The following is a 57,671-nucleotide window of genomic DNA, read 5'->3' as shown; positions in this document are numbered from 1 at the left end:
CCAACGCGGCCTCGGCCGCTTCCGGGTCAGTAATGTGCTTTGGCAGAGCGACTTTCGAGTACACCGGAGACTGTCCTCGCGCTACGTGTCGGGCCGATTCATCCTTGCCGGCGACGCTGCACATATTCACAGTCCTGCGGGAGGTCAAGGTATGAACACCGGAATACAGGACGCGGCGAATCTCGCGTGGAAACTTGCAGCAGTAGCGGTCGACGGAGCCGATGCAGCACTACTCGAAACATATGAACTCGAACGACGACCCGTCGCAGAATCGGTCGCCGCGATGACCGATCTTCAGACGAAACTGTGGACAACTCGTGCTGCCGTTTCGCGGTGGATCCGCGACCGAATCCTCGGAATCCTCTCGGCGACAGGGCTCCTCACCCGGCGTGTCGTTCCTCAACTGGCGCAGATCGATACGGCCTACGGCCCGTCAGTGGCCCGCGGGGGCGGGCGCGGTCGAACCATCTCGCCGGGCAAGTTCCTGCCCCCGCATCCCGTCCAGTTCGACGGAGAGGTCGACAAGTTGCTGCCCGACCTCCTCGATGACCGACGAGTCCTGGCGCTGGCCACCATCACCAGTATCGACGAACTCCGGGCCTTACATGCCATCCTCGACTCGTGGGGGTCGCGGCTGCACGTCGTGGTCGTGGTCCACTCCCCCACCACACTTCTGAGCGCAACTCCCACCGTGATCGACACCCACGAGATCGTTTCGAGCGAGCTCGGACAGGGCGGTGTCGCTGTCGTGCGTCCCGACCGCATAGTGGGCATGACCGGCTCGCTGCAGAACCCTGCAGCCATACGGACCTACCTCACCGCAGTGGCCGGACCCGCGGACACACAGGCAGTCGAACGCGGTCGACCCGAAACGAGCGCCTCCAAGGAGACAGCATCATGACCGACTTCCCACACGTGAACCTCGGAACAGGCCTCGAAGTATCCGCACTCGGATTCGGCGGCATGGCATTGACCTCGATGTACGGCGAATCCGACCCCGACCAAGCACTGAAGACCCTGCATCACGCCGTCAACCTCGGCATCGACTTCATCGACACCGCAGATGTGTACGGCCTCGGGACCAACGAGGAACTGATCGGCAGACTCCTCGCCGACCGTCGCGACGAGGTCACCGTCGCCACCAAATTCGGTATCGATACCTCCGTAACCGAACCCGGCCGCAGAAGCCGCGGAGACAGGGCTTACGTCCGCCAGTGCATCGACAACAGCCTGCGTCGCCTCGACGTGGACGTCGTCGACCTCTACTACCTTCACCGGGTCGACCCACACATCCCGATCGACGACACCATCGGAGCGATGGCCGAGCTCATCGCCGACGGAAAAGTCCGGCACATCGGAGTATCGGAAGTAACCGCCCCCGAACTAGAACGAGCGCACCGGACCCATCCGCTCGCCGCGGTCCAGTCCGAATGGAGCTTGTTCAGCCGCGACGTCGAGAACGCCATCGTCCCGACCGCAGCTCGACTCGGCATCGGATTCGTTCCCTACTCCCCACTGGGACGCGGAATGCTCACCGGAAAAGTGAAACAGGAACAGCTCGGCGACAACGACTTTCGGCGGTATCTACCCCGCTTTCAACTCGACGCATTCGAAACGAACACCGACGCCCTCGCCCCATTGACAGACATCGCGTCACAGCACGGATCCACGCCCGCCCAGATCGCATTGGCGTGGCTACGGGTGAAAGGTACACAGTTCGCGCTGCCCGTCGTTCCGATACCCGGCACTCGGAATGCGGATCGGGTCACCGAAAACGCGGGCTCGGTGCACATCGAACTCACCGCGGACCAGCTCGCCGTCCTCGACACCCTCGCCGACGCCGTCACCGGAACCCGAGCACCCGACATGAGTTGGGTATCAGCCGGCCGCGAATGACACGGGCACAACTGCACGGCACAGCCGCATTCCCGCCCCGTCGATCAGATCGACGGGCGGGAATTGTGCCGCCGGGAACCGGAGCGTCACTGCGCCGAAATGCCCGAATTGCGATGACTCCAACTACGGCCACGACGAAAGCGCCAGTGGCCCAGGGGATCCACGCGGGGTTGGCTCCCAACACGCTTCCCGTGGTCAACAGAAGAGTGACCCACACGGTTGCGGCGACGATATTCAACACCGCGAACCTCGAGAACGACAACGAGGAACCCGCAGCGAGACGTGGCCCCAAGGTCCTCGCGCCTCCGACGAAATGCGTGGTCACTGTCCCGACGCGCGCATCCCCCGAAAACAACTGACGTGCCCGAGCAAGCACCCTGTTGATCAGGCGCGCAAAGCGGCCTGCGCCGGCGATATCAGCGCGACACGATCCACGCCTGATGGACCGAAAGGCCAGCTGAGCCCCTGCTGTCGACGAAGCGATCAGGACGATCGCCGTCACGACGGGATCAAGTTCGCCCAGCCCCACGAGAGCACCGACCGCCAGAACCGTGCCAGTACCCGGGAGGAGAAACCCGACGAGCAAGCCGGATTCCACCAAGAGGATTGCGGCAGCCACGAGCAGAACCATCGGAGCACACCAGGAAGCGATTGAGGCTATGACATCGATGAACAGATCCATCAGATCCCCACGTCCAACGGTGACGGCCGCTGCCATCAAATACGAGTATTAACTCGTAGAATACCATTCGTCTGGATTCGCCGCCTGCGATAGCGTGACTACCGAGACAGAACTGCGGGGCTCAGGTGTGGCCCAGCGCAATAAGCGGCTGCTTCAACACCTACTCGCCTCTGAGCGTTGCCGACACCGATTCCCGTCCGCTTCTGCGGTCGAACGCCGCGAAGCAATCGGCGACAGCGTGCGCCCGATCCAGCGCCGAAGGAAATTCCGCGAGCTGCACATTCCACAATTCGCAGCACACCTCCAGCCGCGGAATGTTGGTTGCGGGGATCCCATGGGCACCGGCGGTCAACGCCGCGATATCTGCGGGCAGGTGGTGCCAACGCGACCGGACACCATGCCGGTGAAAGACCTTGCTCAAAAATGCCGCATGGATCTCCGGATCTGCGCCGCCGAGCGTGTTTCCAGCCAACACATCACTGAGCGCCGCGAGCTCCGTTCCAATGGTCAACGCGTCATGCTGCGCCTTTTCCACCAGCCGTCGACGGTGGTATCCGCTGAGCTGCAGGAATGTTGAATCCGCCCGTTCGAGCTGTGCCGATGTCAAAGGCAGCGCGAGATCCCACACCCTCCCGGATGCACCGTCGATCGCGGCGAGCTCGAAGGCCTCGTGAGCCTCGAACGACGGCCCCGTGGTGTGGACGTCAACAACGACGAGCTGCCGGCCCCTCATCCCCGCAACTCCCCCTGCCACACCGAATCGATACACGGCACACCCACGCCGGCAGTATCGACGTCGAATTCGGTCATCACCGCGGCGAACCTGTCCACGACGTGTCCTACGGCGTCCCCGCTTCCGTCGACGTTCACATCTCCACCGCTCTTGTCTCGCATGATCATTCACCCCCACCGATAGGCCAAGGCCCCTGTTGGCTGTCTCTGTCGATGCACACTAGCGTCAGGACCGGACACCACGAACAGCTCGAATTCTCATCCGCAGGCCAACGGGTCTGCCGTTCAAACGGTTGTCAGCCCTAACTACCAGTGACATCGCCCCCCAACACGAGGACCATCAGAAGCGGCCTGGCCGCAACGACCAGCTCAGCGGGTTCGCGGTTGCACCTCAGGTATCTCCACCCGTCGATTTGAGTCAAGGACGACGAGTTACAGCGGGGGCATGTGCCTGCTGCGACGAACACTCGTGGAGGTTCAGATGGGCGAAATAAAATGCCGACCGTTAATCCTGATCAGGGGGTTCGGCGGCGTCGATGTCGCTGATGATCAGCGTAGTGCGTATCAGGGATACAACGACGGCACGGTCTACCCCACCAAGCGTGGTGACAACTACATCTACGAGGGCTTCCTGCTCCGCGCACTGAAAGCGAAGAGGTACCGCTACACAGACGCGACCAACGTTGTGGGCTACTACGCGCAGAATGTCGAAGGACCCGCCGACACGGGCGAATACGACCCCTCTGATGTAGGCGGCAGCGTTGTCATCGATCCGCGCACGGCCGCGCGCGTTCTCAACGAGGCCACTTCCGGGACGATATGGGTGTACCGATTTTACGACCTCTCGCCGCGGACCCTGGCCCGATACGCGGAAGGGCTGGTCCGCCTCATTTCCCTGATCGAACGGTCGTCAGAACAGCACAACCAGACATTCGACGGCGTCGACGTCATCGCCCACAGCATGGGTGGGCTGGTTATGCGGGAGGCCCTGTTGGCGATGGAAGAGAACGCACACCATTCAGCTCAAAGACTGGTGCATCGCGTCGTCACCCTCGGCACACCGCACCGCGGGATTGCCTTTCAACGCGTGCCCCGCTGGTTGCTCGACCTGCTGCCGGGCGCGCGCGACGCAAGCGACGAACTGGCCTCGTTCTCGCCGTCGAGCACGAGGTTCTTGAAGGTCTTGGACGCGTTTCCGATCCAGCGGATCCTGACTGTCGTCGGCACCAACTACCGCACCTACGGCGCGAGCGGAGCTTCGTTGGCAAATCGGCTGTCCACCCTGTTCGACGGAGGTTCGCTAAGTACGAACCGCAGCGATGGGCTCGTCAAACAGTCCGCCGCGCAGCTTCCCGGCGCGCCCCGCACCTTCGTACACAAGTGCCACGGCGGGGTGGACTCACTGGTGACGTGCAGGGAATCCTACGAGATAGCGATGCGGTTCCTGCACGGGTCGCATCGCATCCAGCTCTGGCTCGACGAGGCAAAAGTCGAGCGGGGACAGGACTGTTTCGGAAAAAGTGAGTTCTACTTCGGGGTGACGATCAAACCGCGGTACGTGGACTTCGAGCTGTTTCACCAAAGCCCGGAGGCGGAGAACTGCTACGGCCCGTTCGACCGTCCGGACCTGCTCGGCGGGCCACCCGACCTGGAAGGTGAACTCAGGAATCCCCTGGACGATGCCGGCGATCGCACCACGGGGTGGGCTGGGCCGGATCGGTTGGTCTGGGAAGGCTGGGTCGATCAGGATGACAAACCTGACACGGACGTGCCGGGTCTGGTCTTCCGCCTCGATGTATACGTCGGCGAGAGAGACAGCTACGGCGTCGGGTTCTCCGACAACGTGATCTTCCGAAAGCAGTATTACGTACAGGTGTTCCCTCGCGCTGGTGGACCGGCCGTGTTCGTGCACACCGGTGAACGGTTTCTCGGCAGCAACGACCCGCAATACGAGGCCGAGCTGGGACTTCTCGCCGACAACACGGCCAACGGCGTGCAACAGCTGGCACGGAACGACGCCGGTGACTGGACGTTTGCCGTCGACGGAACCGGATTCGCAGGAGAATTTCGCATCGCAATCAATGCCGAACAATGATCGGACGACCGGCTGTTCGTACTGGTCGTGGCTGTCCGCTCCTAGACCTCAGTCACGATGACTGCAGGCTGACCCCGATCAAGCACGACTGCATCGTCGTCGAAATGGCCCCGCAGCATACTTAGCGGAACCAGCATCGACCTGCCGATAGCACCCGTAGCGTCGGCAGCTATCGCTCAAACTCAGCGAGTCGGAAACCCTGAAACAACATGGGAGTTCGCAGGTACAGTCGAAAGCCGCTGGGCTCGACGAAGGGTATGTGACGTTGACGATCGATGGCACCGTGCCGGACTTCGCAAACCGCATGACTGCGTTGGGATCTGCACGTTTCATCGGGCTACGTCCCAGCCAGAGCCAAGTTCTCAGCGCATATGCCGCAGAACATTTGGCCACTCCGGACCTGGCAATCGAAATGGGCACCGGCGAGGGCAAGACACTAGTTGCTCTGCTGATCGCTGACTACGCGCTTGATCAAGGCCGCACTGTCGCCTATCTGGCCGGAACACGTCAACTCGCCGAGCGGGTTCGAGCGGAAGCGGAGGAGCTCGGGTTGGAGGTGGTCCTTTTCGCGGGCAAGTCCTACGGCGGGACCACGCTCGACGACTACAACCAGGGTCAGGTCGTCGGCGTAATGAACTACTGGGTCTACTTCAACTCCAGCCCAGTCCCCGAGCCCGCCGACCTCGTTATCTTCGACGATGCTCACCTCGCCGAACAACCGTTGAGTTCTATGCAGACCTTTCGCATCCCCGACGAAAGCGGTGCGGCCAGGTCGCTCTATCGGACGATCTGCGGGTTCGTGATCACATACACATCGTCATACCCCGGACTGCACGCCATGCAGGACGGAACAGCCCGGTCTGGTACTCCGCCAGAACTACTGTCCTTCAAGGACTGGAAGACTCTTGAGGAACGTATACGTAACGCCATTGAAGCATCGCCGTACGTCGAGGCCCAAGAAGCCAAATATGTGTGGCCCACCATCCGAGACCACCTCGGGCATTGCGGGGTACTGATCGGGCCTTCCGGGATCGAGATCCGGCCCTATCATCCGCCGACAACCCTCAACAAGTGGTACTCACGTGCCAAGCAGCGTATCTACCTGTCGGCAACGCTCGGAACCATGGACGACCTGCAACGACGAGTAGGCGGCCGACAGATTATGGCCCTGTCAACCGCCGACCCGTTGAATGCGGCATCCACTGGTGAGCGTCTGTTCGTACTCAACCCCAGCCCAGACGAAGCGCTCGGTCCGAACACACTTGCCTGGGCGCTCGAACAGTCGGCCGAAGCGGGCGGCAGAACGGCGTGGCTGTGCTCGAGCCACGCAGAAGCCGACGCCCTACAGACCAAATTGTTGGCGGAAAAGCTCACTGTATTTAGGCTGAAGCCCAGTGACGACTCCGCATTCGACAGTTGGACTCACGCACCCTCTGGCCACCTCATCGCCGCCGGCCGCTACGACGGTCTCGACCTCGCCGGCGACCTGTGCAAGCTCGTCATCATCACATCGGTACCCCAAGCAAGCAGCGAATTCGAGCGCTTCGTCGTCGCTTATCTCGGTGATGCCAGCTTCATGCGACACCGCGTCGGCCAGCGCGTCACGCAAGCACTCGGCCGCGCCAACCGCGAGCCCTCGGACCGATCGATGTACCTGGGCTTGGACCCACTGTTCGCTCGTGTGCTGGCCGACAACCGTCGTTCGACAATCCATCCCCGACGGCACCCAAGACACCATCAAGGGAGCACTGGAAATCTACGACACCGGCTGGGCCGGCACACGGGAAGCCTGTGACAAGTTCTGGACCGCAGCGACGTCGACCGCGTCACCAGCGTCTACGCGGCCTCGCCGGCGACGACCAGGAAAGAAGACAGGCGGCAGCAGCACCGTATCGAGCGCCGACCTCGAAGTGACCGCCGTCGCTGACATGTGGATCAGCGACCACACAGCAGCGGCACAACACGCACGCGAAGCATCGGACAAACTCGCGGCCGCGGACGAAACCGAACACGCCGCGTTCTGGCGGTACGTCGAAGCCCACGCACACTTCACCGGCGGCACCCCCAAAGACTTCGCAGCGGCCCGTAATGCATTGGAGGATGCCACCCACGACGGACCCCGGACCGCATGGTTCCAGAGGCTTCGTCGCACAATCTCGGACCTCGACGGCTTCACCAATCCCGCAGATGACACCGACCAGCTGTTCCTCGCGTGGGATGAGTGGCGTCGAGAGGCCGGTACCCGACTGGCAAAGGAAATATCGGCCGGACGCGCCTTGCTGGCCGGAATGACGAGGCTCAGCGAAATTCCCCAACCGCGCTCACCGAAATTCCCCACTCGTGAGCGGTCTTCACTGTAGTGGTTGGCGGGTTCCGGTGGTGGCTTTACGGAGCTTCTCCGATCTGGCGTTGTGGTCCCGTAACCGGTAGGAATCGCCGTCGAGGTTGAGCACGACCGAGCGATGCAGGAGCCGGTCGAGCATGGCTGCGGCGACCGTGTTGTCACCGAGCACTTCACCCCACGATCCGACACCACGGTTTGTGGTCATCACGATCGATGTCTTCATATACCGTTGCGAGACAACCTGAAACAGCGCCGACGCAGCCTCGCCGGGCAGCGGTAGGTAGCCGAGCTCGTCGATCACCAGCAGCGTCGGGCCGGCATAGAATCGCATCGTCGTAGCCCACCGACCCTCCAGCGCTGCCCGATGGCAGCGGGCAGCGAGATCGGCAGCGGTGGTGAAATACGTCCGATACCCCGCATGCGCAGCAGCCCTCGCGAGCCCGACCGACAGGTGCGTCTTGCCGACCCCGGGCGGGCCGATGAGCAGCACATTCGTCGCCGTCTCCAAGTAGCGGCAGGTCGCGAGTTCGTCGATGAGCTTGCGGTCGATACCGGCTGCGACGTCGTAGTCGAAGTCCTCGAGCGATGCCGGCGTCGGCAGACACGCGAACCGCAACCTGCCGGTCAAACGCCGTGCCTCGGTGGCCTCGACTTCGATCGACAGCAACCGATCCAACGCCGCGGTCATCGACAGCTCCTCCGCAGCTGCTTGGTCGAGGACCGAGGGCAACGCTTCGGCGGCGTCGTGCAGCTTCAGGACCGCCAGATGCCCACGCAGGCGTTGATAGAGACTCGCCGCTTCGGCGGTGTTCGGTGCCGGCACCCGGTCGCCTGTTTTCTTGTCGACCATCAGAGGGTGTTCCTTCCGTGTGCGGCCCGTTCGTAGACCGACAGGTCGTAGATGACCGCGCCGGTGTCAGTGGATTCGGTTGCATGACTCCCGCTTTCGCGCTGACCATCTCCGGAGGGCAGTGCCGATTCGGCCGACGCTCGGAGTTTCTCGGCAGCGGCGAGAGCGTCGGGACCGGGTGGGATCCGTTCTTTCCGGCGGTGCGGGCGGCCGGTGTTCGCACCAGCCATCGCTGCTTGTTCGAGAGCGTAGACATGTCCGTGATCGCGGACCATCGCCCCAGTCCCATCGGCAGCCAACCGGTGCCGGGCAATGGTGATGCCGGATGTGGTGACGATGTCGATGACATCGACGCCCAGAACATGCGTCACTGTCACAGTGGCACAGGCGAGTTCGGGTGGGACCGAATACCGGTTACCGCGATAGGACACCAACGCTTGGCGCGAGACGACCCGGTCGGTGCTCAGGATCGCCGGATACGCAGCCGCCGGCAACGTATGCAACCCCTCGGTGGTGGCGATCGTCCCCACCGACGCCCGTCCATCTTTGGTGGCCCGCAGCCGGGTGTCGCCGCGCAGGCTGCAGAACCGGTCGAGGCTTGCTTGGGCTTGCTCGACGGTCAGATCGTCGGCGACAGTGCGCCACCACCGTTGCGCTGCAGTGTGATTGGACTTCTCCACCGCGCCTTTGCGGTTGCCGCGGCGGGGTGGGCAGATCGCGACGGAGACACCGTAGTGTTTCGCGACGCCGGCGAAGCTGGCCGTGATGCAGCCGGAGTCGGGGTGGCAGACTGTCGCCATCCGATCGAACCGCCACACGCGGCTGACGCCGCCGAGGCCTCGGCAGATGCGGTCGAGCCCGTCGACGACATGGGGTTGGGTCATGTTCGGGGCCAGGATCCCGCGCCATTTGGCCGAGCAGGCCAGCGTTCCGACGAACAGATGTGCCATCGAGCCCCATCCCCAGGAAGCGGGCGGGTTGGGTAGATCGACCCAATCCCATTGTGTCTCTTCACCCGGCGGGTGATCGATCACTGCGTTGGGTCTTTCGGTTGCGGTGAGGCAGGCTTTGCAGATCGGGCGAAGTTTCAGTTCTCGGATCTTGCGGTGCAGCGTTTGATACGACATCGAATATCCGAGGTCTTCGAGCTCGTCGCAGAGGGTGCGGACCCACAGGTGTGGGTCTTCGGACAGGCGTGCGGTGACGTAGGCGAGGAACACCTCGAAGGGGTCCGGGATGCTGCGTTTACGCACTCCGGGTGTGGTGGTCCCGTTGAGGTAGGACCGGATGGTCTTGCGGTCGCGGCCGGTGTGTCTCGCGATGTCGGCGATCTTCCAGCCTCGTTGATGCAGGGCGTGTATTTCCACGTCTTCCTCCCGTGTAAGCATGAGGAGCGGGTCTCCTTCGGGTAGCTGGTGTGTGGTCAGAGACCATCAGCATCCGGGGAGGCCCGCCCTCGTTGGCGGTGCCACACGGGTGGGGAATTTCAGTGAGCGTCAGTGGGGAATTTCGATGAGCGCCGTCAGGAACTCACGACGAGCAATGTGCCGGTCTGCTCGCGCTGGCGCGGTTGGCAGCTACCAGCGGTGAACGACCGCCGGACAAGGAACAAAGCGCCACTGACTGTCGATGGACATGGTCGACCACCAAACGCTCCGAACGCCGTGTGTGGGAAGTCAAGACTGTCCCGTCCGGTACCCCACCTCCGTTGAGCCGCACGGACGTCAATCAGCTGCTCGGTCAGATCCGGGTCGAGAAGACCCGCGCACCCAAAACCCATGTCTACGGCTGCCTGTTGACCCCCGCTACGGAGGTTCAGAAGGACGCGCAAGAAGCCGCACGAGACAGCATCGCCTTGATCAACCACGCGGCCGCGCTGCACCTGTACGACCTACTTGCAGATCGACTACAGCAATACGACGCACTGTGTGGAGACGACAGCGCAGCCTCTCGTGGAGATGCCCGCACCAAGGTAGAAACTCGACTGCCCAGCGGACGCTGGCTCGGCACCCTCCTGAGCCCGACACGCGGGAAGCTGCTCACCGGGGCCGAGCTAGACGACCTCTTCCCGAACTGAACGCCACCCAACCTATCTGCGTTGTCCTCGCCGAGGAGGGGGTGCAGAGCCTCAAGGGTTCAGCGCAGAAGAGACCAGTGGGGCGCACCATACCTAACTGATTTCTCGGTGCACGATCTTCACCACAGCCCCAGAGGCAACTGAGCTCGTGGAGGCACGAGGAACAACCAACAGAACTAAAGCAGTCGACGTCGTCGCCACCGTCGACTGCCAGATGATGCCGCCGACGGACCCGTCGGGCAGCATCGTCCTCGGTAGCGAGAATTTGAAAGATGGCAATGCGGTGCACTATCCCGCATGAATGGGTGGCAGAGATTCTGGTCGGATTGTGGAGCGCAAAGTGGCTGCAGACACCCGGAGTACCGACAGTAATAACCGTCGCGGGTCTTGCCATTGCATACAAATTCTTCACAGACCAGCTCGCCCATGATCGCTGTCTCGACAAACAACAGGCCCACCGCGACAGGAAAGAGCGCGACCGCGACCGCAAGATCGGGTTCGCATCGGCATTCGCGCTGGAGGAGAGGCGCATTGCCTACAACCTCCGAGACCTCGACCACGAGTTCCATAGTGGGCGAAGCGTCGACGACGTCGCCCCGTACATCGCCCGATCGCGTGAACTACCCAACGATGCGCGCCGCGCCGTAGACACTTGGGCCGCCCAGGTAGGAAGAGGCAGTTGGTCTGTCGAAACCCGTGGCGCGATAGCTGTCATCCGCAGCCAAGTGCGAGTGCTCGATCGTCGCAAGGAGGAACTGTCAGACACACGCTCGTCACCCGGCGCTGTCCGCCGACACCGAAGTTTCGTCGTGAACTCGACTACCGCGCGTGCCACAACTTTCCTCGATCGACTGACTGCAAAATTCGACATTTGGGATGGCGAGGAACCCGTACCGCAATTCAAGTTCAAACCACACGAACGACGGCCAGCGCCAGTCGGGCAAACGAATGGCATGAGGCAGCTGATGGATTGGATCAAAGACAGAAGCGACGAGTTTCGGGATGAGCTGTCAGCCCGATTCCAGCATGCCCCTCGGCCCTAGAATGCATGCAAGAAATCTTGCCATTGCATCGGCTGCCCCGACATTGAAGTGCACACGACTAGTAACTTGGGCTTCATCGCCGACCACGAATGGAGCGCTGCCCATAATCGCACTCTCTCGATCCTGCATCCGAACCACGCGCGCCGCACCCACAGTTGTCACGACCACGCAGACCCGTTATACGCTCACTTAGCTGTCTTCCATACATTTTTGCGAGAGGGTTTCTTCACTGTGGCCAAGCTAGAAACGATTCAATTGGTCGACGACATCGACGGATCGGTCATCGACGACTCCGGTGAAACGATCGAGTTCGCGGTCCAGGGCGTCGAGTACGTGATCGACTTGAAAGCAAAGAACGCCAGCGAGTTTCACAGAAAGCTCGACTACTACATCAAGCACGCCGCGCGGGTTGGCGGACGCAAACGTAAACCCTCCCCCGCAACCGCGTCGACGCCTTCGACAGCCGGGACACCGGCCAAGCGTGACCCGGCGCAGACTCGCGCAATTCGGCAGTGGGCGGCGGACAACGGTCACGAGATCGGCGATCGAGGCCGCATCCCCACCGACATCGAAGAGGCGTACAACGCCGCACACTGACAGCCCAGGAAACTCACCTGGCACGTCATCGAACGCCGGATCACCGACGCGCTCCGAACGATGTTGGTCACCGGCTCGACTACCCGAAAGGGCGATTCGGATGTGCGCACGATCGGCTCTGCGATCAGCGGGTGCAGCGGCGATACCCAGTCTGCTGCCGACTGACGTAACAGGCCCAAGGCAAAGACCGCGTCCGGTGTCCGGGCGACCACCCCTGAAGGGCTCACACACATCTCTCGTACGCCGACACCGGTGCCCCACGACAACGTGAGCTGGCCCGGCTCGTCGCCCACTACCGGCCGCGGGTAACCGGCGGAGATCAAGGCTTCCCGGAGTCCCCGCCACCGCTGTTCATACCGCCACTGCACCGGCAGCCGCGATCACGGGCCCCGTCAACCGCAGGACGGTGTCGAGATCGCCGCCGTCACCGAAGCCCCCCGGCCCGGCGGTGGTCGTCACGCCGCACACGATGGCCATGACAGCATCGGCAGTGTCCACCGATATCGTCGGCAGCCTGCCGTTGCTGGTCAGAAGGGCCAGGACCGCGGCCCTGAGAGGGTGGTAGGTCGCGGCCCGTGCGACGTCCTCGTAGTGGAGGTCGGTCCACAACACCGCTGCTGCCCTCAGAGACCAATACCGTTTCGCATGAGTGAAGTAGCCGCCGAGCAAGTCCTGAACATCGGCCACAGTGTCTCCTGTAGACGGGCGATGCGCCCGGAGGAACTCGCATTGTCGAGCAGCCTGGTCGACCACTGCATGAACAACAGCGTCCTTCGATGGGAAGTGGAAGTACATGCCCCCTTTGGTCACCCCTGCAGCCTGTATCAGGTCGTTGACCGTGACGCCGCTTCCCCCACATGCGATGGTTCGAGCCGCACCGGTAATCAACGCGTCACGGGTCCGTTGCGCACGTTTCTGCGGAGGACGCGCGCGATGCTCGGCATTCTCCCGCTCCGAAACCTTCTGATCGGCAACCGTCATGTCACACTCTCTCCGGTCCATCGCCACATAGGACTGCCTTCTACTCCGATTCGCACGCGCGGATCCGACCATCTGTCGGCGACCGAAGCACTACCGTCCCTAGGCGAGGAATTTCGCCATTCCAAAGTCGATCGGCTCCAACAGTCCACGATTATGCCTGCGGAGGTGGACACTTCGAGCACCGGCAAATATTCGGGAGTCGGAACATCTGCTGCCGCGTGAGGCGCAATAGGTACGGAAAAATCTCTCCTTTTTCACCACTCACGTTGCGTCAACCGACCCCAAGTTCTGGATCCGAATACTGTTACGAAATGGATATCAGTGGTGTGGCCTCGATTATCGGAGCTCTCGGTATCGGATCCTTTGCGGGCCAGTACCTGATCGGCAGTCAGCAACGCCGTCAACTGCGTAGCGAGGTTCTCCGGCACTTGGCGAGCACCGAACGCACCCGATGGGCAGGGTCGTCGTCCACTGATCCGTCGTTTCAGCACTTCAAGGACAGTGTCCGCGAGCTTGAGACGGCCGCGATCATTGCACGGGTTCCGCGACGGCCACTGCGTTTGTACATCCAACTGGCCACTGTGGCGCGCCTGACGAGCGACGACGACGTAAAGCAGAAAGACGGTCAGGAAGAAGCCGGGGGAATCAACACTGCGCTGGGGCGATGTGTGCGCTTGTCAGCAGCGCAGCTCAGTCGACTGATGTGGTCGCCGTGGCTCGCCAGAGCAGGCATGAAGCGACGGGTAAACGCGATCGAACGAGAAGCTCAAGGCCTCGACGCTGAGGTCCTCGATGCGGTGGACAGGGCCAAGCAGTTTCACACCTACTACTGAAGCTGCAAAGGGGTTGGTAAACCCGAATTGCAGTTCAGGCGATGCATTTTGCGAACTACCTACGCCGGTAGTCGTGTCCTAGCCTGCAGCGATCGCAGCGACGACGTGAGCTGCGGCGATGGTCTCACTTACTGCAGAACACGCTCGTACCAACGCATCCTGCAATACGACCAGCTCCCGGCGGACACTGCGACCGGCCCCGTAGTGGTCGAAGAGATGCTGGAGGGCGTCAGCGTCGATGACGTCGACCGCGCCGAGATTCGGATTTCCCGCGGCCTGGCGGGCCCGCCTACCGATGATCGACCCCAGCGCGGCTGAATTAGCTAAGGCGGGCAGGGTGATTCGCGTGTTCAGGTATTCGCGAGCCTGTTTGTAGTGGGGGCTGTCGATGTAGTCGTTATGGACGGCGACGACACATGCTGCCGGAAGTCGCTCGGCGATCATCCTCAGAGTCAAGCCGAAGAACATTGCGATCCGCGGCTCCGGATCGACGCCGATACCTGGACGACGTATCCACTGGTCCGTGTCATCGAGCACGAGCGTCGGAATCAAGCCACTGCGCGAAATCAGTTCCAGGACCCTGATGGCCTGATCCACGACATCCTCACCTTGCGATGGTTCGTTCACCACGCTGCCGAGCTCGATCGCGAGATTGCCGGCCAACCATGGGAGACCAACCGAGAATTTGACCGGTCGATGTGGGGAACCTCCACGCATTTCCCGAGCAATCTTCTGGACTGCCCGGTTCTCGTCGAGCTGTTTGGCGATGGTGTTGACCAACAGACGCGGGAATTCAGCCGGATCGGAGACGAGGGAGTCGGTCTGAAATCCCATCCTGATCCTCAGTGCTGCAACGTTTTCGGAGTGAAGAGCGTCCATCACGTACTCGGTGATCGAGGACTTACCCGAGCCACTGGCACCGATCAGAGCCACACGCTCACGCCGCCGAACAGCGTCCATGAAGCGCTGCTCGTAGTCACCACTCACGGGGCCAGTGAGGACGTCGAACGGCACATGGACCTGCCACATACGATCCGGATCCGGCGACGGGTCGAAGGCCTTCGAGTCCCGCAATTGACGCAGTAGGGCGTCACTCATTTCTGGTCCTCCGGATCAGCGTGTTCGGTCCGCAGCCATTCCGCCGGCGGAGTCAACTCGTACACCCGCCGCGGCCGCCCGGGACCTGACGAGACTTCGCTGCTCCGGACCAGCCCCTTCTCGTAAAGTTGCTTGAAGACTTGTACAGCACGAGGACGCGTCCACCCCAACGCGGCCAGCAAGTCTTCATCCGATGCGCTGACCGGGCCCCGCACCTTCATTTCGGCCGCCAGCATCGACGCTGGGCGACCCAAAGCCCAGAGCGCATTGTCTCTATCGGCGAGGGCCAGGTAGTTGTCCTCGTACGACCCGGGGTCCTGCAGGAATCCCCGCAGAGCACTTACCAGATCTCGGGGGTTTCGCCCTACCGCATCAGCGAGGGTGCTGGCTTGCGGTTCCATGTCGATTCCCGCGCGGCGAGTGATCAACTTGATGCTTTCCGTTCTCGAGAGCGGGGGTACGTCGACGATCTTCTCGAAGAATGCATCTGCAGGCGGAGTCAGGAGACCTTGACGGTCACTTTCACGCACCGACACCGCCCACAGGTATCCCGTCGCCCACACCTCATCGCGGTACCGCCCGAACAGTGCGTGCCCGGCCGATGCGGTGACGTCGTCGACGATGATCACCGGATACAGCCGCGTCCCAAGCGGAGCAGTGCCGTCGTCGCTTTCTGCTGCCCACCTCCGAAGCGTGGCGTCGATGAACTGCAGGCGAAAGTCACTCAATCGCCGCAGCAAGACGTCGGGCCCGTCACTGTCGACTGCCGGTTCGCCGGTGACCTGTTCTACGACGCGGGCGAGCACGTCACGGCCGTCCGAGATCCCCTCGACCCGAACGAAGCTCATCGGGAAGTCGCCTTCGCGGCGGGCACCGGTGAACGGCTCTCGGCTGTCGAGCTGCAGCTGTCTAAGCAGCGACGTTCGGCCTGTGCCGCGGTCCCCCGTCACCAGAACGTTGAGCTCAGCGTTCAATCCGTCCCATATCGCGGCGAGTTCGTCTCGCCGGCCGACGAACAGTTCGGCGTCGACGGAATTGTCGAGCAGAGGACGTGCGCTGATCTTCATGAGACTTACAGTACTTACTGTAAGTTTCGTTAGCAATACCTTGCGGGCGGTTGACCACGATCGCTACAACAGATCTGGTACGTCCAAGATCGCGACACCAGTTTCTTCACGCCACCGCTCCAGCAGGTCCGCTCGCTCAGACAGGGTGACCGTGGCCTGGACGGTATGACGATGCTCCTCGCCTGCCACCCCCGCTTGCCCGAACAGTGCAATGCACCGCCGGGCATGTTCGAGGTCGTGGCGGGCCCAGTACCGCAGACCCTCGAACCCGGCCTCCCGTAACGCGGCCGCCCACCGCTGCGTCAGCGGATAGTCGGCGGTAGTAAAGATTTCTGCCGTGACTCCGAGCGCGACACCGGTGTTCGCAGTCAGATCAGCGAGCCTGATATCAGCATCCAACGTGATCGTCGACGCTGCACGCGCATCGACCTCGTATCTCGGCACGACCTGTTGGCCACCGAAAATCTCCAGGAGAGTGACCACTTCGTCTTCGGCCAGGTAGCAAGTCCCATCAGGGGCTTCGAGGTCGAACCTGCCGCCGCCATTCGATGAGTACCACCACGGTCCCAGACTGGCCTGATGCGATCGAAACAGCTCGGCCCCAGCCGGGTAGACGCACGACGGAAATCGCTCCGCCAATTCACCGACGGGCTTGGGCTCGAACAGATGAACGACGGCGCGTTCAGCGCTCACGCCGCAAGCCGACTGACCGCAGCCCGGGCAGCGCGAGCAGCCGTAGGAACGTCCCCGTCGAGAAGTGCTTGCCGAGGTGTACGGCCGTCGAGCTCTGGCTGTTCGGTAGTCAGCCACGCGACCGCCAACCATCCACGCGGGTCCTGCCCCGCCCACACACGCAGCACCTCTTGGATGCCGAGAATCGGCTTCGCCGGTTGGGCATCGGTGAAGCCTGCGGCGGCGTAGCCGTATTTGCCGTTGCTGCCGGTCAACCGAAGAACGCGGTTCTCTTTCACAGCCTTGCTCAAGGCAGCACGCGTCCAACCCGCAACGTCGAGGGCCTGACTGGGGGTCAAGATTTCCCCTACGTGCTCACTCCACGCGCGACGCGCCTTGAGGCCGTTGACGATGCCGCCGAGGCCCGCTATTGCATACGCCAGATCACGCTCGTCCGGCGCGCCACTGGCCTCGACCAGCCGGTGCGCCATGACCTCGAAATCCTTCTCGACAGTGGACATACCCTGATCATCCCCGGCTGTTCGCGTCATGTCAACCATGTCAACCTGAATACAGGGATGTGATCGTTAGCGTGCGGGAAGTGTCGTACCTGGCCGGTACGGTCGGGACGCGAAACTCCTGCGACGGGGCAGAGAGTCGAGGTGGGTTGGGAGCGTCTAAATGTCACCGGTGAGCAAGAAACGCAAGGGTGCAGGCAAGGGGTCAGGGCGATCGCGTAGCGGTCCGGGAGCCGCTGCATTGCCAGAATGGGCGCAGCGGGCCGGGTACGTCACACCACCGGTAGCGGGGATCCGTCCCCCTGCGAATCCTGGCGTGACTGCACCGGCAGAAGTGCAGATCATCGACCGGCATTGCCAGATTTGGCAGGCCTACACCGAGGGCGGTTTTTCCGGCACCTGCATTGCTGCGGTGCGTTGCCTGATTCCGGCATTGCGTGACTACGGGATCGAGGCTGAGCCGTTGGTCGTGTACGGGCAGGTGGCGTGGTCGGACGAGCAGTGGGTGGAGCTGGGAAGCCGCACACCGAAATGGGAGTCGGACACATGGTGGACAGGACACCTAGTGTTGTGGATTCCGGCAATGGGCCGGATTGTCGATCCGACCGTCTACCAAGCAAACCGGCGCGGAATGCCGACAACGATCACTCGGGCTCTGGTCTTCTCGATCGGTTCACTAGATCTGATGGAGACAGCGGGAGTGAACAAGGATGGTGCCCTGGTGCAGTACGAACGAGTCATCGGCGCGGACATGAGTTGGTTCGATCGCGATCACGCCGATCGCGAGGCGATCGAAGATGCCCTCCGAATTCTGCGAAGCGCAGTATCCGACTCACTCGGCAGCAAGGCGGACCGAAAATCTGGTTGGATGGAGACCGCGACCCACCCACCATTGGTGGAAGCCTTACGCCTACGAGGCTTGATCTCCGCAACATAATCCGGTAGCTACGCAATCTTCTCAGCGGTAGGCATCTGACCGGTGTGAGATCGCGGTGACCTGCACGATGCGCTGCCCGGCGTCGATCAGATAGAGAACCCGGTAGGTGCCTCTGCGGGCGCTGTAGGCGGGCGAAAGCGGCGGGGCCAGGGGCTTCCCGACCCGCTGCGGATTCTCCAGCAATGCTCCGGTGATGAACTCGTACACCGCAGCGGCGACCTTCTCGGGAAGAGTGTGACTGATAGCGCGAGACGCTGATCGAGCAATCACAAGCCGATACGGCGCTTCAGGCTCACTCACGCGCGGGTAGACCGGCCAGCGACCCGCATGACCTCGGCCAACTCCTTCGCATCGAGACTGTCACCCTCAGGCAGCTCCGCCACGCCCCGAAGATGAGATGTCAGCAGTTCCTGATCCGATAGCACTGCAATGGTCTCCTGCAGCGCATCGAAATCGTCGGCAGCGAGCAACACAGCAGCCCGGTGCCCATTACGGGTGATCTCATACCGGGCGTGGGTTTGTTCTGCATCGTCCACAATCTTGGACAGACGCGCACGCGCATCCGCGACCGGCAAAGTAGTCATGTACATAATTAGAGCGCAAATAGTGCGAGGGTGCAATTGCCGTTCGACGCGACACAGCACTAACTGGTGACCAAAACCCGAAGTTCGCCCATCCGACTTCAGTGCGCGCGGTCAGCGGCGTGGGAATTTCACCACCGCTCTCGGACTCGCTGCAGCCGCCCGAACATGCCGTAGGTCCTAAGATGCATCGTCGAACGGCCCGAATGCCGCTTCGTCCCAATGCCGTTCGAGCGCCGCGTTCCATTCGTCGATATCCGACGCGGAGAACAGATGCATGTTGTGTTCGGTGAGCAAGAACCCGGTGTCGCGCCATGCTTGGAAGTAGGCGGGGTTCTCCCCTGCTTCGCGGGCCTTGTCGATCAGGGAGTCCACGTCCGCCAACAAGTTCTCCTCACTGATCTCCTGCGGCGTGTCAGCAGCTGGGTCGAAGAACAATGGATCGTTCGGCCCGAGATCTCGGCCGAACTTGTCCCGAAACGCCTGTCGCTGCTCTTCGAGAGAGTCGTTGAGCTCCGCACCACCCACCATGTCCTTGCTCCACGACAGAGTGCGCCCACCGTCGGCGTTGGTGCGCCGTTGCACGAACGAGGGATCACCGCTGCGCTCGAGCACCAGCGCAGCGTGCTGCTCACGTGAGACCCCTTGCTGTGCAAGTCGCTTTCGACGTTGCTGGACCTTGCGGGCGCGTTTGTCGCCGGCGGAGGTACGTTTCGATGTCATACCTCCACCGTCTCAGAGATTCTCCAGAACATCCGGTATTCGGCCGATTGCTAACCTTCACGCTATGAGCGCAATCAATCCGAGGGTGGCGTTCGCTGTACCGATGTTTCTCGAAGCGCTGGCCTTGATCGAGTTGGGCCAGCCTCAGCCCGCTGAAGTCCTGGAACATCCGAAGATGATGGCTACCACGATGCTTACTCTGCTCAGTCATGGCGACGACGCGATCTTGGATCTGGGAGATCTTGCGCTCGCGTCGCTTGCCAGGGCTGCGATCGCGCTCTGCGATGCTCCGACTGAATCGGGTGCTGTGGCGACCTACCAACACGCGTTAGACGCGTGGGGTGAGATCAATGCGAACCCATGATCAGAGCGAGACTGGAACAAAATGACCGGCACCATCACACTTGCGGGGGCGTCCTTCGGAACAGCTCGGACAAGCCCTGCAGAGCCATCGTAACCCGATCTACGATTGTCTCGAATTGTTTGTCCGGCTGAAGAGAATTCAGTCCTGCGGCCGACAGCGCAGTCGTAAATTTCGTGCCCTTCATGTGGGCCGAGCCTGCCGATCGGATTCCCTGAAGCTGGCGTAGGGGTCCGACGAGACCATTCGGGTCGGCACCCAAGTTCTCGACGAGTAGCTGTAGGCAGGCAAGCGAAGGACTATTCGTGTCCGCGCCCGAGGACTCTCGAAGAGTCTTGACATCGAGTGCATCCACGATCCCTTTCGACAGAACCATGACACCGTTGTCGCGTTGGCCTTCGGTTGGATTGGTACACAATGCCAAGGCATCGAACGCACGGAGGTCAGCCGGGCCGAGTTGCTTGTACAACGACTCACCGAAGTAGCCAGTGAACGCCTCGATGAGTTCTGCCTTAGCTCGTCTCAGCCGAGCAGGGTCAGGGCGTTCGTCCTCTACCCACTGGCCCGCTAGGTCCCGCACGCTACGTGTGATGGTTATTCCACCGTTCGGCGGGACGTTGTGTGTGAGCCAGTGCTCTCGCTCGGTCTCGGGTAGCCGGATGAGGTGTCCCAGCCACACCTGGACGAGGTTGGCACCGTTGATGTCGACATCGATGGCCCACCGACCGTGGCACGAGACATCGGTCCGCAGCACCGTGTAGCGGTCTGGGTTGTCGCGGTATCGGGTCAGAACATCCGTGTCGAAGAAGACTGGGGTGAGGTAGTTCGCTTCATCGCGCTCGCAACTCAAACGAACCTCGTCGCCGGTCGAGGGGTCGATGTCAACGATGAACGATTGAAACCGCTCAGGCCTTTGCAGATCGTCGGGGTGCTCGCCAGCGGACGCGAACGGCAAAACTGCCTGTTTCCCAACCAACTGCGCTACGAAACCAGGCCCCCGATACGCGTCCCACGCCGTGTAGGCGAACGCTGCGTCTTTGGTGCGAATCTCAAGGTCGATCCGAGCTTCATGCACGCTGTCGTCAGCCCGAGAATGGGCGTGCTGGATCACCAGGCTCATGCTCCGGGCCGCGAGATACTTTCGGAGGTGCCGTGCATTGACTCGAACCTCGTATTCACCAGGATTCGGTCTGACGATCTCGACGACCTCCTCATCGCGGCCCGCGTGATTAGTTCGATACATTGTCTCGTTCGATCGCGTGATCAGGCCCAACCACCATACGAACGACGGCGTGAATTCGATAACGGGTTCTGTGGTTGCCGATGGCACCCAGGACACGTTGACGAACAGATGAAGGTCGTAGCCATCAGGGTTGGAGGTCAAGCCGTCGCGGAAGGCCGGGAGGCGATCAGAGCTGTAACTGGGCTCGCCGAGGTCGTTGATGGACCAATCGGTAGTGGCGAGGAATTTGCGCTGGTCCGATGTCGCCACCAGAAGAGGTTGAAGCGAGCTGTACTTGATTCCGCTCCCTCGATTCCGTAGAACCGAGATCCACTCGGTCGGCTCCGCCTGGATCTCCGAGAGGTAGCTCCTCAGCTGGAGAATCGTGGGCAAAGCCTCATAGCGCTCAAGTGAGCCGGAATTCGGCAGTGGATCGGTCAGCACCCCCTTGATCGTACGGAGGGCAGGCGACCGGGCTGAGAGTCGACTTAGAATGGGCCACCCGTGCTCGCCCGGATGACTAGGGCTGAGCTGCGACATCCAGTCTCGCCAGCGGGAAAATCATGGTCCGCGGCGACTCCGCCTACGGCAACAGCCGCGTCGTACGCGCCTGCATCAAGTTCTCGTTCGTACTGATCAAGAACCGAATCGTCCAACGAGCGATCGCCTCCATCCCTGACACCGCGTGGACGCCCGTGCGCTACCCGGGAGCGGTCCGCGACCCCGACACCGACGGCTGGATCTCCGACGCCGAGGTCGCCGAAACATCGTTCACCGCTTTCTCTTCCACCGCGTATCCTGTTTCTGCACGGTTGATCGTGCGGCGGGTCAAAGACGCCCGCTACCGCGATGCATTGTTTCCGGTGTGGCGGTATCACCCGTTTTTTACCAACAGCACCCTGCCGACGACGACCGCAGATGTCGTCCACCGTGCACACGCGGTCATCGAGACTGTGTTCTCGGATCTGATCGACGGACCGCTCGCGCACATGCCGTCAGGATCGTTTGGCGCGAGCTCTGCCTGGGTGCAGTGCGCAGCGATCGCCCACAACCTGCTGCGCGCCGCCGGAACCGTCTCCGGCGGGCGTCACGCGAAAGCTCGCGGAATAACGCTACGGCGCAAATCGTCAACATTGCCGCGCGTTTCGTGCGGCCACAACGCACACCCACACTGCACCTGCCGCGACACTGGCCGTGGCTCGATGCGTGGCTTCAATTATGGCGCAACATCATTGGCATCAGCCCACCCACACCCGCCTGATCCTCACCCGACCCGCCGACTCGGCCCGAGCAACGACAATCGTGGAAATGCTGGGTAGACCAGCGGACGAAACACGCCCAACCAGTCCCGACCCCACAATTCGGTCATCGACCACAGTGGGTCACCTCAGTCCGTGGATCGAGGGTAAGTAAATGTGATCCTTGCCACTTTCGGAAAATCATGCGACTGTATGAGGCAATCGCCGTTCCCCTGCAGACAGTGTGATGACGGGAAGTGTGCAGTGACCAGTACCGAGTTCGGACGCAGTTTGAACAAGGATTCCGGCCCCACCAACCAGCCACCTCCAGCCAGCGACGCATCCACGTTGAACGTCGCCTTGTACCCGTACACGCCCGAACCGAAATGGTTCGAGTCCACCATCAGAGCCGCGTGGCACAGCGTCCAACCGGATGTCGCTCTCAATTTCGTCTACACCTACGACTGTTACAAAGGCGATCCGCCGTCCACTGTGGACGTTTTTGCCTACGACTGCATCTTCGCTGATCACATGCGTCAGTTCTGTGTCGAGTTCGATATCGACGGCACCGCAGACTTTTACCCGTGGTCTCTCGCATCGCTGAAAACGGAATCCTCGGAGTATCAAGGAATACCGTATTTAGGGTGCATGCAAATTTTGATTCGCCGTCTCACTGACGCAGCACTGGGTGCGCCGGGGATGACTGTCGAAGAATTACACAAAATCCTCGGCGACGGGGATCCGAAAGCAGTCTGGCCCGCGCAGGGTCAAGGCATGCTGTTGGATTTTACTGGGGGAACGACCGTCGCGTGCATGTACGAGCAGGCCGTCATGGAGGAGTCGGGCCAGTTTCCGCTCACTCCCGCCCTTCCCCCCTGTCCAGGACTCGATCAGCAAGGCCTCGCCGACATGCAGGTGCTGCGAAACATCGCCGGGTACGCCCAGGCGACATATCCCGACTCGGGCTACGACCGAATCACGAAATGGAACCAGCGGATCGGTCGAGCCTTCGTAGGCTTGACCGAAATCTTCCACTTCATCGACAACGTCGACGCCTCGACCTATTCAGTCATGCCGCTGAGCTCCGAACCTATCGAAAAAGTGGGGATACCGCTTTATACCGACGCACTTTCCGTCAATGTGGCCATCGCCCAGGAAAAGCGAGCAACGGCTATCCAGCTCGTGAAGTTGATTGCATCGACCAACGTGATGCTCGAGTGCATGTCCCCAACAGGAAAGAAACCGCAATACCTGGTGCCCACCCGGCAATCGCTGATGAATCAGCTCCTGGCCCGGCAACCCAATTCGGCGGTGTACAACATCATGCGCAACATCATTTCCAACGACATGGCCCATCCATTTCGACTTGGGGCCGATTCCCGTACCTGGCTCGACTCGACCAAAGGCTGCATCAAAACTGAAATCCTCGGGCCACCCCCCGCTGGCGTTGCGGAGCATGTCGGCGAAGACAGCGCCGTGTTCAACGACCCCGCGTACGCTTCCACACCTGCAGGGCTACTTCGCCGCCCGTGACAGGAGTCCGTCGCAAAGTCGTAAGCAATGGCTGGTTGTGCCACGTTTGGTCCTCGCCGTTCGGACACGCGGCAATGGAGTATCGCTATGAGATCCATACATGCGGTCCGGTTGCCCACACCACCGCTGTCTGAGTGTCGCGGGGTTTGCGTCGAAATTCGTCGAACACCGTGCAAGCTTTTGGCTAAGGGATTACCCTGCCGAGTTTCACCCGATGCTCGACTACTACATCGAGCACTCGACGCGGGTCGGTGGCCGCATCGTAAGCCCTCCCCCGCTGCTGCATCGATCACCACAGCTGCCCAGGTAACGGCCAAGCGTGATCGGGAGCAGACACAGTCGACGCTGCAGATCGGCGACCTGGACGAACACGTTTGGCACCGTCTGCTAGCCCAATTTTGGATCATCTACGACACAGCGCAAAGGCGTGCGCGCGAAATTAGTGCTCGCGGCGGACAGCGGACCGCACATTTTGAGGTGCAGCCCCCGCAGTGATGCTGCGGATAGCTCTCTCGTTGGGTGCTGCCCGAACAATGGTGCGATCACCCGCAGCCGATGTCGGGACCACCACCACAGGGCGCGCGCTGGCACGTGGAGCCGACGACCCCGCCGGCGGATTCTGATCTTTCGAGGCCGTCACGCCGACGCCCCCTGCTGCTTCTCTATCTGGCGTCGCACTTCGTCGATCGTGCGGGAACTGCCCTCGTAGTTGCCCACCAGCCGAGGATTGGGACGCAAGGCCACCTTGCGACGCCGCGACGCCGTCGCCGGGCTCGCCGAGCCCACCGGTCGATCAGGTTTCTGCTGCTCGTTCACCGTAGCCATGATGTCCTCCTACATCCGAATGATAGCCGTCACGAGCAACACCAGCACAGATCCAGCCAACAGACCCGTCGTGATCCGCAACCGCATCAGCTTGCTCCGAAGCCGCATCTCTGTCACCTGATAAATCGACACCAGTGTCGACGCGATCTCGAACCGGCCCGTCGTCTCATCGACTGTCGAATACTCCTCCAACACCACTTCCGGATTGAGCCCCGACGCGGTATTGGGTGCAATCACGAATGCCGCCATGATTGCCGCCGCACCGGCCAGGGCAGCACCCGCAACCTCCCACACACCGATCCCCGCGGGATTGCGCAACACGATCCCCACCAGAATGCCCGCGAATCCCAGCAGCACACCCCCGCGCTGATCGATGCTCGTCACTCGGCGTTCCTGAGAATCCAGCGTCCGTTCGATGCTCGCGTGCACCATCTCGATTGCCGCCGGATTCAGCTCGACACTCACCGGGTTGAGCTCGGACGCCATCTCTTCGCCAGCAGCGGAGTCCGGTGAAGCATTTTCGCGCCCACCCCGGTCGTTCGATTCCACTGCTAGCGCCCCCTTTTCGACATCAATTTCGGCTGCGCCGAACCTCGTCGGCCACACCGCACCCATCAGCCGGCGCACCATGACACTCACCGCAATATTGTCTCAGCACACCACCGGCAACGTGTGTGAACACCTCTCACTGCGTCCTGCGTCTTCGAGCGGATCGACGGAGCAGACGACGTCTCAGGTCATCAGGATCGGACATGATGTACATCAAGTACAGCAGCGGCAGGTACATCAGTGTCGCCGGCAGCCGGCCGTTGTGTTGCGCGAAAAGTCGGTCACGGACGGGATCAGGTTTGTCGAACCCGTGTGTAGTGTTCCTGCGCAAACGCATGAACTGACTCACTGCGTCATCGAGTGACAGGGATTTGTCCGCTCCACCGGGCAGCTTCAGAATTACCTTCTCCGACCTACGGTAATTCTTGATGAAGAACCCGTCCCCCACTTCGGTCAACGCTTCCACACCAAAAGCCGCGTACGGAAGCAGGACGGACTGAACATCAGCAGGCATACGTTCTCGAACTTGCTGCAGCGCTTTCGCCGCAACCGAGGGCTTGCACAGTGCCGTGAGATCCCATGAAAGCCAGGTCGCCTCGATCAGGTCCATTGCTGACCACATCAGAACTCCGGCTGCGTAGTCGTCGTGCAGCGATAGCAGCGTCGAGGTAACTCGTTGCAGAAGATCCGCAAATTCCATCAACCGGTTCTGCTGCGCATAGGGGAGGTAGTCACCGTCAGCATCTGCGAACAGGCATGGGTTCAGGAGATGCCCGAGAACAGAGTTCATCTGAGCAACCCACCAAGCGACGGCCGCACCCCACGCCTCCGGTGCCGGCGGCTCCTGCCGCTGGGGAAGGCGACCCACTGGTGATCGGGGAAGTACCTGATGCGCTTCGTACGGAACAGGAGACCTCCCGACAATATCTGTGCCGAGAGTGAAAATCACCGCACCCGACACCCTGTTCGCTTGAAACGCCCATACCCATGGAGACCGTGCGGCCAACAACGGACCGAGATGGCTCGCGGGAATCAAGACACTGCTCAGGATCGACGATCCCGACGCGAAAATGGTCTCATCGACGTCGATCGGCCCGCGTCGTATGTCGTCGAGAAGTTCGGGGTCCTGATTCAGACGTAACACGAAACCAGGAAACCTGATCCGACGGTGCGTGGCGTTGCCATAGCGAACAACGTGGACAGCATGCCGGTCGAACGGATGCTCGTCATCGTCGTCCGAAGTTCCGGCCAACTCCCTACTCGCGTCCTGTACTGCCGCGGACAAGGCTCGATCGCTGGCGGTGATGACAGGTAGCTGGAGTCCGTACAGGAACGATCCCACCGCACCCGCGCTCATCTGTCTGATCGCGCGAAGGCGCTCCTCAACGACTCGCCCATGGTCCAGCCTGGAGACGTAAGGGTCTTGCGGGAGGTCGACGAGCTCGTCATCGACGTCCGCTTCCGAACCCGACAGGGTGCGAACGGTCATAAAATCGACACAGTCCATGCTGGCAGCCGGCTCGGTTAACGCCCACACATCGGGCGCGGACGTGTGGGCGACCTCGAACCCCAACTCTTCCAGGTAGGCCTGCACTTGCCCCCCAGCCAATTCCGGTGGCATCGTGACGTTGACAGTCAACCGTTCAGGCATTCCACCAGCCTACAAACCGGTAAGCCTGGAGTGACTCAATTTCGCACCCGAGGAGCGGGGGCGCACGGCTCTAATTTGTGACCAGGACCTGCAGTTCACCAATCCGAACTTCAGTACGCGAAGTCAGCGGCGTGGGTATGACTCCACCGACCGTCCCGTTGGGTGTCGTCGCTGTCCACGTGACGAGCCAATTCGATGTCGCGGAGACCTTGAATGTCCCACCGGGCTCGGTAGTGGACGTCTTGTGATAAACGATATTGCCGCACGTCGGACTTGGAAGCCCTTGTGCAACATCGGTATACGGCGTGAAGGGCAGTAACGCACCTGGGCACACCGACGGCACGGATCCGTCCCCCCAATTGACGACCACGGACGTATTGACCCCTGTAGCAGAAACTATGACACCCGGTCCTGCTGCAGTTCTGGTCACGGGGCCGACTGTCGATTCCCGTGGGTCAGCGACCCAGAACCAGCCGGGTAGACCAACCAGGCCGACAGCACCTGTGTTTGCGGGGTTCGGGGTGATGCCTATTCCGGGCGGATCCAACTGCATTGCCGTAACCGCTTGGCCGACAACGGTCATAACGTCGACCACCGGAGGCGTAGCCGGCACCCCAACGTCCGGAATTTGAACACACGGACCGGCCGCTTCGCAGGACCATGTTGTGCCGTCATCATTAACGACGTTCACTGCCATCGGGGCACCACTATCAGCATTTCGAACAAGCGTCATATTGGCGGCGTCAGTCGACGGAACGAACTCGAGCGGCGGTCCGGACGGCGCGGCGCTCCCACCACCTCCCCCGCCCACAGCAGCTGGCGCGGATCCAGTCGTTCCACCCCCTGACGGCACACTCGTGTACGTACCTTCGACCACAACTGTCGAACCACCCAAGCCTCCGCCGAAGGCACCGCCAGTTCCGGTGCCGATCCCCGGCTGCGCAAATACTGGGTTCGCGTTGAACACTCCAACTAGAAGCACTGATGCGATAACCCCAAGCGGCTTACGCATGACCCACCGCCCTTATGGATTCCAGTTGCCTACTTGCCAAACCGTCGATCATGGTGCGTCGCATGGGGTACCCGAAGAAGTCACTGCATCGGAAACAATGCGCCAGCCTGATGAATCTGGCCACGCCACGTTCTCCAGAGTCGGCTTGCCCAGCTCCCGCCGGACTCGGTCAGGAGGGAGCACACTCGTGCCGTCCGGACGGATCTGGTCATAGTTCGAGCTGTCGATGCAGACTCGCAATGTTGCCGACGCTTCTTCCTTAATTGGGTTCCCGTCAGCATCCTTTGGTGCCTGCAGTTCCGTCACGAATGCATCTGCGACAGTCGCAGCACCCGTGGAGACAATTCCTTGAGATCGGCGCAGGTTCACGTTTGCCTTCAACTGATCGAGGATCTTTCCACTCGCAACAGAGTCCAGCATGTTGATGTCTACAGCAGGATCGCTCTCGACCTTCGCGAGAACGGCGAAGAACTCATTCACCTTTGCTGTTGCCTGCTCGGTCGCCTGTTGTTCCGGGGACTTTTCGACGCCCTCTGGTCCCGTGAGGACCGGCTGCGTGGTGGTCGTTACGGGGGTCGCCTCAATGTCACCGCTCCCGCATGCGACGCTGATGCTTGCAGCGGCTGCTACTGCGAGGATTGCCGCGCCTGTGCGACGTCGTGTGCTGATCATCGTGGACCCCCTACGTTGTTCTGTGCGTTGTACTGCGATAACGATAATGGTGCGGCTGTTTGGACCGTAACGTGCTTACCGGACACTTCAGACACCTCGATTGACGCGACTGCTATCAACTGGCTATTGCTCCGATCCGGTAGAGGGCGTTGCCGCCATTGTGGAATTGCGCGAGGGCGCGCAAGAGTTCGTCGGTTTCGGGTTCTGGGTCGACATCGATGTCGGCGAGGTTCGCGAGCAGTTGGTCGATCAGCTCCTGGGTCTTGCTGATCTCGTCGCTCCCGTGGGTAGCGATGATCGCCAGTCTCCAGAGACCTTCTCGGAACGGTTCGACGGTGACGCCGCGGTTTGCGGTGGTGAGCGCGGCGGAAAGATCTCCGGTCTTTATTTGTCTGGTGGCGAGCTCTTCGAGGGCATCCGCGAGGGTCGAGATCATGTGCTGCTGTAGGTTTCGTGCCCACCCGTAACGGTCTGACCGTGTCCCGGCGAATGGTTGATCGTTTACCAGTTCTGCAGCCGTCCGCAATTCCGCATCGGTGGCGGCGGCCGGAGTGGTGTCGATCAGTTGTTGCCAGTAGTCCCAGTCCGATCGGACATCGGGGTGCAGTCGGTAGCCGGTGCGGCCGGTGCGGTCGCCGTGCTTCGGAAATGCCTGCTCACCGTTCTCTGTCTCTCCCAACCAATTTCGCAGTCTCGAGAGGTAGTTCTGGCGTCGTGTCGCCTTCTTTTTCGGCTGATCCTCCAGAGGGAGTTTGTCGAAATTGTCTGCAGGCCAGATCTTTTTGTCGATGGAGTCGTGTTTGATTCCCGGGTGGATGGAGAGAAGAGCGGCGATCTCGGTTAGGAGTACTTCACGGCCGTCCTTGGGTGGCTCCCCGGTCGGGGTGGTGACTGCTGGTTTCCCGAGAAGATGGAGCCAGAGATGTCCCGGGGCCGGTACGTCACCAGCGACAGGAGCGATGGGTGGGGCCTGGTCGTCGTACCTGATCGCTTCTGGGGATGTCCACTGCGCGGCGTCCGGGCTGTAGGTCGGAACGTTTGTGACGTCGGGGGCGGTCTCCGATGCGGTAGTTCCGTTCAGCAGCAGCTGGTCGGTGGGGTCGATCGTGGTGACGGAGTCGAGGAAGGTCTCAGCGCTTTCGGCGTCGGTGAGGTGTGCGTCGATTTCGGCTGCAGCCCAGGGGTCGTGCATGGACGACTCTGTGGGGATAGCTGGCTGTGTGGCGGTCGCGAGGTAGGCGGTAATGCCTTCATATTGGTCCGGCTCGAGAAATGCTGGCTGGAATGCGAAGCCGCCGTCGGTGTCTCGTTTGACAAGGCTTGCGGTGTTGCGGTCGACGATGTCGAGTGTCCACGCGGCCTGGGTGTTCTCGCTGGCGGTGCTGGCGGTGCTGGCGGCAGCGAACGCCACGCGCGGTGTGGCGGCCAGGATCTGATCGAGTGATTGCTGTTGGTCGGCCGTCAACTGACTCGCGATGAGAACTACTTCGGGGGCGGTCATTTCGCTTGTGTCGTAGATCGAACGGGCCGCTGCAATGCTGTCGATGTGTTGTTCGACGAGGGTGTCTTGGTCACGTTCGGCTTGTCGGGCGAGTCTGGCCAGCACTTCGCCTGGTTGGTCGGTGTGCTCGATTCGACCGTTGCCGAACAGTTCGGGGAGCTCCTGTCCGAAACCGATCAGCGTCAGGTGCAGATTGTCGGCGAGCGGGGATTCGACGAGTTCGAGGGCCAGGGCCTGGAGAGTGCCGCGGGCGTGCTCTGGTGAAGCTGAGACGCCGAGGTAGCCGAGTTCTTCCAGGTTGAGAAGAACTTGGGTTCGGTCGTCTGTGGAACCGAGTGTCACGAGCGTGGGGTACGGGCTGATTGTGGTGGGTGCTGGGGCGATCCGGACGTCGGCGGGGAGGGTCCAGGTGCCGGTCTCTGATCTGAGCCACTGGTCCGGCAGTACGGAGTCATCAAGGATTACTAGCTCCACCGCATCGGGACCGATGAATGCGCCGAGTAATGCCGGCAGTGCGTTGCCCTGTGTCCGAGCGTGTTCGGCGATAGTCCTCAGTGCTTCGTCGAGCCGCGTGAGGACGTTGTTGTCCGCTGCAGAATGAATCTGTTCTTCCACAACTGCTGCAGCGCCCCAGGTTTGAGGGAGGGTCTCGCCTCTGCGGCGATCGTGCTGTTGACGGTGCCGGCGCAGCCCGAAGGCCCCAGCCAGTCCGATGGCCGCTAGGGCTGAGATACCGAGCCACAATGTGCTGTTCTGATCCTCGGAGACATCGCTTGGCTGCGCAGTGGCGGCGATATATACCGGGTCTGTCGTCGATGTATTCAGTGGGATCTGGGTGGCTGGCTGAGTCGGGGCGGGAGCTGCAGCAGGACTGGGTGACGACGTCTGCGCTGGAGCAGGCATTTGAGCGGGTGCCGGCCCGGGTGCCACAACATCTGCGCCCGCGGACTCAGCAGCAGGTTCGGAAGCTGCCACCGGGGCGGGAGCCTCTGCTGGCTCAGGGGCGGCCACCGGAGCAGGCGCTGGCTCAGGAACCGCCGACGGGGCGGGGGCCTCTGCCTGCTCAGGGGCTGCTGGAGCAGGCGCTGGCTCAGGAGCCGCCGCTGTCGGAGCAGGTAGCTGTGACGAAGCGCTGTTGAGTTCGATGCCGAAAATCTTCGCAGCGGCGGCGGCAGCGGCCTGCGCTTCTGCCTGAGCCTGTTCGTCACCGCCCGGAACCATCTCCGCTTGTTCCGGAACGTCGGTGCCACCCAGGAGAGGTGCAGCGGAGGACAGTTCAGGCGCTGCTGCGGGGGCCGGTTCAGGAGCGGCAGCCGGAGCCGGTTCGGGAGCGGCAGCGACCGGGGCCGGTTCAGGAGCGACGGTCGGTTCGGGCACAGCAGCAGGTACAGGAGCGGCAGCAACCGGGGCCGGGTCGGGGGAAGCAACCGGACCCGGTTCGGGCGTGACGGTCTCGGCGGTTTGATCGTTGACGGTGAGCTGCTGGCCGACGTGGATGATTGTCGACGGTGCAGTTCCGTCGGCGTTGATGATTTCTTTGTAGCGGTGTCCGTCACCCAGATGTTGCTCGGCGATGCTCCAGAGACTGTCGCCTTCTCGAACTGTGTAGGCCCCGTCGACGGTTGTGGGTGCGGCGGCGGGGAGCTGAAGTTTCCATCCTGGTTGCAGCCATCCGTCGACGGTCAGGACGTCGGCGTTGAGTTGCTTGATCTCGGTGTATCGAAAGCCATCGCCAAGGTGGCGTTCTGCGAGTTTCCATAGGCTGTCGCCCTGCTGCACCGTGATGGTTTCCCCGTTGATGGGGCGGGCGGGGGCTTCTGCTGGATGCGGTTGGCTTTGTTGCGTTACTTGGATCGGTGCCGAGTGGGCAGGGGCGTCGAAGAGCGGTAGTGCTGTGGCGGTGAGGGGTTGGGCTGTGGCGGTGCCCGCTGTTACCAGCATGAGCGCTCCGCCTATGAGAACGGAGGCGCTTCGCTGCTGGAAGCCGAGGCCTCGGAGTTGAGGTGCTTTGATGCCGCGTAGTGCTGCGACGAGTTCGATGACGGTGCTGAAGGTGAAGGTGGCCCAGGCGAGCCAGCCGATCCAGGTCACGAATCCGAGGAAGAGTGATCCGTCGTCTTGGGTGGTCAGAGCTGTTTTGATCTGGTCGAGATCGGGCAGCGTCGTCGGTATTGGGTTGCCGCGGAATGTCCACAGTGCGAGCGGAATTCCGACGACGAGGACGAGTAGGACGATCAGGTAGAGCAAACCAGTCAAGCGCCGTCGGATGGTGGTCATGCGGGTGTCCTTTCCGATGGCTGCAGGGTGGCCGGGGTCGTGCAGCGTTGCGCCGCGAGCTGTCGAATCACGTCCTCCGTCTTCTCGTGGAGTTCTGCGACTCGTCTGCTCTGCGGTCGATTGGTCATGGTGTGCCGGGGATTCCGAGGTTGGTGCGGTTCAGGTTGACGGTGGCTGTTCCGATGATCTGCTGTGGCCCGACGCCGATCAAACCGAGGACACGGGGTTGGTAGGTCGTTGTGGTGGTGATCAGCAGTGTCGTCGGTCCGGTCTGCACGACGACGCCGGGGATTCCTGCTGCGGCAAGGTATTTGGTGGCTTTGGCTTGGGCTGTCAGCGGGTTGACGACGACGTTGGTACCGCGGACTGCGAGTGGTTCGATGATGGCTTGTCCTGCCCCGCGGGCTGCTTCTTCAGCGACTTGCTCGGCGCGCTGCTTGGCGTAAACTTTGCCGCCGCCGTCGACGACGAGACCCATCATGATCAGCAACGCCATGGCTGTGATGACGCTCCACATGGCGATGGTTCCGGCGTCGTTGTGCGCGTCTCGCCGTGTGCAGGCGGCCACCGCCCGGCGTAGTGCTTCGGTCATCAGGCGCGCTCCCGGTAGGTGTCGACGGGTGAAGTCGCGGTTGCTGTGATGGTCCGTGAGCCCATGACTTGCGGGAATCCGAGTGCGTCGAGGGAGATGACGCACGTGACGGTGGCCGAGACGGAAGCCGTGACGCCGGGGCGAGTTCTGAATCCGCCGAGGTCGGTGTTGACGTTGAGAGCGGAACAGGTGAGCCCTCGTGCTGCCAGGTCGTTTCGCGCGGCTGCTTGCGCATCGGGGGCTGCGGAGAACGCCGTTCGCGCGATGGAGGCGGTACGCGCGGCCTCGTTCGCGGCGTGGACTACTTTCTGGTGCGCTTGCGCGAGAACGCCGAAGGTGACGATCAGTGCGATCAGGAACAGTGTGGCGGGGGCGACGATGACAGTCTGCAGGGCCGATCCTCGGTCGTCGGCTCTGGCTGCGGCTGCCAGCTGGCGCAGTTTGTTCGCGGTGTTCATCTGGTTCCTGGGGCAGTGACTCGTTCAACGGGAAGCGTCTCGCTGACATTGATGTCGAGGGAGAAGAAGGGGATGAGGCGGATGGGTTGTCCGGTGATCTGGACAGTTGCTTCTCGCAAGCCTCGGTTGACGACAATGACGGGTGCTCGAAGGGTCGTCGGGCCGGCGGTGGATGCGAAGGCGTAGCCCGCCGCTGTTCCGGCCGCAGCGCTGCCGAATTGCGATCGCGCTTGTCGTAGAGCTTCTTCACCGGTCGAAATCGCTACGGTCCGTGCGTGAGCGTAGAGAGCTGCCTGGATTGCGATGAGGAAGAGCAGTAGGACGACGCCGAATACCACGACTGTTTCGAGGGCTGCGCCGCGGTCGTCTCGACGTATGCGGGTGAGCCATTCGCGTAGTGGTACATGTGTGTCGGTGAGCAACGCTGGTCCTCCCCTGTCTCGTTGGGCGAGTGGTGGGGTTACTGGATTCGGTTGAGGTAGCGCTGTGCAACCACGGTGATTCCGGCGACGATAGCGATGGCGAGGATGACGAGGCCGGCGGTGATGACGACGGTCTCCATGCTGTAGCCCTTGTCGCTTTTGCGTCCGCCGGCGCGCTCGGTCATCCGGGTATAGGAGAACAGTGCCAATGCGAACAGTGTTGCGGTGGTTGCTGCGATCCGGTTTGCGATTGTGCGCGATGCTGCCATGTGACGTTTCCCTTCGATATGTAAAAGCCCTGGTTATGACGGTTCTGGATGCCGGTCAGACTATCGCCAAGACCGGACACTTCGAGCAGGTGAAGTGCACGGATCGGTGTTTGCACAGCTCAAACTTGGTAGTTGATCGTTGAATGACAACGCATTCGGGTTGTTCGGTCTAGACGCCGCCCATGATGTTCACTCCGGCCGGCACGATCAGCATGATCATGAACAGCACGGCCAAGGTGCCGAGAGGTGCGTCCATCTTCTTCGTTTTGGCTCCTGCTTCGCCTTGTTCTTTCGAGAGCAGGGCACTGCGGAGCGCTCCGGCCCGCGCGGCAAGAGTGTCGGCCACGCTCGCTCCCTGGTCGCCGGTATAGGTCATGATGTCCGCGAGATCTCCCAACTCCGGCAGCGCCAGTTCGGCTGCAAGATTGGACAGAGCAGCCCATGGTGCCTGTCCGGCGAGGGACGCTTTCTGAAGCTCGGCATCCAGACGTAGAAACACCCAGCTATCGCCCACTGCGGCAGCGCGTTCGAGACTTTGGAATGCAGCGACGCCGCCACTTCGGTTCAACGAAACGAAGTCGATGAACGCCGCCAATGCTCGGGTGAATTCGAGTCGGGCACTAGCGGCGCGAGTCTTGACGTCGGCGTCGGGCGCGAAGAATCCCACCAGCGCCAGGACGAGGGAACCGGCTACGGGAAAAGTCAGGGGCACTGCCATGCCGAACAGCGCCAGGAGTGCGATCGAAATCGGCGCGATGATCAGACCTATTGCAGCGGAAAGGATTTTGTCTCCGATGAACTTTTGTGGAGTTTCTCGGAGGATCGCCAGGTCCGCGGTCGGGATCCTGAACCACGCCTGCGATCGCAGCCGCGGGTAGAAGCGGGCACCGACCTTGTAGGACAGGGCATCCGAACCGGTGAGGTCGTCACCGCCGCGGGTGTCGACGGTGTACGGGTCCGGGGCTGCACCGGACAGTCGTTCCATGGCATCGCCGAGTGCTGGGTCGGCCGGCAGTATGCGGAGAACGAGGAGGATCAAGCCGAGAGCGGCGAGAGCGGCAAGGGCGATCGCCCAGAGCTCGAAGTTGTTCATACTGCGCTCCTCTCACGTGCGGTGTTTGCTGCGTCGCGGTCCTTGGTGCCGATGAACCTGGGGTATTTCACTGGCAAGGTGTATCGCTTCATCCACCCGAGCACCAGGCCGAAACCGATGAATTCGAGGAACAGAACGGGCTGGAGGAGGGGCTGTTTGTACGGGTCCATGTAGTTGGTGAACAGGAACAACCCAACGATGACAACGACGGTGATGACGGTGACCCCGCGAGCGGTCGTGCGGGGCCCTTGCCGTTCCGCTTCGGCCGTTCTGCGGTTGCGCACGTTCTCTGCCACCGATTCTGAAAGTCGCTTCAAGGCTGCGGTGAGTCCGGAGCCGCGCAGGCGAGCTGCCTGCCGCAGTGCACCGACCACGTAGTCGCCGGTGGAATCGTCGAGATCGTCTGCGAACCGAAGCAACGCTTCGTCGATCGACACATTGCCACGCAGGCGCGTGATGAGGCTCGTAATTTCCGGACGCAATGCTTGAGGCATTCCCCTGTGCGTTGCGATGATGGCCTGTTCGAGGCCGGATCCTGCTGCGAGCACTCCAGTCAGGTTGCGCACCCATTCTTCGAGGGCATTGAGGCGTTCGATGTCGTCGGCGGCGGCTGACGATCCGAGTAGGTAGGGGACGCCTACTGCTGCGATCGGAATGATGGGGAAGAGTACGAACCATCCACTGAGGAGCCATGCAGCAAGGCCGACGGCAGTTCCGATGGCGAGGAGTAATTTTGTCCGCCGGGCAATCCGCGCACGTGAGGTGCGGTGGCGTGTCGGCGCAGTCGGGTCGCGGCGATCGCGAATTCCGTTGGCAAAAAACCACATCCCGGCGGCAAAGACAAGGACGATACCGACGGCCGTGAACGTGTACATCAGAGCCCACCACCTGTGATCGTGTTGATGGGGATTTGGTTCGGACTGAAACCGCCTGCGTAGAGCTTGCGGAGCAAAGCTGGGGGCAAAGTTCCGTATTCGCCGGTCCCGCCCGGCTTTCCTTCGTAAATTTTGGTTACTGCGGGCATGGCGTTTTCGCCGGCCTCGATATGGATGACCTCGCTGACGAATCGGACCTGACGCCTCTCGCCGGTGTCGGTAAATTCGTAGTCCGTCTGCAGCTGAATGATCAGATTGATGTGGTGTGCCACTTGGCGGTAGGCGTACTCGACCGGCACTCCTGCTTCGAGGGCGCAGGTGACGAGGCGGTCGATCGCGCCGGCGGCATGCTCGGCGTGCGTGGTACTCAGGGAGCCTTTGGCCATCTGCATTGCTTTGAACATGTCGATGATCTCGCCGCCGGCTACCTCTCCGACGATGACACGGTCGAGCTGCATTCGCACGAACTGGTAAAGGATGTCGGACAGCGTCGTCGCGCCGCGTAGCGCTCCGGTCAGCTCGTTTCGTTCGCCGCCGCCGGTGATTGCCTCGGCTGCAACAACATACGGTCTGCGACCGTCGAGTTTGTCGAGGAACAGTTCGTACTCTGTCTCTGCTGTGCCGATCCGTGTTTGCAGGGGAAGGCAGTTGGCGAGCGCACGAAGGTTGGTTGTTTTACCTGATCCCATGGGCCCGGAGATCACGATGGAGGCACCACCGATGACTGCGGCGCTGAGGATCTCGGACAACAGTTGGGGCATAACACCCATTTCGACCATCTTGTCGATGGTCACATCCTTGTGGCGGTGCATGCGGATGGCGATACTGGGATGGCGGACCGAGTAGCCCATCGCGGACAAGCGGATGTCGCCGGGCAGATTGAGGCGGAGGTTGGGGTTGACCTGCGAGAACGGTCGTCCACCACCGGGTGCGCGCTGCGCGAGGTTGGTGAGCCAGTCGTAGAGCTCTTCGTCGCTGTCCGCGATCGGCGGTCGTGCCTGCAGACTCCCGTCGGGGTACATCACAATGACGCTGTCGCCGTTGATGAGGATGTTCTCGACGTTCGGGTCGTCGACGAGCGGCTGAAGTGGGCCGAGTCCGAACAGCGTGTCGAAGACCGCTTTGACCAGCGTCTGTTCCTCTTGGACGCTCAGCTGTTCGTGACCGGTGTCGATCGCGGACTGCACTTCTTTGCTGACGAGATCTATGACGATCTGCCTGCCCGACTCACGCTCCTCGTCCGGGGTCATGGCAGTGACGCCCAGCTCAGGGTTGAGGGCCTGATCTGCTCGTTGGGTCTTACGGAGAGAGAGGATTTCGGATGCTTCTTTGGTCAGTTGCTTGACCAATTGGTGGTTGGTCCTCGCGACGTCCGACCGCTCAGCTGGAAATGGTGATGGCGATGTGAACGGGACCGTCTCGAGTCGCTCGGGTTCCGGGTGGGAGTGGCGACCGTCCTTGCCGGCTGCGGCGAGCAGACCTGCAGATGAGGAGCCGTATTGCCCGCTCCTGTAACGAGTTATCTCGTTGTCGCCATCGTCGAGGATGATCGGATCGGCGGCAAACATCGGTAGGTCGGGTAGGGCTGGTCGCTCGTCGTAGTCGAAGTCGGGGGCGTTGTTGGTCATGCGGGTGTTCTCCCTTTGGCCTTGTCGGCTCGTTACGCGGGCTGTGAGCTGTATGGCGAGTTGGCGATCCATACGGGCTGGTGCGTTTCGTGGAAGCGCTCGATCTTTTGCCAGGTTCCGTCGATTGCGCGTAGATAGCTTGATCGACGTCGCCGCCAATTACTGAGCGAGGCACCTTCGGAAAAAACTTGCGCGTGTACCGGTGATTCGGGAAGGACTGCGATGACGTCGAGGCCGGTCGCCGCGGCGGTCTCGGCTGCGCTGTAGGGCTCGGTACCCCTGACAATGAGGCCGATGCTGGCCGGCGACTTCGTATTCTCCAGATGCTGCTGTAGTGGGCCCAAGCCAGCACGAACCGCTGCCACTGCGGTCCTGGTCGGTCTGAGCATTATGGCGATAACGTCACTGTGACGGATCAGGTCTTGATGTCCGGACCGTAGATTGAGGCGACCGGCGTCGACGAGCAGGTCACCGCCGCCCTGTTTCGACAACAACGCCAGATGTGCCCCCAACGGGCCCCACGTCGACTTCATCGATTCCGTTTGAGCTGCATTGACCAGGCCGGGGACGAACCATCCTTGCGCCTTGGTCGGCTCCTCTGGATCGAACGGCCCGATTCTAACTATTTGGTGCTGGAAGGCTGGGCCTATTCGGCCGTGCCTGTTCGGCTCGACCAGTTGGATGATCGATCGGTCGTGCCGGCGGCGCGCGTGAAAGTACCCGGCCAGCGTCGGGGACGATCCGATCGGATCGGCCTCGATGTACAGCAGCTTGCGGGAGTCTGCGGTGAGAGCGATGCCCAGGCCGGTCGTCGAGACGCCTGGCGAGCCGGAGATCGAGGTCAGGGTGACGAGCATGGCTCAGCGCTCCCGGGAGTCGAGGACGATGGCGACGCGGTTGGTGGCGGCTCGGGCGGCGATCCAGCTGGCCTCGTCTTTCTTGACCAGAACGTCCACTGTCGTCTGTCCGGTCTCGGGGATGTCCTTCACGGCAACGACCTGTGCGTTCGCGGTGACCGGACCCTGCACCGGGGAATCGTCTTGATCTCGGGGAGTGTCGACGATCCGGACGTTGTCGCCTGCGAGCAGTGGCTCTGCGGGAAGTTTGCCGATTGCGACGGTGATGCCGACCAAAGTGTTGTCCCCGCTGGGGATTACGGCGTTGGTGAACGACGATGGGTTCAGTGCCGATCCGCTCAGGAGCGGAACTGCTGCGCTCTGGCCCACGACCGATGCTTTGTCTGTGGCAGGAACGGTCGCGATGGTCGCATCGCTGTTGACCTCTGCGGTTTTGAGGTCGTCGGTGGTGATCGTCTCCCCCTGTGGCACGTCGCGGGCGAGCACCAGAATTGTCGTGGTGGCGCGCATGGCGTTCACCAAAAAGACCGCTCCTACGATTGCGACGGTCATCAAGGCGACTCCCGCGATCCAGTACGACCGTCGACGGCGCACTTTGGTGGTGGATACGACTTCGGTGAAGTCATGGCCCGGCTTAGGAGATGCCTCTCTTGCGCTGCGCGGCTCCCCCACTGTGGCGGTCGATGTCTTTTCTTTGAGATTGCCGAACATGGGCATAGCTCAGTCACTTTCCGTTTGTGTCGTGGCGTCGAGGCCGAGATGTGCTTTGAGGGCAGTTCCGATGAGGTGGCTGCGGGAACGGGCCTTGAACTGGTCTTTCAGTTGATCGATGATCACCCAGTCATCGGCGTACAACCCGACCGTGACTCCCTTCTTCTCCGCCTTACCCTCAGACGGCTTCCCACCTACTCCCCTGGCGCGGAACAGACCTCCGCCGACCTTGCCTCCCGGAAACAGAAGGCTTTCGAGATCGCTGTGGACATCCTCGATAGCAGTGATGACCACCTCGCCGTGGGTTCTCCCTGTCCGTTTGCTCTCCTTCGCCAGACCGTGTGCAACCCCGACAGCAAGATGAACCGTCGACGGCACAATCGTGTCGTCGTGCCCCAATTCAGCTGCACCAGAGGATGTCTCCTCCTCGTTTGAACTCAACTGCACCACCTCCGCTGACATAGCACTTATCGATCCGGCCGGCGGCGGTGGCATGAAGGCTGCCCCGAGCGACTGTCGCGCAGGCGGAGATGTCGGCACGTTCGCACTCTCAGCGCTGTCGGTCCTCACTCACGATCCTTCCGATGTCCCCGTGTACCTGAGTCGCAGGCTTGAGTGCGACGTACGAGATATACCGGGTCTCCCGGACACCGCGAACAGCGTCGATCCGAACCGAACCCTGCAAAACGAACCCCGTGTTCGTCCCGCAAGAGGACCCCATCCCCTCCCCACCAGGACAAAGGCTATCTCCACCTCAACAACAGTGGTGATCAACACGCGGTACATAACATTTCAGTAACAAGGTAGTCGATCGCGCACTCGTTCAGTTCCGAAGCAAACGCGGCGCGGCACCGACCCCTGACGGTCCGTGCCGCAAGCAATGTCCTCTGCAACTTCTACGGGCCGTTGACTGACTCTCAACCGAACTGCACTCGGCGCTGCCTCTTGACTCCAAGACAAGTTGGATTGTGATCACTGCCACGTGATCACAACACGATTTTGTTATCGTTTGACACTCATGTCGGACTGATGTGGTTCTCGTGACTCAGTGCTATTTGATTCGATGGCTTTCATGTGTGTCCACAATCTGCCGCCAATGTTTCTTCAACGCAGCGTCGTTCACCGACGATCTTGAACCGATCGCCATGCAGAGCTCACCAGGAAAACCACCACATCTACCTCTTCGGCCGTGGGCACAGTCATAGAACTGATGCCAGAGGGGTGGTGACACACCACCATTTACCTGCAACCATTGAACGATGAGCTTCTCCGACACCGCCACCGCGCCAGGCAGCGGCGTCGCAGCCCGAACGCTCGACGACCTACGATGGCACCGCGAGTTCCATCGTCAGTCCCAGTTTCGCTGGTGGGACACCGAGGCCGCGCTCGTTGCCACCGAATTCACTCGTGGACAGGACCAGTTCCACACAGTGCACGACCTGGCACAACTGGAGCGATGTCGGCTAGCGCTCGCCGACTACACCACGACCTGCCAGCGAGCCCTGGGCCGCGCCCTCAAACAGTCACAACACGTTCTCGACACGCAGAGCTGGACTTTCGCGACTGATGCGCTCCTGCTGTTGCCGTGGACATGCGAGCAGAGCAGCTACCTTGCGACCTGGGCCGACCCGCACGATCCGACAGCTCTGAGCAACCCTCAAGTCCGGCGCATTCAACGTTCCTGTGAGCGCATGATGTTCGGAAATCCCCTCATTCTTAGTTGGGAATTGAGCCACCTGTGGAGCCTCTACCGAGCCGCCGAGACACTGCTCGAAGACACCCTTGTAGATCTCACCGTTGAACTCTCAGAATCAGTCCCTGACGCCACCCTGCTGTGGGCCACCCAAATGGCGTCGAAGATCGGTCTGGAACAACGGATAGCCGAACAGCGAACGACCCGCGGAGAGCCTGGCGATCCCCGCCGCCGACTGCGTCAGAGCTATTCGGATCTACGCTGATTGGAACGCGAACAGTCCCCCGTTGACCTGGCGTCTTATGTGAAATTCGTGCCAGGCTCGCGTCGAACTACGTAGCAATCCTCGCACTCCCCTACCGATACCTCTCCCCTCAACACTTCGCTTGAGCCTTCGCGAAGCCAGCAGAGCCTGCGGATTGGGAGTCGCGGCCATGATCGCAGCTCGAATCGCACGCTGATTCGCACATATCGACGCTTTGTCGATCCGACATAACTACCCACTCTCGATCCCGTTCATCATCCCAGTGCTCTGCTCCCCTACCTCCGTTACCGTCTACCGGGCAATCATCCCAACACAATGGGCGTAGCACTTCGTAGTACTCCTCGCACAGTAAAGCGTTGGTTTCATCGCGTACTAAACCGCGTGTTTGAGGGCGTACAAATACGCTTGTTACACCGTTGTTTAATACGCGTAATACTACGCATGCAATACCGGGTAGAACTCCGCACGTCAACACGCGGGTTAAATACCGTTTTGGTCAGCACATCAATGCCCGTGTTTCTTCACGTGTTAACAAGGGTGTTGATATGCGACTTAACGTGCGTATTGGTACGCTGTTACTAGGGCGCAGCACTACATGTTTTATTGCGCGTGTTTTGCCGCGTAAGAGTGCGAGCATTGATACGCATGGTGTTACGCGACTTAGACCGTGTTGACTGACGTGCGTGACTGGGCGTACTCTCGCGCACACAACCACGCACGACAACCTGCGCATCCGCCCGCACAAGAGCGTGCGGGACAAGTCGAGCCGCTCGCACGTACCGATTCGGCACCGTGAACGCCTCCCGGTCACGCTTCTCCACGGCAGCGCTCGAATAGATGCACGCGGATCCAGGACTCTGGAAGGAAGGTTCTATCGATGGCAATATCAAATTCCCTCGCAGTCACCCAAGGTAAAGGGGGAGTGGGCAAGACGACGGTTGTTGCCAACCTCGCAGGCCTGTTCGCCGCTGCCGGCTACCGTGTTCTCGTCGGGGAGTTCGACCCTCAGGGCAACCTGGCCCGCGATTTCGGTTACGAAAAGCAGTCCGGTGAAGAACTTCTGATGTCGTTGATGTCAGGCGGACAACCCCCGATCATCAAAGACGTCCGACCCGGTCTAGACGTCATTCCCGCTGGTCCTGCGCTCGTCGACGTTGCTGGCATGATGCTCTCCAGGCTCAGCCGCGGGGGCGAATCGCTGGGGCAGATCCTCCACAAAGTCCTTGCCCCGATCGTTCCCGACTACGACATTGTTCTCTTCGATACCCCGCCAGGCGACGTGATCATCGGTGATGCGGTGCTGTACTGCACGTCGTCCGTTCTCATCCCTACTCGCGCCGACGATGGCAGCCTCGACGGCCTCGACCGCGTCGCCGAGCGCTTCGCGCGTGCCCGGGAGCACAATCCGCAACTGAGATTGGCTGGCATGCTTCTGTTTGCGGTCGGCAGTAGGTCACAACGGCTCCAGGACCAGGTGAGGGAAAGTATTACGCAAGCCATTCCTGACACCATTGCCCCCATCTTCGGCACGACAATCCGCTACATGGAGAGCGCCGCTGCCGACGCGCGGCGGCATGGGCTCCTAGCTCACGAACTCGAAGGCGCTACTGCTAGCGCAAAGAAGGCTCGGTTGAAAGCGCTGAGGGACAAGGTGAAACCACCCAGCCTTCTGCTCTCTCGGGATGCAACCGGGTTGGCGGATGACTACGAGGCCCTAGCAGCTGAGGTCTTGCAACGCTTGGCCGAGCTTGCTGCCGAAGCCGATCACGCAGAAGAGGTAGCACCCGCATGAGCACCACTGATCGCAAGAAGCGACCCAGCCTGGCGGACCAATTCGACAAGCCCGCTCCCCGTGGATCTGGCCTCGCCAACATTTTCCCTCGCAATGGAACGGGTTCCCTCGCCAGGCCTGCCGCAGTGGAACCACGCTCGACCGACGTGGCTGCCGAAAGAGCCGTCGACGAGCCGCACGTACAGGCTCCGGACGTGACATCTGCACCGGATGCTCCTGCAGCACCTGCACCAGAGCCTCCGACCGAGGTTGCTACATCTGCCTCGCCCTCCGGGGGCAGCACTGCCGCAACCGAGGACGTAGCCACCACACCCGAAACCGGGGCCGACACCGCTACAGCGGAGCCGTTGGCTGCGATTGTCGGTGATGAAGATGTGCGCCCGATCGCGGTCTACGTTCCCGCGACGGTCAAAGAGGCCTGGAAGACGCGATCTCAGCGGGAGAAGAAGTCCTACGGCGAGATCGTCGAGGATGCCTTCGCCGCGCACACCCCGGAAACCTTGGTTCGCCTCTTCGCCCCTCGCGCCGTCGAATCGCCACGCGGTGGCATGCCGCGTCTGGCCCGCCCGAAGGTCGCGAGCGGGGGAGTGGAGGTGCGTCCACATCTGTGGGTAGCCCAGACCCGATGGATAGACGAGCAGGTAGAAGCAAGTCCGCTCATCCCCTCACGAAGCGCGCTGATTGCTGCGGTCGTTGAGGACTATCTGATCTCTTGATCCGCCGGGCCAGAGCGTCTTGCTCCTGGCTCCCCACCGTGCTCCCCACCATGCTCCCCACTCCGGTGGGGAGCGTTTTTTTGCCTTTGAGCTGCCCTTATCTCCATGCTCCCCATGCTCCCCACATAAAAGAGCCAAGGTCACGCGTATATCGATGAAGGGGCTTGCGCAGCGGGTCGGTTCGACGAGCTGGGGTGTTCGTCGTGTCCGGTGCCGCAGAGACAATGTCGAGAGATTTCGCCACTTCTGTCACAGAGGTAGATCGAGACGGATCTACCTGTCATGTGTGGTGCGAGGGCGGGTACGGACGAGGTGCGGAGGAACATGTGAACGTGGCACGACAGGCAGGCGACACACCGGATGTCGCGGCCTCCCTGTTTCTGTTACCGAATCCGTTTAATGTGATCGCATGGCTGGAAGCAAACCTGGGAGAGAGTCGAAGGGCCCTCGCATACCCGCAATGGTGCGCACGCCCGACACGCAGTATGCGCATTACAAAAACGAGGCCGACGCCCTTGGCCTCGACCTCAGCGACTACTACGTCTATGTCATGGCGCTGCACCATGATCTACCCATGCCGCATTACATCCAAGATCGAATCGATCCCGCACAGTACAAGCTGGGCGCGTGATGACCTACCCCTAGACAGTGAAAAACCCCCCTCGTGCTTGGCGGCGAGAAGGGGGGTCTTCCGGATTCACAAGTGAGCGAATCGCTCCGCTCCAACCACCCACCGGGAACAACCACGAACACGACAGGAGGTGTATTGACATCATAGCTCAGTACCCCTGCCTCGCCGTGATTTGCGCTCCGAACCCAGCGCGCGTCGTACATCTACGTGTCGGCGGTGAGTCGTGACGTCACCGACTCCCAACCGCGGCCACATGTGGTCGATGGACAACATCCGTCCACGCCTCGAGCAGCTCGGCGGCTTCAAAGCCACATCGAGTACCCAGTTTCAGGCGAGATGCCCCGTTCACGACGACCGTCACGCTTCGCTGTCTGTCACCTGGACTCCGGGCCACCACGGTTCTGGAATGGTGCTGCTGCGGTGCCATGGCTGCTCAGCGACGGCCGCAGAAATCGCCGAGCGTCTCGATATCGGTGTGTCCGATCTGTTCGACGAACCCTTGCCGAGTCGGGATCCGAGCGCACCGCGTGTCGGTAGATCCCCGCAGCAACGGGCAGCGGGCAAACGACGTGGGCGTCTGGGGCGTCTGCCTGCTCGGATTGCCGGTCCGATGCCGGAGCCCGAGGTCGAGCACTCTTGGTCGGAAGTTGCGCGCTATCCCTACACCGATGCCGACAGCGTATTGGTGCAGGAGGTCATCCGCGAGGAGTGCACCTCGTGCGGCGTCAAACACAAACGATTCCGGCAGTTGTTCGTCGGTCCGAATCGCACGTACGTCAAACGTAAGCCTGCGGTGTTCACTCCGGTCCTGTTCGCGATGCCGCAGCTGCAAGCGGCGCTGTCGGCCGGCCAGCCGGTGTGGCTGCTCGAGGGCGAAAAGGATGTCGAGACCGCGATGCGTCTCGGTCTGTGCGCGACCACGAATGCCCAGGGTGGCCTGAACTTTCCGCCACAGCTCGCCGAGGTGTTCGCCGGTGCCGCAGTGCGCGTTGTGCTCGATCGTGACGCCGCAGGATACGAGCGCGGCATCGAACTGGCGTCGCTGCTCGGCGCAGTTGATGCCGAGGTACAACTGCTGCTACCCGGCACAACAGATGACAAATCAGACTTCACAGATCACGTCGAGGCCCAGCTGTGGGATCCGGACGATATGTGGAACGGGTTGATTCCCGTCCATGTCGGTGAGGTTGCGGCACATGCTGCGCTGGCCAAGCTGCGCGGCAAGGCCGCCGAGGTCGAAAAGGCGGCTCAGGAAGCGGCTGCGCGTGCCGAGCGCGGGCGAGTATCAGGTCACCAGGATGAGTGCGCAGACGAGATCCGCCTCGCTGGGCGCTGGGCCGTCGAGGCGGAGCGCCTGTTCGAGCCGTTGAGCGAAGCCGTCGATGCGGTGCGTAGTTTCGCTGCCGCTGAGGGCACGAAGTGGTCGCAAGAAGCGGTCGATGCCGCTACCGCTGTGTGGCGTACTGCCCGCACGGCTGCCCGTGCCGCACACGATATTTCGCGCACTCCGATTCCACCGCTGCTGCACGACGAGGACGAGCACGACGCGGTGCCGCCGGCGACCGGATCCAGCCACATCGACGCCGGTGAATCGACACATCCGCTCCCTGACGGACCCCGACTGCACCTGGTCGGGGCGGCCACCCGCGGCGCTCAGATATCTGCACCGACGTATCGGGTCGTAGAGGGAAGCCTCGTCGAAATCGTCACCAACCGAGATGGCGAGCAGACCGCCAAAATGGTGCTCAGCATCGATGCTCGGATCGTGGAGATGGAATACCTCGAATCGCAGGACGACGGCCTCGACGTCGACGCACCGACCCTGCTCGGACGCGAAGATATCGTCGGGCAGCGGGAAGCCAATCCGCCGTCGCCCGAACAGCTTTCCGCTGTCGTCATCGGGTACACCCATCCCGATACGGGCGAGTTCATGCGTATGCGGGTGGACGCACAGGACTATCGGGACTGCACCTGGGCGGATTCTCTTCCCGGGCCGCCGACGTACGACTCCAAACCCTCTGGAATCGCCAAACTTCGCGACGCCCTGAAAGTGGCGGGTGGAGTGACGATTGCCCGGACGGTTCGATTCCGTTCCACCGGTTGGCGTAAGGACCGAAACGACGAGTGGTTCTACGTGCACGCGGGTGGCGCTATCAGTGCTGCCGGTGCCCGTGTTGCGCCGGTTCTGCTCAGTGGACCGCTCTCGCGTTACGACCTGCCGTGCCCGATCGCCGATGCACCTCGATTGCGTGATGCCTTCATGGTCGATTCGGGATCGATGCTGACGCGTCTGCCGGTGCGAATCGCTGCTCCGTTGCTCGGGCACGTCTTTCGCGCGGCCTTGGGACCCAACCCCTGGGTTCTTTCGCTCATTGGTTCGCCCGGTTCGTACAAGACCTCGATCGCGTCGATCGCGATGCATCACTTCGGTGAGCTGTGGGATCGTCGGCGGCCGGCATCGTCGATGTCAGGTAACGGTGACACTCTCAATGCGCTTCGCATCAAACTGAATTCGTCGAAAGATGCGCTGTACTGGGCCGATGATGTCGCTCCCACACGAGACTGGGGGGCTGCACAGAAAGCGCTCGAAGAGTTCGCGCGCATGGTCCACAACGGCGAACAACGGAGCCGTTCCAGTCGCGACGGGTTGAGCATCCTCGACGGCACCGCCCCCCGATCGTCCGCGATGGTGACCTCCGAGGTCATGCCTCGACCAGGGTCCGGCGCTCAGCGCATGTTGGTGGTGCCGTTGCAGTCCGACGAGATCGAACTCGACGAGCTGATTCGACTCGACAGTGAGCAGTCTCGACATGGACGCGCCCTGCTGATGGCCTCGTTCCTGCAGTGGTTGTGCCCCCGCCTCGAGGAACTGCGGGAAAAGGTCTTCAACGAGGGCGCGCACTACGCCGAGGGCTTACGTGAGCAGGGTGAGACCGTGCGCCAGGCCGAAGCGGTCGGTGCAGTGTGGGCAGGGTGGCAGGCGTTCACCGCTTTTCTGCTCGATGTCGGCGCGCTCGATGCCGATGAGGTCGAGCAAGTTCTCGACGTCGTCGACGGCGGATTGCACGACGCGGTCGTCGCTGCGGCCGATCCCGATCTGCCTTCACGTACCGGGGCGCGGGTGCGCGAGCTCCTTGCGCACGCACTGCGTACCGGGTTGGCCTACGTCGACGACGTTCGTACCGGTGAAGCACCCGACCGCCCGCTCGCCGGCCGGTTGGGGTGGCGACGGACGTTGGTCTCGGACTATCAGGACGTCAAGAAGTACCGCGAAGACGCACGCGGGATCCGGTTGGGGTACGTGCTCACCGACCCCGGACCACGCGACGGTGAAGCGCAGCTGTTGATCGAATCGACTGCCCTCGAACAGGTTCTGAAAGCCGCGGCATCGACGATGTCCGATGCTCCACAGATCGATCGAGGCACGGCGCTGCGGGCCCTCTACGACGAGGGAGTTCTGATCGCCGAGGAACGCGCAGGCAAGACACCCCGTTACACCGTCCAACGCACCATCCATTGTGAGGAACGGCGGCAGCGGATGACCGCTCTCCGTCTGTGGGCGATCCTCGGCGACGGCCCCGACGACGGTCAGATCGGCATCTTCGACGCTGATGGCGGACCCGACGATGCACCGGACGGTACGACACCGAGCGACGTTCCGGGTTCGACCTCCGCAGTGGCCGACCTCGCGACGTTGTTCTCGGTATCGAACAGCGACACCTCATCGACGACGGGCAGCTCTCGTGCCAACGACGCGGAAGCTACGTCTGACAACTCCGAACAGGAGGACATTCCAGTGGGAAGCTACCCCGATGCCGAGGGCCATATCGCTGTGGCAGAACATATTTCGCCGAGCGTCCCGTGCGTGAAGTGCGGAGTGGGCTCGGGCCTTCGCTTCGATGGCCACGTTCTGCACGCGCAGTGCTGGTTCGGAAGCACAGCTGCCTCCCGCGCTGCACTGGTTGCCGATACCGCAGCCGCAGCGAAGCCGCCTGCACCCGCCTCCACTGGCCCGCGGCCGTCGAACGAACCTGCTCGTCGAGCTGCTTCCGAGGCCGCCGAGTCGAGTGCTCCTACGGTTGCGCAACCCAGTGCGCCGCTCGAGACCACGCAGCCTCGGCGTTCAGCTCCCGCGAAGACCGCGGCCAACCCGTTCGCTGCCCCTGCCGCCGTCCTGGACGTCGATGGCATTTGGATGCCCGACGGAAGTCGAATCAATTTGCCACAGAACATCTCTCACGTCGGTCATGTCGCCGCGCTGGTGCAGGAGCTGCGTCTGGGCACTCAGACTTCGTCGTGGCAGAGCGAACCGGGACAGATCTGGGTGACCGCGGCGATGACCGAGAAGTTCGGGGTGGATCTGAGCACGCTGAGCGACGATCCGTCGCAGCGACGCAAAGACGTCGGCGAGGCCACTGCCGGCACAGCGTTCGTCACAGATGCAATCGCCGACGGTTGGACCCTGGGCAAGCCCGGTGACCGGCTCGGTGCGTGGACCCGTGTGTGGCGCACCCAGGGCGAGCACCGCGGTGTGTGGGTCGTCCTGGCTGCCGGCATGAACGCCGATCCACGCGATATCCCTATTCTCGGAGACCGACCGTCCCCGAGCAAACTCGCGCGTCGATTGTCGCTGTTCGCCAGCGCGTTGAAGATGCCGTGGGTGATCACCCCGCAGTCCACAGGTTTCGACCTGATGATCTCGACTCGATTCAAGGACCGCGAGCGGATGTTCGGGGCACAGACTCCCGTCGGCCCGGCCACCATCAGCTCCCTCGAGGACGATTACGCATGGTCCCGCAAACCGACCAGCGACGAGACATCGATGATCTACGTCCACGCGTACGACCGAGGAGGCTCGCATGCTGCGGGAATCGCCGGTTTGGAGATGCCGATCGGATCGGCCACTCATCATCCAGACGGGCGAGCGTTCGACAAGAAGCTGCCGGGCTATTGGCGGGTAGAGGTTCCCGAGGCAGGGGACTGGCGCATCCCACATCCATTGATGCCTCTCGGCGGCCGGCCGGGCCTGCTGTGGGTGACCACACCGAGTCTGCAGGTCGCCGGAGAACTCGGCTACGAGCTCGAACCTGTCGAGGCCTACGTGTGGAACGAACATGGCCGAGTACTCGATCCGTGGTACGAGCGAATCCGGGACGCACGAACAGCTTTGGACGTCGACGACGTCGACGCTCAGTTGGCCAGAGATCTGCTCAAGGGCGTCTACACGCGCACGATCGGCCAGATGGGGTCCTCGGTTCATATGACCGGACGAGCAGGTTTCTCGCCTGAGCGACGCCATCACATCATCGCCAAAGCGCGGGCGAACATCACTCGTCGCATCGTCAAGATCGGCACCGTCTCCGACCGGTGGCCGGTGGCCATCACGAACGACACGGTTCTCTACACCAGCAACGATCCGGATCCGATCGCGTCCTGGCCTGGGGAGGACAAGCAGCTCGGTCGAGGGTTCGGCCAATACAAGTGGGAGGGCTCCGCTCGACTCGGCGATCATCTCGAGTTCCTCGTCGGTGGCCGCTACAAGGGCAAGGAAGCGCTGACGATGAACTGGGATGCCACGACAGGCAAGGGGGAATAGCCAATGGCCGGGCGCAAGCATGCTGGCTTCAAAGAGAACCTGGAAGCAGACGAACGCCGACGCAGCTCACTGTTCCAGGGCTTGACGGGCAGGCGTGGTGCCGATGTCTCCGGCAAGGCCGGCACCACCCCTGACATGCGTGGGATGCTCCTCGCCGCGTACGGCCCGGGCACTCGGGGCGGGGTGAACACTGCCGCAGCTGCGCGCGATCTCGGAGTCTCACGTCGTACGGTGGAACGCTGGGTTGCCGCCGAGGGACGCCAGCGAATCTCGAAGCCGAAGGCCGAGACTCTGAGCAAGCTCACCACCAAGTCGCGGCAGGCAGCGACGACGCAACAGGGCCGGCGCGCCGCCATCAAAGCTGTCCGAGAGAGCAAACAGGGCAAGTCGATCGCCAAATACGGTGCGCGCGTACAGATCAAGGGCCGACAAGGCGTCGCCGGTGGGGGAGGGTTCTACATTCGCAATCGTTCCATCCAGATCCCCCCGGATCAGAGTGGTATGTCGCCATCCGATGTCGAGTCGATGTGGTCGGCGTACGAACGCGGCGGCGACAAAGCGCTCTCGAAGTGGCTCAGCGGCTACGCCAGCGATCGGTACGTCGACGGATGGACCTTCGAGAGCATCGACAACATCTCCATCGACCCGGTCTGACCATAAGAGTCTGCGAGTTCAGGTGTTCGGAGTGTCCGGTGCAACCGCTACGGTATCGGTGGAATCGCGCACGGCAGCGCTCTGCAGGAGGGATCAGAAAGACATGTTCGAGACCAAGTCTCAGCAGTGGAAGACCCGCGTCGTTTCTGCGTTGGCGGGTCTGATCCTCGTCAGCATGGCTGTGCAGGCCAAAATGGGATACGGCGTCTTTCTCGGACCACTCCATTAGAGCGACATGAACCCGAAGCGGCCGCGGTGGACCAAACGACAGCTCGAGGTCGCATTCACCGCGTGCTACGGCCCCTTGGTCAACGGTGGTGTCGATATCGACTATGTCGCAGCGGCATTCGGGGTGACTCGCCGTACCGTTCAGCGTTGGCTGCAGGGCTCACCTCGCGCTCGAGCGGCCATTCCCGTCCGCCGGTTGCAGCAACTTCAATTTCCCCTTCCTGAAATCCGACGTGTCGAACAGCAGACCCTCGACAATGCACGAACTGTCTTGACCGGGCTCGATCTTCCCCGTGGCCGCGGTGTCCGCAAGGAATGGCGAGAGCGACGATGGCTGGACCCCCATGTCGTGGCGATCCTCCGTCCCCACGGCTCTCCGGACCTGCGGCAGGTAGCGATCGCCAGAGGCGCACCACGCCCCGTCGCGGCACTACATAAGCGGGGCCCGCTCGATGACTTCGTCACCGTTCCCACCCGTTTCCACGCCGACGCCCTCGTCGGTGAACTGCTCGACCGCGTCGGCCCATGGCGGCTCTATCCGGACGACCGTGTCGTCGAGCTCGGCCGAACCCGCGTGTGGGCCGCATGGGCACCACCGATCGACCTACCCGCTATTGCCCGCGGTGCGGGCCTACTCGACAACTGATCAGCCTCGACCGCCGTACCCACGCTCAGTACTCGTATCCGCACCCATGACTGTCCAGTGTCGCCGCGACGAGAGAATGTCAAAGAAAGAGTGAATCGCGATGAATCGCAACAACAACTGGAACTCAAGCCTGTATATCGCTGCTGTTCCGCTCGGGCTTGCTGCCGCCTACCTAGTCGTGTGTTGGCCTTTCGAGGCATTAGTCTCGGTTCAGAGGCATCTCGGTACCGGATCCGAGGTAGTCACCGAGTCGACCCCGCCGACGATGCCCGGCGCTCAAATTGGCTTCCTAATTCTCTTCTTCGCCGCAGTTGCCGGTCTCGCTCTCGTCGCGGCGGTGCGCCGGTTCATCGAACCGAACGAGACCGAACCGAACAGCTTCCCTGGGACGTGGCGAGCGCGGACGCTGATGAGTGCAGGATTGTTCCCCATCGGCCTGTGCATGGCCTCGTTGCTGTCCCCCGAGGATGCCGAAAACCTTTCGCGCACCAGTGACTACGGCAACCCGGCACAATGGTGGAACAGTGCGCACCTTCTCGTCGCCGGCTTGGCCGAGGAACCGTTCTTCAGTGCGCTTCCGGTCTTGTTGCTCTTCGGGGTCGTCGGACTGGTCTGGCGCGTCCAGCCGTGGATGCTCGGCATCGTCATCGCGAGCTCAGCTCTGTTTCGAGCCTCCATCCATCTGTACCAGGGAACAGGGCAAGCGTTGTCGGCGTTCGTATGGGGCGCTGTGGCCGTCTACGTCTACTATCGACTCCGCAGTCTCACGGGACTCGTTCTGGCCCATACAGCTTGGAATGCATTCGTCATTGCGAACAATGGTGACTACACCGCGGCTCAGATAGTGATCGGCGGGTGTATCGCATTCACCGCCCTGTGGTCGATTTACCGACTGTCGAACACACCCACCCTCAAGCACGCCGATCTAGCACGCCCGACGGCAGCGGCCGGCCACTTTTCGATCACCACCAGCGAAGGACATTGATGAGGAATCTGACAACCATCAAACGTTGCGCGGTGATCGGCAATGCGGTGATCGGTATCAGCGCCTTCACAAAGAGCGGAATATCGTTGTGGCAGCTCGCTACTGCCAGCGGATACCCGGCAACACTGGGATGGGTTCTGCCACTGGTGCTCGACGGAATGGTAATCCTCGCAACACTCATGCTCGTCGTCGACGCCTCACACCGCTGGTTCGCGTGGGCCTTGCTGATTCTCGGGTCGATCGCATCGACGGCCGGCAACATCGTGCACGTCTCGATGGTGGACTACAGCTCGACCTTCACCGTGGCCGCGCTGGCCGCTGCTGCGCCGCCGCTGGTGCTGCTGGTCACCACGCACCTGATGATCCAGCTGGTCCGACTCGAAGCATCAGCTGTAGACGACAGCACCGACCAGCGTCACTCGGCCCCGAACAGCTCCACAGAGGCCGAAACAGCCGTTCTGTGTGTCCACGTCCTGAAACTGGCCAGCGAAGGCCACGAGCACGCTGCAGTGGCCACCAAGACCGGGCTACCCATTGAGGTCGTCGACGCAGTCATCGCAGCCGCCGAGGACGAACTCCAGATCGGCTCTGAGGAGGATCGATACCTCGCCCCGGCATGAGTTCCCCGTCGGTCTACTTCATTCGCGAGCTCAGTTCGTCGAAGAATGCTGCGAGCATCGACGGCGCGTCGGGGCTCTCGAACTCTTTGCCCCCGAACCGATAGACCTCGTATCCCGCTAGCCGGAGACGTCGGTCTTCGGTGACCATCTCGGCGTACAGCTGCGTGCTGGCGCGGCCGTCTTCGTTGGCGTAGTGCTGACGACCGTCGACCTCGATGACGACGCGTTTTCTTGCACTGAAGAGCAGCAAGAAGTCCATGCGTTGGCGTTCGAGGGGACTGCTGCCCTTGCGTTGATACTTGGTGTACGGGTCGTAGTGGAGGTAGACCTGCGGGATCAGAGCGGGAATACCGAAGCCGTGCTCTCCGTATCGACGTGAGTAGACGTCCAAGACCATCCGCTCGGGTTCGTTCTTACCGAGGCTCTCTCGCAGCCGTTTGTACAGTGACCGCCCGACATCGCGATCGTCCGTGTCTGCCATTGCTTGGTGCTCACGCCACCACTGAATCAGCTCCTGAAAGGACAGGCCGGCCTCGGTTATCGGTCTGTCGTAGACCAGGCAGAACTCAGCATTCTTGGTGATCAGGATGTCGTTGCTGACCGCGTCGCGGAGCACCATCTCCGGTTTGGGACCATTGGCCGCGAAAATGAGGTTCTTTGCGGGAGAATCGACACCGCTGGAGCCCTTTTCGTACTCTGCGATCAGCACCGCGAGCCCGTGGTCCGCGACGTCGCATTCTGCAAGCACGCGACGCGCCAGTGCGACGAGCTGGGGGATCTCGAATCCTACGAGGTAACCATCGATCAGCGACCGCTTGGTGTCGGCCTCAACCGGGGTACCTGTACCTGCCCACGTCAGGTCGAGTTCGTCGGGTAGGACCACTTCGAGGGCGGCTCGCGAGAACCCATAGATCAAGGTGTCCTCGATCGCCGACCTGAGCGTTCTGGTCGACACGATCACCCGTCGCGGCGGCTCCTCCGAGAGGCCGGCCGCAAGTGAATCCCAGAAGCTCATCGGTCAGAGGCTCCGCGGGCGGCCATGTTGAGCGGAGCGCTTACCGGCGTCGATGGCCTGGATCCAAACGAACTTCGGCGAGAATCGCCCAGAGCTTGGCGTCGTCGCCGTCGTCTCGGTGATCGGCGATGGCCTGCACGAGGGTGTTGATGACCTCACGAGAGCGTGGATTGAATCCGGCAGCTCGCGCACCAGCCCAGGCCAGGGGGTCGTCGACCACCTTGTCGAGCCTGTCGAGGGCGTGGATACACAGGTCGTGGAACTTGCCGGCACGTTTGTATTGGGCGTCGTCGAGTTCGCCGGTATCGAGCGCTGCTGCTGCTTGCTCGACGTAGACATCGATGATCGCGTTTGCGCGATCGTTGAGCTGCGGATCGAAAGTGAGGGTGTTCCAGAATGCACGCCAATTGGCTGTATCGCCGGCGGTGTTCGAGCGCGGCAGGAGGTTGTCACGAATGATCGCAGCCAGTTCCGGGTCCGTCAGTTCGCTGATCGCTCGGGCGTCGGCGGAATTCGAGGGGAGCGGGGCCGGCGTCTTGCTTCGACGCCATGGCTCGGGCTCGGTCATGTGTGCAGCTTCCCTCTCGAACGTCGCGGTTGGTGCGTTTTTCGTCGGCGGCCCGTGAGATCTGCTCCGGTATTTGTATCACTCGAACAGGACACTTCGGTCTGCTCTTTTGGCCGCTTCGTGAACTTACCGCCCGGCGCACCCGCTGTCCCCGGCACCGGGTGCGCCGGGGACATTTTCGCTTGTCAGGTGCTGTTTTTGTCGGTGTGTCGGGGTAGGTTCGAGTTGTTCTGTTGATCGGGCGGACTGACCATCTGCCCTTGTGTTAGCCCTGGGAGGGTTTCGTCGTGAGCGGTGTGTCGAGCGAGAACGCGGTGTCGGGTAGCGAGATGGTGTGGCGTGAGCGTGTTGCGTGGGCGTATCTCGCTCACGTGGCGCGGGGGCAGGGCTCGTTGGTGCATCTGGCGGTGTCCTTATCGGGCGTGGAGGCTGCAGCCGAGGCTGTGCGGCATCGGGAGGTGTCGGAGGACTTGTTGCGTGCGACGGCTCGCTCGTGGGACTACTCAGGTGCCGAGGCAGACCTCGAGACGGCGGCAACGCTGGGAGCACGATTGGTCACTCCTGCGGACGCTGAGTGGCCGCAGCGGCTGCGGATGGCCGGATGGCTGGAGGGATCGACTCCGGTCGCTCTGTGGGTTCGTGGACAGGGCGCGCTGCCCGGTGCTGATGTGTCGGCGGTGGCGCTCACCGGCACCCGGGCTGCGACCGCTTACGGCGAGCATGTCGCGTCGGAATTTGCCGGGGATCTGGCGATGCGTGGGGTGGCGGTCCTGTCGGGCAGCGGGTTCGGGATCGAGGGAGCGGTGTTGCGGGCAGCGTTGGGGGTCGGTGCAGGACCGGTAGCGGTAATGCCGTGCGGCTTGGATCGGGCGTATCCGTCCGGTCACGCTCGGTTGCTCGAGCGCGTCGCGGAACAGGGTGTGGTGGTGAGCGAGTACTCGTTCGGTGCAGAGCCTCGACGAGAACGATTCAACGGGAGTGGCGCGCTGCTGGCGGCTCTCTCCGATGCGGTAGTGGTGCCCGAGGCCGGGTCACGCGGACGTGCACTGTCTGTGGCCAGGGAAGTGCACAGGCTCGGGCGGGCGGTGTACGCGGTACCAGGGCCGGTCACCTCCGCAGCGTCGAACGGATGCCATACGTTGATCATCGACGGTGTGGCGCGTCTTGCAATGTCGGCTGCTGGCGTGTGTGCTGATCCGAACGTCTCCTGATCGGCTCGACACCGATCCGAAAGTGTGGTCGGGTATGGACGTGAGCCCTAGATGGGCCTCGGAAGCCGACTCCGCTCCCGAGGAGTTAGAGCGAGAGCCTTTGTCGCTCTGATCCTTTCGCTTCTCCCTAGACGTTCGACAACAGGCTCGCCCAGCGAAACACATGGGCGGGCCTGTTGTCTTTCCCCACCGAGCCCCGGCGCACTCGGTGCGGTCCCCGGCACCGAGTGCGCCGGGGACCAAATGTGTTGCGCGTGAGCCGTTCTTGTCGGTGGTCTCGGCTAGATTGTGGGTGTTCTGTTGATCGGGCGGACTGACCATCTGCCCCTGTGCCCTGAAAGGGGTTTGTCCGATGTCCTCTGTTTTTCGTATCTCCTCACCCGCTGATGCTGTTGCCGTGGCCGTGATGCTGGTCCGCTACGTTCCCGAGAACGAAATGGTGGTGTTCACCCCAAACTCGACAGGCGGGGCCGTCATGGCCTGCCCGCTGGGGGAGGAAGCGCCGATCGGTGGTGCCCCGTTGCTGGTGCCCAGCGGTCACCCCGTGCGTGATCTATCCGGACCGCGCGTGGTGGTCGTGTTCGGCAGTGACACACACGCCGATGCGGCATCGATGGCCGTTCTCCACGAGTTCTCGGGCGATGACGTTGCTGTGTTCCAGTTCCACGAGGGACGTGCGCGCCGCTACTTGATGAACGGGGTACTGGCGGGACCGCACGAGGTCGGCGAGGCGGTCGACCTGACGGCTCACCCCTACGTGGTCGGAGCGTTGCTCGAGGGGCAGGTACGTCTGGCCTCTCGCGCCCAAATCCGCGCGGGCTTCGTTGCCGAACAGTTCGGTGCCGAACGCGCCGCGAGTGTGGTGGACATGATGCGGGCTGCACGCGGGGCGTTCCCGGCAGTAGGGCCGATCTCGGCCGCAGAGACCATCCACCGCGAGGTACTCGCCGGGTATCTCGATTCAGGCAACCGCGGAATCGAGATATCGGATTACCACGCTGCGATGCTCGCAGCCGCCGCCTCTGACGTGCGCGTGCGCGATGTGCTGTTCGTTCACTTCACCGAAGCCAACGCCGCAGTCCTCGGCGAACTGTGGCGGCAGGTTGGCGCGGTGTTGCCCGCCAGCGAGGCAGGCCCCGCCTTCGTCCTCGCTTCGCTGAGTTACTGGATCGGACGGGAGGCGGTGCCGGCGCGGGAGGCAATGAACGTTGCCCGTGGGCTCGCCCCCGATCATTCCTTGGGGCAGCTGCTCGAACGCGCATACAACGCGGGAATCAACCCGGCGCTGTGGGAGCAGATTCGGCCCGCTGCGCTCGATGCAGAATCCGAGCGATCCCGTAACGAATGACTTGAATGCGATTGATCCGAAACCGGTTTCGCTGAATACACCATGCATCGGCGAGCCGGTTTCGGTTCGACCGCCCTCGAAAAATTCTCGATTGCAAATTGCAAATTGAGCGCGATCGAATAACAGATGCAACCGCGAAGGCGCGCAGCGCTTCGACCGAGTCCGCGAGTTCTTCGGAACGGCTTGCCGTTTCGCCTGCAGCGGCGGGCGCGCAGCGCCCAGCCCCAGCCC

At 61.9% G+C, this 57,671-nt stretch carries 54 protein-coding genes and 2 pseudogenes (1 of these 56 running past the window's edge); 25 read left to right on the top strand and 31 right to left on the bottom strand.

Features of this window, described 5'->3' with window-relative positions:
* Both CH302_RS13105 and CH302_RS13100 read left to right on the top strand, forming a co-directional pair.
* A protein-coding gene (locus CH302_RS13105; protein WP_015586111.1) for an FAD-dependent monooxygenase crosses the window boundary here: on the top strand, nucleotides 1-901 show its 3' portion. It extends 761 nt beyond the left edge of the window; 901 of the gene's 1,662 nt are visible here — the last part of the coding sequence; its start codon lies off the left edge, out of view; it ends in the stop codon at nucleotides 899-901.
* Nucleotides 898-1,896 (top strand): aldo/keto reductase, encoded by a 999-nt coding sequence (locus CH302_RS13100; RefSeq protein WP_015586110.1) that lies wholly within the window; start codon nucleotides 898-900, stop codon nucleotides 1,894-1,896. The genes CH302_RS13105 and CH302_RS13100 overlap by 4 nt, the downstream gene beginning before the upstream one ends.
* Before the next feature lie 842 nt (nucleotides 1,897-2,738).
* On the opposite strand, the gene CH302_RS13090 is transcribed toward CH302_RS13100, so the two are convergent.
* On the bottom strand, nucleotides 2,739-3,206 hold the full coding sequence (locus tag CH302_RS13090; protein ID WP_139278538.1) for a hypothetical protein: 468 nt from the start codon (nucleotides 3,204-3,206) through the stop codon (nucleotides 2,739-2,741).
* Nucleotides 3,207-3,307: 101 nt separating this feature from the next.
* Nucleotides 3,308-3,472 carry a hypothetical protein gene (locus tag CH302_RS30030; RefSeq protein ID WP_155289035.1) on the bottom strand — a complete coding sequence of 55 codons (165 nt, stop codon included), beginning with the start codon at nucleotides 3,470-3,472 and terminating at the stop codon, nucleotides 3,308-3,310.
* 523 nt (nucleotides 3,473-3,995) lie between these two features.
* Between CH302_RS30030 and CH302_RS13085 the strand changes: the two genes are divergently transcribed.
* The 3 genes from CH302_RS13085 to CH302_RS13075 all read left to right on the top strand — a co-directional run bounded on the left by CH302_RS13085 (nucleotide 3,996) and on the right by CH302_RS13075 (nucleotide 7,765).
* Entirely contained in the window at nucleotides 3,996-5,405 is a 1,410-nt protein-coding gene (locus CH302_RS13085; protein WP_176460702.1) for an esterase/lipase family protein, read from the top strand.
* Nucleotides 5,406-5,664: 259 nt separating this feature from the next.
* Entirely contained in the window at nucleotides 5,665-7,200 is a 1,536-nt protein-coding gene (locus CH302_RS13080; RefSeq protein WP_032375839.1) for a DEAD/DEAH box helicase family protein, read from the top strand.
* 115 nt (nucleotides 7,201-7,315) lie between these two features.
* Complete coding sequence (locus CH302_RS13075; RefSeq protein WP_037192299.1) at nucleotides 7,316-7,765, top strand: hypothetical protein; 450 nt, start codon at nucleotides 7,316-7,318, stop codon at nucleotides 7,763-7,765.
* On the opposite strand, the gene istB is transcribed toward CH302_RS13075, so the two are convergent.
* Both istB and CH302_RS13065 read right to left on the bottom strand, forming a co-directional pair.
* On the bottom strand, nucleotides 7,757-8,599 hold the full coding sequence (gene istB, locus CH302_RS13070; protein WP_037192303.1) for an IS21-like element helper ATPase IstB: 843 nt from the start codon (nucleotides 8,597-8,599) through the stop codon (nucleotides 7,757-7,759). The two genes, CH302_RS13075 and istB, sit on opposite strands and share 9 nt — an antisense overlap.
* Entirely contained in the window at nucleotides 8,599-9,987 is a 1,389-nt protein-coding gene (locus tag CH302_RS13065; RefSeq protein ID WP_032375841.1) for a Mu transposase domain-containing protein, read from the bottom strand. The genes istB and CH302_RS13065 overlap by 1 nt, the downstream gene beginning before the upstream one ends.
* A 320-nt stretch (nucleotides 9,988-10,307) precedes the next feature.
* On the opposite strand from CH302_RS13065, the gene CH302_RS13060 reads away from it, so the two are divergent.
* From CH302_RS13060 to CH302_RS13050, 3 genes are all read left to right on the top strand, one after another.
* The gene (locus CH302_RS13060) at nucleotides 10,308-10,676 is read left to right on the top strand and encodes a hypothetical protein (RefSeq protein WP_141216643.1); all 369 of its coding nucleotides are present in this window, start codon (nucleotides 10,308-10,310) and stop codon (nucleotides 10,674-10,676) included.
* 305 nt (nucleotides 10,677-10,981) lie between these two features.
* On the top strand, nucleotides 10,982-11,719 hold the full coding sequence (locus CH302_RS13055) for a hypothetical protein (RefSeq protein ID WP_141214994.1): 738 nt from the start codon (nucleotides 10,982-10,984) through the stop codon (nucleotides 11,717-11,719).
* Nucleotides 11,720-11,950: 231 nt separating this feature from the next.
* Nucleotides 11,951-12,316, top strand: a complete 366-nt coding sequence (locus CH302_RS13050; RefSeq protein ID WP_032375843.1) for a histone-like nucleoid-structuring protein Lsr2 — start codon at nucleotides 11,951-11,953, stop codon at nucleotides 12,314-12,316.
* A gap of 351 nt (nucleotides 12,317-12,667) precedes the next feature.
* On the opposite strand, the gene CH302_RS30605 is transcribed toward CH302_RS13050, so the two are convergent.
* A complete protein-coding gene (locus CH302_RS30605) occupies nucleotides 12,668-13,003 on the bottom strand; it encodes a hypothetical protein (protein ID WP_230596322.1) in 336 nt (111 codons plus the stop codon).
* A 75-nt stretch (nucleotides 13,004-13,078) separates the two neighbouring features.
* Nucleotides 13,079-13,297: pseudogene (locus tag CH302_RS30870) on the bottom strand (TetR family transcriptional regulator); the annotation flags it as partial.
* A 311-nt stretch (nucleotides 13,298-13,608) separates the two neighbouring features.
* On the opposite strand from CH302_RS30870, the gene CH302_RS13040 reads away from it, so the two are divergent.
* Nucleotides 13,609-14,130, top strand: a complete 522-nt coding sequence (locus CH302_RS13040; RefSeq protein ID WP_015586102.1) for a hypothetical protein — start codon at nucleotides 13,609-13,611, stop codon at nucleotides 14,128-14,130.
* Nucleotides 14,131-14,208: 78 nt separating this feature from the next.
* On the opposite strand, the gene CH302_RS13035 is transcribed toward CH302_RS13040, so the two are convergent.
* The 4 genes from CH302_RS13035 to CH302_RS13020 all read right to left on the bottom strand — a co-directional run bounded on the left by CH302_RS13035 (nucleotide 14,209) and on the right by CH302_RS13020 (nucleotide 17,488).
* On the bottom strand, nucleotides 14,209-15,228 hold the full coding sequence (locus tag CH302_RS13035; RefSeq protein WP_032364995.1) for an ATP-binding protein: 1,020 nt from the start codon (nucleotides 15,226-15,228) through the stop codon (nucleotides 14,209-14,211).
* On the bottom strand, nucleotides 15,225-16,295 hold the full coding sequence (locus CH302_RS13030; protein WP_015586100.1) for an ATPase AAA: 1,071 nt from the start codon (nucleotides 16,293-16,295) through the stop codon (nucleotides 15,225-15,227). The genes CH302_RS13035 and CH302_RS13030 overlap by 4 nt, the downstream gene beginning before the upstream one ends.
* Nucleotides 16,296-16,358: 63 nt before the next feature.
* Nucleotides 16,359-16,988: an RES family NAD+ phosphorylase gene (locus CH302_RS13025; RefSeq protein WP_015586099.1), complete on the bottom strand. Its 630-nt coding sequence runs from the start codon at nucleotides 16,986-16,988 to the stop codon at nucleotides 16,359-16,361.
* Entirely contained in the window at nucleotides 16,985-17,488 is a 504-nt protein-coding gene (locus CH302_RS13020) for a hypothetical protein (protein WP_015586098.1), read from the bottom strand. The genes CH302_RS13025 and CH302_RS13020 overlap by 4 nt, the downstream gene beginning before the upstream one ends.
* Nucleotides 17,489-17,801: 313 nt before the next feature.
* Between CH302_RS13020 and CH302_RS13015 the strand changes: the two genes are divergently transcribed.
* Complete coding sequence (locus CH302_RS13015; protein ID WP_032364994.1) at nucleotides 17,802-18,422, top strand: hypothetical protein; 621 nt, start codon at nucleotides 17,802-17,804, stop codon at nucleotides 18,420-18,422.
* 21 nt (nucleotides 18,423-18,443) lie between these two features.
* Here the strand turns inward: CH302_RS13015 and CH302_RS13010 are convergent, their stop codons facing one another.
* From CH302_RS13010 to CH302_RS13000, 3 genes are all read right to left on the bottom strand, one after another.
* Nucleotides 18,444-18,692 carry a type II toxin-antitoxin system RelE family toxin gene (locus CH302_RS13010; RefSeq protein ID WP_371828030.1) on the bottom strand — a complete coding sequence of 83 codons (249 nt, stop codon included), beginning with the start codon at nucleotides 18,690-18,692 and terminating at the stop codon, nucleotides 18,444-18,446.
* A gap of 26 nt (nucleotides 18,693-18,718) precedes the next feature.
* Nucleotides 18,719-19,006 (bottom strand): type II toxin-antitoxin system Phd/YefM family antitoxin, encoded by a 288-nt coding sequence (locus tag CH302_RS13005; protein WP_230591632.1) that lies wholly within the window; start codon nucleotides 19,004-19,006, stop codon nucleotides 18,719-18,721.
* 177 nt (nucleotides 19,007-19,183) lie between these two features.
* Nucleotides 19,184-19,726 carry a hypothetical protein gene (locus tag CH302_RS13000; protein ID WP_015586094.1) on the bottom strand — a complete coding sequence of 181 codons (543 nt, stop codon included), beginning with the start codon at nucleotides 19,724-19,726 and terminating at the stop codon, nucleotides 19,184-19,186.
* A gap of 64 nt (nucleotides 19,727-19,790) precedes the next feature.
* Here CH302_RS13000 and CH302_RS12995 point away from each other — a divergent pair, with 64 nt between their 5' ends.
* Nucleotides 19,791-20,090, top strand: a complete 300-nt coding sequence (locus CH302_RS12995; protein ID WP_015586093.1) for a hypothetical protein — start codon at nucleotides 19,791-19,793, stop codon at nucleotides 20,088-20,090.
* A 34-nt stretch (nucleotides 20,091-20,124) separates the two neighbouring features.
* Here CH302_RS12995 and CH302_RS12990 read toward each other — a convergent pair whose 3' ends face one another.
* Entirely contained in the window at nucleotides 20,125-21,753 is a 1,629-nt protein-coding gene (locus CH302_RS12990) for a hypothetical protein (protein ID WP_052047794.1), read from the bottom strand.
* Nucleotides 21,754-21,863: 110 nt separating this feature from the next.
* On the opposite strand from CH302_RS12990, the pseudogene CH302_RS12985 reads away from it, so the two are divergent.
* Together CH302_RS12985 and bcmE are read left to right on the top strand one after the other, a co-directional pair.
* Nucleotides 21,864-22,570: pseudogene (locus tag CH302_RS12985) on the top strand (transposase); the annotation flags it as partial.
* Between the two features lie 241 nt (nucleotides 22,571-22,811).
* The gene (gene bcmE / locus CH302_RS12980) at nucleotides 22,812-24,080 is read left to right on the top strand and encodes a thiamine pyridinylase (protein WP_032364993.1); all 1,269 of its coding nucleotides are present in this window, start codon (nucleotides 22,812-22,814) and stop codon (nucleotides 24,078-24,080) included.
* Nucleotides 24,081-24,716: 636 nt separating this feature from the next.
* Here the strand turns inward: bcmE and CH302_RS12975 are convergent.
* From CH302_RS12975 to CH302_RS12905, 15 genes are all read right to left on the bottom strand, one after another.
* Complete coding sequence (locus CH302_RS12975; RefSeq protein ID WP_015586087.1) at nucleotides 24,717-24,905, bottom strand: hypothetical protein; 189 nt, start codon at nucleotides 24,903-24,905, stop codon at nucleotides 24,717-24,719.
* A gap of 9 nt (nucleotides 24,906-24,914) precedes the next feature.
* Nucleotides 24,915-25,544 (bottom strand): hypothetical protein, encoded by a 630-nt coding sequence (locus tag CH302_RS12970; RefSeq protein WP_139278539.1) that lies wholly within the window; start codon nucleotides 25,542-25,544, stop codon nucleotides 24,915-24,917.
* Nucleotides 25,545-25,590: 46 nt separating this feature from the next.
* Nucleotides 25,591-27,105, bottom strand: a complete 1,515-nt coding sequence (locus CH302_RS12965) for a hypothetical protein (protein WP_015586085.1) — start codon at nucleotides 27,103-27,105, stop codon at nucleotides 25,591-25,593.
* A gap of 1,060 nt (nucleotides 27,106-28,165) precedes the next feature.
* Nucleotides 28,166-28,789, bottom strand: coding sequence for a hypothetical protein (locus tag CH302_RS12960; protein WP_015586083.1), 624 nt, complete (start codon nucleotides 28,787-28,789; stop codon nucleotides 28,166-28,168).
* 115 nt (nucleotides 28,790-28,904) lie between these two features.
* Complete coding sequence (locus tag CH302_RS30810) at nucleotides 28,905-32,567, bottom strand: LysM peptidoglycan-binding domain-containing protein (RefSeq protein WP_015586082.1); 3,663 nt, start codon at nucleotides 32,565-32,567, stop codon at nucleotides 28,905-28,907.
* Between the two features lie 124 nt (nucleotides 32,568-32,691).
* A complete protein-coding gene (locus CH302_RS12950; protein WP_015586080.1) occupies nucleotides 32,692-33,159 on the bottom strand; it encodes a pilus assembly protein TadG-related protein in 468 nt (155 codons plus the stop codon).
* Nucleotides 33,159-33,617, bottom strand: a complete 459-nt coding sequence (locus tag CH302_RS12945; protein ID WP_015586079.1) for a TadE family protein — start codon at nucleotides 33,615-33,617, stop codon at nucleotides 33,159-33,161. The genes CH302_RS12950 and CH302_RS12945 overlap by 1 nt, the downstream gene beginning before the upstream one ends.
* Complete coding sequence (locus CH302_RS12940) at nucleotides 33,614-34,039, bottom strand: type II secretion system protein (RefSeq protein ID WP_015586078.1); 426 nt, start codon at nucleotides 34,037-34,039, stop codon at nucleotides 33,614-33,616. The genes CH302_RS12945 and CH302_RS12940 overlap by 4 nt, the downstream gene beginning before the upstream one ends.
* A 38-nt stretch (nucleotides 34,040-34,077) precedes the next feature.
* Nucleotides 34,078-34,308, bottom strand: a complete 231-nt coding sequence (locus tag CH302_RS12935; RefSeq protein ID WP_015586077.1) for a hypothetical protein — start codon at nucleotides 34,306-34,308, stop codon at nucleotides 34,078-34,080.
* Nucleotides 34,309-34,477: 169 nt separating this feature from the next.
* Nucleotides 34,478-35,401 (bottom strand): type II secretion system F family protein, encoded by a 924-nt coding sequence (locus CH302_RS12930; protein ID WP_032364991.1) that lies wholly within the window; start codon nucleotides 35,399-35,401, stop codon nucleotides 34,478-34,480.
* A complete protein-coding gene (locus tag CH302_RS12925) occupies nucleotides 35,398-36,276 on the bottom strand; it encodes a type II secretion system F family protein (protein WP_052047795.1) in 879 nt (292 codons plus the stop codon). Before CH302_RS12925 ends, CH302_RS12930 begins: the two co-directional genes overlap by 4 nt.
* The gene (locus tag CH302_RS12920; protein ID WP_015586074.1) at nucleotides 36,276-37,904 is read right to left on the bottom strand and encodes a CpaF family protein; all 1,629 of its coding nucleotides are present in this window, start codon (nucleotides 37,902-37,904) and stop codon (nucleotides 36,276-36,278) included. Before CH302_RS12920 ends, CH302_RS12925 begins: the two co-directional genes overlap by 1 nt.
* A gap of 32 nt (nucleotides 37,905-37,936) precedes the next feature.
* Nucleotides 37,937-38,761 (bottom strand): hypothetical protein, encoded by an 825-nt coding sequence (locus tag CH302_RS12915; RefSeq protein ID WP_015586073.1) that lies wholly within the window; start codon nucleotides 38,759-38,761, stop codon nucleotides 37,937-37,939.
* Between the two features lie 3 nt (nucleotides 38,762-38,764).
* Nucleotides 38,765-39,313, bottom strand: coding sequence for an SAF domain-containing protein (locus CH302_RS12910; protein WP_230591630.1), 549 nt, complete (start codon nucleotides 39,311-39,313; stop codon nucleotides 38,765-38,767).
* A gap of 168 nt (nucleotides 39,314-39,481) precedes the next feature.
* On the bottom strand, nucleotides 39,482-40,042 hold the full coding sequence (locus CH302_RS12905) for a hypothetical protein (protein WP_139278540.1): 561 nt from the start codon (nucleotides 40,040-40,042) through the stop codon (nucleotides 39,482-39,484).
* Nucleotides 40,043-40,731: 689 nt separating this feature from the next.
* On the opposite strand from CH302_RS12905, the gene CH302_RS12900 reads away from it, so the two are divergent.
* The 10 genes from CH302_RS12900 (at nucleotide 40,732) to CH302_RS12860 (ending at nucleotide 53,298) form a co-directional block, all read left to right on the top strand.
* Nucleotides 40,732-41,430, top strand: coding sequence for a hypothetical protein (locus tag CH302_RS12900; RefSeq protein ID WP_015586069.1), 699 nt, complete (start codon nucleotides 40,732-40,734; stop codon nucleotides 41,428-41,430).
* Nucleotides 41,431-42,307: 877 nt separating this feature from the next.
* Complete coding sequence (locus CH302_RS12895) at nucleotides 42,308-43,222, top strand: ParA family protein (RefSeq protein WP_015586067.1); 915 nt, start codon at nucleotides 42,308-42,310, stop codon at nucleotides 43,220-43,222.
* A complete protein-coding gene (locus CH302_RS12890) occupies nucleotides 43,219-43,938 on the top strand; it encodes a hypothetical protein (RefSeq protein WP_015586066.1) in 720 nt (239 codons plus the stop codon). The genes CH302_RS12895 and CH302_RS12890 overlap by 4 nt, the downstream gene beginning before the upstream one ends.
* Nucleotides 43,939-44,398: 460 nt before the next feature.
* Nucleotides 44,399-44,569, top strand: coding sequence for a hypothetical protein (locus CH302_RS30025; RefSeq protein WP_015586065.1), 171 nt, complete (start codon nucleotides 44,399-44,401; stop codon nucleotides 44,567-44,569).
* Between the two features lie 223 nt (nucleotides 44,570-44,792).
* Nucleotides 44,793-50,165, top strand: a complete 5,373-nt coding sequence (locus CH302_RS12885; protein ID WP_032364989.1) for a telomere-binding protein — start codon at nucleotides 44,793-44,795, stop codon at nucleotides 50,163-50,165.
* A 3-nt stretch (nucleotides 50,166-50,168) separates the two neighbouring features.
* On the top strand, nucleotides 50,169-50,819 hold the full coding sequence (locus tag CH302_RS12880) for a helix-turn-helix domain-containing protein (RefSeq protein WP_015586063.1): 651 nt from the start codon (nucleotides 50,169-50,171) through the stop codon (nucleotides 50,817-50,819).
* A 103-nt stretch (nucleotides 50,820-50,922) separates the two neighbouring features.
* Nucleotides 50,923-51,048 (top strand): hypothetical protein, encoded by a 126-nt coding sequence (locus CH302_RS30585; protein WP_254924250.1) that lies wholly within the window; start codon nucleotides 50,923-50,925, stop codon nucleotides 51,046-51,048.
* A 6-nt stretch (nucleotides 51,049-51,054) separates the two neighbouring features.
* Entirely contained in the window at nucleotides 51,055-51,693 is a 639-nt protein-coding gene (locus CH302_RS12870) for a hypothetical protein (RefSeq protein WP_015586061.1), read from the top strand.
* 100 nt (nucleotides 51,694-51,793) lie between these two features.
* Nucleotides 51,794-52,678 (top strand): CPBP family intramembrane glutamic endopeptidase, encoded by an 885-nt coding sequence (locus CH302_RS12865; RefSeq protein WP_015586060.1) that lies wholly within the window; start codon nucleotides 51,794-51,796, stop codon nucleotides 52,676-52,678.
* The gene (locus CH302_RS12860) at nucleotides 52,678-53,298 is read left to right on the top strand and encodes a DUF2637 domain-containing protein (protein ID WP_015586059.1); all 621 of its coding nucleotides are present in this window, start codon (nucleotides 52,678-52,680) and stop codon (nucleotides 53,296-53,298) included. The genes CH302_RS12865 and CH302_RS12860 overlap by 1 nt, the downstream gene beginning before the upstream one ends.
* Before the next feature lie 13 nt (nucleotides 53,299-53,311).
* Here CH302_RS12860 and CH302_RS12855 read toward each other — a convergent pair whose 3' ends face one another.
* Complete coding sequence (locus CH302_RS12855; protein ID WP_072692241.1) at nucleotides 53,312-54,313, bottom strand: hypothetical protein; 1,002 nt, start codon at nucleotides 54,311-54,313, stop codon at nucleotides 53,312-53,314.
* 40 nt (nucleotides 54,314-54,353) lie between these two features.
* On the bottom strand, nucleotides 54,354-54,881 hold the full coding sequence (locus CH302_RS12850; RefSeq protein ID WP_015586057.1) for a hypothetical protein: 528 nt from the start codon (nucleotides 54,879-54,881) through the stop codon (nucleotides 54,354-54,356).
* Nucleotides 54,882-55,168: 287 nt separating this feature from the next.
* Between CH302_RS12850 and CH302_RS12845 the strand changes: the two genes are divergently transcribed.
* On the top strand, nucleotides 55,169-56,092 hold the full coding sequence (locus tag CH302_RS12845) for a DNA processing protein DprA (protein WP_052047799.1): 924 nt from the start codon (nucleotides 55,169-55,171) through the stop codon (nucleotides 56,090-56,092).
* A gap of 352 nt (nucleotides 56,093-56,444) precedes the next feature.
* Nucleotides 56,445-57,440 (top strand): DUF4192 family protein, encoded by a 996-nt coding sequence (locus tag CH302_RS12840; RefSeq protein ID WP_015586055.1) that lies wholly within the window; start codon nucleotides 56,445-56,447, stop codon nucleotides 57,438-57,440.
* The last annotated feature ends 231 nt before the right edge of the window (nucleotides 57,441-57,671 follow it).

Source organism: Rhodococcus sp. 15-2388-1-1a, assembly GCF_002259145.1.
Classification (GTDB): domain Bacteria; phylum Actinomycetota; class Actinomycetes; order Mycobacteriales; family Mycobacteriaceae; genus Rhodococcoides.
This window is presented reverse-complemented; position numbering and strand designations above follow the sequence as displayed.

Coding starts and splice junctions, on each gene's coding strand:
- CH302_RS13100 (WP_015586110.1), top strand. CDS start 898: ATGACCGACTTCCCACACGTGAACCTCGGAACAGGCCTCGAAGTATCC.
- CH302_RS30030 (WP_155289035.1), bottom strand. CDS start 3,472: ATGCGAGACAAGAGCGGTGGAGATGTGAACGTCGACGGAAGCGGGGAC.
- istB (WP_037192303.1), bottom strand. CDS start 8,599: ATGGTCGACAAGAAAACAGGCGACCGGGTGCCGGCACCGAACACCGCC.
- CH302_RS13065 (WP_032375841.1), bottom strand. CDS start 9,987: ATGCTTACACGGGAGGAAGACGTGGAAATACACGCCCTGCATCAACGA.
- CH302_RS13040 (WP_015586102.1), top strand. CDS start 13,609: ATGGATATCAGTGGTGTGGCCTCGATTATCGGAGCTCTCGGTATCGGA.
- CH302_RS13035 (WP_032364995.1), bottom strand. CDS start 15,228: ATGAGTGACGCCCTACTGCGTCAATTGCGGGACTCGAAGGCCTTCGAC.
- CH302_RS13030 (WP_015586100.1), bottom strand. CDS start 16,295: ATGAAGATCAGCGCACGTCCTCTGCTCGACAATTCCGTCGACGCCGAA.
- CH302_RS13020 (WP_015586098.1), bottom strand. CDS start 17,488: ATGTCCACTGTCGAGAAGGATTTCGAGGTCATGGCGCACCGGCTGGTC.
- CH302_RS13005 (WP_230591632.1), bottom strand. CDS start 19,006: ATGACTACTTTGCCGGTCGCGGATGCGCGTGCGCGTCTGTCCAAGATT.
- CH302_RS13000 (WP_015586094.1), bottom strand. CDS start 19,726: ATGACATCGAAACGTACCTCCGCCGGCGACAAACGCGCCCGCAAGGTC.
- CH302_RS12995 (WP_015586093.1), top strand. CDS start 19,791: ATGAGCGCAATCAATCCGAGGGTGGCGTTCGCTGTACCGATGTTTCTC.
- CH302_RS12975 (WP_015586087.1), bottom strand. CDS start 24,905: ATGGCTACGGTGAACGAGCAGCAGAAACCTGATCGACCGGTGGGCTCG.
- CH302_RS12965 (WP_015586085.1), bottom strand. CDS start 27,105: ATGCCTGAACGGTTGACTGTCAACGTCACGATGCCACCGGAATTGGCT.
- CH302_RS12960 (WP_015586083.1), bottom strand. CDS start 28,789: ATGATCAGCACACGACGTCGCACAGGCGCGGCAATCCTCGCAGTAGCA.
- CH302_RS30810 (WP_015586082.1), bottom strand. CDS start 32,567: ATGACCACCATCCGACGGCGCTTGACTGGTTTGCTCTACCTGATCGTC.
- CH302_RS12950 (WP_015586080.1), bottom strand. CDS start 33,159: ATGACCGAAGCACTACGCCGGGCGGTGGCCGCCTGCACACGGCGAGAC.
- CH302_RS12945 (WP_015586079.1), bottom strand. CDS start 33,617: ATGAACACCGCGAACAAACTGCGCCAGCTGGCAGCCGCAGCCAGAGCC.
- CH302_RS12935 (WP_015586077.1), bottom strand. CDS start 34,308: ATGGCAGCATCGCGCACAATCGCAAACCGGATCGCAGCAACCACCGCA.
- CH302_RS12930 (WP_032364991.1), bottom strand. CDS start 35,401: ATGAACAACTTCGAGCTCTGGGCGATCGCCCTTGCCGCTCTCGCCGCT.
- CH302_RS12925 (WP_052047795.1), bottom strand. CDS start 36,276: ATGTACACGTTCACGGCCGTCGGTATCGTCCTTGTCTTTGCCGCCGGG.
- CH302_RS12920 (WP_015586074.1), bottom strand. CDS start 37,904: ATGACCAACAACGCCCCCGACTTCGACTACGACGAGCGACCAGCCCTA.
- CH302_RS12915 (WP_015586073.1), bottom strand. CDS start 38,761: ATGCTCGTCACCCTGACCTCGATCTCCGGCTCGCCAGGCGTCTCGACG.
- CH302_RS12910 (WP_230591630.1), bottom strand. CDS start 39,313: ATGACCGTCGCAATCGTAGGAGCGGTCTTTTTGGTGAACGCCATGCGC.
- CH302_RS12900 (WP_015586069.1), top strand. CDS start 40,732: ATGAGCTTCTCCGACACCGCCACCGCGCCAGGCAGCGGCGTCGCAGCC.
- CH302_RS12895 (WP_015586067.1), top strand. CDS start 42,308: ATGGCAATATCAAATTCCCTCGCAGTCACCCAAGGTAAAGGGGGAGTG.
- CH302_RS12890 (WP_015586066.1), top strand. CDS start 43,219: ATGAGCACCACTGATCGCAAGAAGCGACCCAGCCTGGCGGACCAATTC.
- CH302_RS30025 (WP_015586065.1), top strand. CDS start 44,399: ATGGTGCGCACGCCCGACACGCAGTATGCGCATTACAAAAACGAGGCC.
- CH302_RS12880 (WP_015586063.1), top strand. CDS start 50,169: ATGGCCGGGCGCAAGCATGCTGGCTTCAAAGAGAACCTGGAAGCAGAC.
- CH302_RS30585 (WP_254924250.1), top strand. CDS start 50,923: ATGTTCGAGACCAAGTCTCAGCAGTGGAAGACCCGCGTCGTTTCTGCG.
- CH302_RS12870 (WP_015586061.1), top strand. CDS start 51,055: ATGAACCCGAAGCGGCCGCGGTGGACCAAACGACAGCTCGAGGTCGCA.
- CH302_RS12865 (WP_015586060.1), top strand. CDS start 51,794: ATGAATCGCAACAACAACTGGAACTCAAGCCTGTATATCGCTGCTGTT.
- CH302_RS12860 (WP_015586059.1), top strand. CDS start 52,678: ATGAGGAATCTGACAACCATCAAACGTTGCGCGGTGATCGGCAATGCG.
- CH302_RS12855 (WP_072692241.1), bottom strand. CDS start 54,313: ATGAGCTTCTGGGATTCACTTGCGGCCGGCCTCTCGGAGGAGCCGCCG.
- CH302_RS12850 (WP_015586057.1), bottom strand. CDS start 54,881: ATGACCGAGCCCGAGCCATGGCGTCGAAGCAAGACGCCGGCCCCGCTC.
- CH302_RS12840 (WP_015586055.1), top strand. CDS start 56,445: ATGTCCTCTGTTTTTCGTATCTCCTCACCCGCTGATGCTGTTGCCGTG.